Genomic DNA, 45164 nt, shown 5'->3' with positions numbered 1-45164 from the left:
GTTTTCAAAGGTCTTTGTCGCTCTCGCGCGACAACTATATTAGTATATCATGACCTCTCCTTACTGTCAACACTTTTTTCCAAAAAATTTTATTTTTTTGAAAGTTTTTTTGAAAGTAATAAAGAAAAGCCTGTAATAAGGCTTTTCTATTAGTCTAGTTCTTTGTTAATGATGAGAAATTTTTCTTCCCCGTAGCCTCTTTTCATTAAACCTGCTTCAGCTATGTCTAGAAGATCTTTTGAAAAGGATTGGATCGCTTCTTTTTCTTCTTTACTTAGAATTTTCTTTGAATATTTCTTTCTAAGTTTTCGATAGTCCTGTTCTTCATTTTTAAAAAATGAAGAATCTTCTAAATAGTTTTCCAGTTTTTCTAATTCTACAAACAAGCCCAACTCAAAGGCTATCGGGGCAAAGGTGGTTTCTAATGGTTGTGTACAAACACTTCTAAATTCCACAGTCCCACGAGCAGTTAAATCTTGAAATTGGTAACTTCGATGTTGTTTTAGATCTTCTTTTACAGGGTTAATGATCTTCTCATTTCCATCAGCCGTATAGGCTGTAATTTCTTTTTGATCTAGATAGTCCTCCACTCGAATTGGTTTAAAATAATATGATTTCCCCTCTCTAGTTGCTGTAAAAATAGCCGTTCTAGCGAGATTATTAAAAAACTCTTCTTCGCTTTGGTAGTCCTTAGGATAAATCCCTACATTTTCCTTATAATAACCATGTAAGGATTCTTCCCAGAAAATATCTCTAGCAATTTTTGTATCCCAAGCCTCTGCTGAAAATTCTGAGTTAGAAAACAAATATGCTTTTGCTGCTTCAATTTTATTAAATGCATTAATGATGCGAATATAATTATCGCGCCTTACATCCAATTGAACCTGGTTTCCGCATATAAATGCTCCGTACGAAGGATAGGAGTGTGTCTTCATCCCTGTACCATTCATTGCAAGGAAAGCCATTAACATCTTGTATCGTTCGATTTTCACTGGGCTATTATCATTTTCTTTCCACAAAGGATGGATTCCGTGCCCTTGAATTTCGTGATTATTTTCTTGTAAAATCGGTTGAATGATCTTCAAATAAGCCTCAAAACGTTTGGCTACCTCATTTATAGAATGAGCTCTCTCAAATGCAAATTCAATTGTATTGTAACTCAACTCGAATAGAATACGATCTTTAGAAGAACAGTGAATCAATTGAATGGGATTTTGATTGTCATCTATTTTTTCAACTTCAAAATCTGATAAGTTGGCTAAGGTTCGAAAAAGATTTTTCGTCACCTCTATATTAGTTTTGTTTCCATTTATTTCTACAATCGGAAACTCTAATTCAACACCGACAAAGAGTTCCGAATCCTCTTTCATATTACTAAGGTACTTCTCTTTTAGTAATTTAATTGCTTGTTGTTTTGTCATTGAATCCTTTTTCTTCTATTGGAGATTTGGGTTCCATTATATCATTTTTTGCTATTCTCGACTACTCATGAAAAGCAAGACAAAACGCCTGCTTACGAAATTGTTTTAAATTAAAGCAATTTCGTAAACAAGCGTCTACCATTCATTCAATATGATGAGTGTTCCCGCTGGGGAAAATCCCCAGCGGTAGACCAGAGCTAGACTAAGAATAACAGTGTATTCCATCATCATAACACTCAACAAAATTGATGATCTTATACCAATTCGATGATAGCCATTGGCGCAGCATCACCACGACGTGGTTCAGTTTTAAGGATACGAGTATATCCACCATTGCGCTCAGCATAACGAGGTGCTAATTCAGAGAACAATTTTTGAAGTGCAGTTGTTTCTGAGTATTTACCTGTTTCTTCATCAAAGTTTTGTGATGCAACTTCGTTACGTACGAATGCAGCAGCTTGACGACGTGCATGCAAATCACCACGTTTACCCAAAGTAATCATTTTTTCAACTGATTTACGGATTTCTTTCGCACGTGCTTCAGTTGTTACAATTGCTTCATTGATGATAAGATCTGTAGTCAAATCGCGAAGCATCGCTTTACGTTGTGAGCTAGTGCGTCCTAGTTTACGGTAAGCCATGTATTCCTCCTTTATTTATCGTTTTTTAACCCAAGGCCTAAGTCGGCAAGTTTGATTTTAACTTCTTCAAGACTCTTACGTCCCAAGTTACGAACTTTCATCATTTCTGCTTCTGATTTTTCAGTCAAATCATAAACAGTATTAATGCCAGCACGTTTCAAACAGTTATATGAACGAACTGAAAGATCTAATTCTTCGATCGTACGTTCTAAAATGCGATCATCAGAAGTTGTATCTACTTCCTTCATAACATCTGTTGCAATAGCAATTTCAGTTAAGTTTGTGAATAGATTTAGGTGTTCTGTCAAAATACGAGCAGACAAACCTAAGGCATCTTCTGGAATGATTGTCCCATTTGTCAAAATTTCAAGGGTTAGCTTGTCAAAGCCATCGTTGCTACCAACGCGTGCTGGTTCAACTTGGTAATTGACTTTAGTCACTGGCGTATAGATTGAATCTACAGCAAGTGTTCCCACTGGTGCATCATCTTTTTTGTTTTGATCAGCTGGAACATAGCCACGTCCACTGTTTACAGTAAGCGTTGCTTTCAAAGATGCTCCTTCTCCGATTGTAAATAGATAATGATCAGGGTTTACAATTTCGATGTCACTATCAGTAAGAATATCTCCAGCAGTTACTTCTGCAGGTCCTTCTACATCAAGTTCAATAATCTTTTCGTCTTGGACGTAAGATTTAACGGCGATTCCTTTAACGTTAAGAATAATTTGCATAACGTCTTCACGGACTCCTGGAACGGTATCAAATTCGTGGAGTACACCTTCAATGTTGATTGAAGTGACAGCTGCACCTGGAAGTGAAGCCAGAAGTACACGACGAAGTGAGTTTCCAAGTGTTGTACCATAGCCACGTTCAAGTGGTTCTACGACAAACACGCCATAATCTTTGTTTTCATCAATTTTTGTTATATTTGGTTTTTCAAACTCAATCATTTGCTATACTCCCTCTTAAACGAAAAGCTGTGTAATTGTTGATGATTATACACGGCGACGTTTTGGAGGACGAGCACCATTGTGTGGTACAGGAGTTACATCGCGGATTGCAGTTACTTCAAGACCAGCAGCAGCAAGTGCACGAATAGCAGACTCACGACCTGAACCAGGACCTTTAACAGTTACTTCAACAGATTTAAGTCCGTGTTCTTGAGCAGCTTTTGCAGCAGCTTCTGATGCCATTTGAGCAGCAAATGGTGTAGATTTACGAGAACCTTTAAATCCAAGTGCACCTGCAGATGACCAAGCGATTGCGTTACCATGCACATCAGTAATCATAACAATTGTGTTGTTAAATGTAGCGTGAATATGAGCAATACCAGATTCGATATTCTTTTTCACACGACGTTTACGTGTTGGTTTAGCCAAGATTTTTACCTCCTTATTTTATTTTATTTTTTCTTACCTGCAATCGCAACAGCTTTACCTTTACGAGTGCGAGCATTGTTTTTAGTGTTTTGTCCACGAACTGGAAGTCCACGACGGTGACGGATACCACGGTATGAACCGATTTCCATCAAACGTTTGATGTTCAAGTTTACTTCACGACGAAGGTCACCTTCAACTTTGATTGCGTCAACTTCACGACGGATAGCATCTTCTTGATCTGGTGTAAGATCACGAACACGAATATCTTCAGAAACACCTGCAGCAGCAAGGATTTTCTTAGATGTTGGAAGTCCGATACCGTACACATAAGTCAATGAAATTACTACACGTTTGTCATTTGGAATGTCAACTCCAGCAATACGAGCCATGTTTTCTCCTTTCTATCTTATCCTTGACGTTGTTTGTGTTTTGGATTTGCTGGGCAAATTACCATAACACGACCATTACGACGAATTACTTTACAGTATTCGCAAATTGGTTTGACCGATGGTCTTACTTTCATTTTTATCCCTCCAAGTTTTTCGATTATTTAAAGCGGTATGTGATACGTCCACGTGTCAAATCGTACGGACTCATCTCCACTGTAACACGATCTCCCGCTAAAATACGAATATAGTTTTTACGAATTTTACCAGAAACTGTTGCTAAAATCTGATGTCCATTTTCAAGTTCAACCGTAAACATAGCATTCGGCATTGTATCGACTACTTTGCCTTCTACTTCAATCACATCGTCTTTTGCCACGCAAAAGTACCTCCATAAATTTCGATTCATTCCTCTGAGCACAGAGGTAACAATTATAAGTCAGACTAACTAATTGTAACACTTGTTGTCAAATATTGCAAGTGACTAAAACGTTTTTATTTCAAATTCTCTAAGACTTTTTGGATATCTTTGAAGACGTCGTTGATGTCTTGATTTCCTTCAATATCATGTACCAATCCTTTTCCACGATAATGAGCAAGAATCGGCTCACCTTGAGCAATATTTACATCCAAGCGGCGTTTCACTGTTTCTGGTTTGTCATCTTCACGTTGGTAATAGTCTTCTTCCTTGTAGTCAGCTGGTGGGTTGAATACTTTATGGTAAGTTTCACCTGTTTCGCGGTGAATAATACGACCACTCAAGCGTTCAAGAAGGCAAGATGGATCCACTTCGATATTGATTACTCCCTCAAGCTCCAAACCAAGATCAACCAAGATTTGATCCAAGGCATGAGCTTGTTCGATCGTGCGAGGAAAACCATCCAAAAGGAATCCTTTTTCCTTAATGTCGTCTTGAGCCAAACGTTCTTTTACAATCCCGTTTGTCACATCATCTGGCACCAATTCACCTTTGTCGATGAATGATTTTGCCAATACACCCATTTCAGTTTGGTTAGCCATTGCTGCGCGGAACATATCGCCGGTAGAGATATGCGCTACGTGAAACTCTTCAACGATTTTCGCCGCTTGGGTCCCCTTACCTGCTCCAGGCAATCCCATAATTAAAAGATTCATGATGAATCCTCCTTATTTTGTTTTTAAATGGAAGCAGGAGCGAATTCCTATTTCCATTTAAAAACAAAATAGAAGGCTGACAAAGTCAACCTTATTCTATTCTGTTGTTGTGTCCATAAATCCGACATACTTACGTTTTAATAAGTAGCCTTCTAATTGTTTCATTCCTTCAATACCTGTTGAAATAATGATTAACAAACTCGTTCCTCCAAGAGCAACTGCATCTGTCAAACCAAATAAATCTCGGGCTAAGATTGGAATGATAGTAATAAAGCCAAGGAATACTGATCCGACGCTTGCTAAACGACGTAGCAAACGAGACATAAACTCTTCTGTTCCCTTACCAGGGCGAACACCTGGGATATAGGCACCACTCTTTTGAAGGTTTTCTGCTGTTTTTTCAGGATTGATCTGAACAAACGTGTAGAAGAACGTGAAGAGAATGATCAACAAGGCATACATAGCGACACCAGTTGGTGTGTTTGTAGCCAACATGGCTTGGGCTGTTTTCACCCATCCTGCATTGTAACCCATAGCGCTAATTACTTGGAAAATGGCAGCAGGTGCTGCTGTAATCGAACTAGCGAAGATGACAGGAATAACTCCTGCTGGGTTCACTTTTAAAGGAAGGTAAGAACTTGATGGAGCTCCTTGAGCAATCTTAGTATATTGGATTGGAATCTTGTATTGTGCTTGCTCTACAAAGGTTGTAAAGTAAACAATAACCAAGACAGCAAGGATTAATACCCCAACAAAAATGAGGGAATTGGTCATTTGACCAGAACGAACATTCACAAATGCATTTTCATAGATTTCTTTAATCATCTCAGGAATTGATGACACAATCCCTGCAAAGATAATCATTGAAACACCATTTCCGTAGCCTTTATCTGTGATTTGTTCTCCAAGCCAAGTCACAATCATGGAACCGGTCGTCAGAATCGCACCGATTAATAGATAGGTCTTGGTATTTGGAGTTGCGACTAATTTCGCCTGAGACAAGGTGTGGAAGGTAGCTGTAATCCCGATGGATTGAACAAAGGCTAGAACCAAAGAAATATAGCGTGTTGCTTGGTTGAGCTTTCTTCGACCAACTTCCCCTTGTTTGCCCCATTCAACAAACTTAGGTAACAGATCCATTTGCAAAAGTTGCACGACGATCGAAGCTGTGATGTATGGGCTAACCCCTAATGCGAAAACTGAGAAGTTCCTCATGGCATTCCCAGAAACCAAACTGAGCATGTTCAAGAAGGACACATCTTGAAGGTTGTTCAGAATTTTCGCATTTACACCAGGCACTGTAATCGTGGTCCCAATGCGGAAAACAAGAATGATGAAGATCGTAAATAAAATCTTCGACCGAACTTGTTTTACCTTAAATGCATCTTTTAATAATTTAAAAAACATAGGTCACCTCACTTAGATGACTTCAACTGAACCACCTTTAGCAGTGATAGCTTCTTCAGCTGATTTAGAGAATTTAGTTGCTTTAACAGTCAACTTCTTAGTCAATTCTCCGTTACCAAGAATTTTGATACCTGATTTTTCAGCTTTTACAATTCCTGATTCTACAAGTACTACTGGAGTTACTTCAGCACCATCTTCAAAGGCGTTCAATTGATCAAGGTTCACAATAGCATATTCTTTAGCGTTGATGTTTGTAAATCCACGTTTTGGAAGACGACGGAACAATGGAGTTTGTCCACCTTCAAAACCAAGACGTACACCGCCACCGCTACGAGCTTTTTGACCTTTTTGACCACGGCCAGAAGTTTTACCATTACCAGATGAAGTACCACGACCAACACGGTTGCGGACTTTACGTGAACCTGTAGCAGGTTGTAATTCATGAAGTTTCATTATTTATTTTCTCCTCTTTTGTAAATTGCTAACGCATGTAATCAGGAAAAGGTGTCCTAACTACAAACTCGCCTATACTTATATTTAGTTTTAGGGGATGAGAACTTCTCATACCCCTGAAAACTTTGTTTCTATTTTAAATAGATTATTTTACTTCTTCAACTGTTACCAAGTGAGATACAGCAGTGATCATACCACGTACTGCTGGGTTATCTTCTTTGATAACAGAGCTGTTCAATTTGCCAAGTCCAAGTGCTACAACAGTTTTACGTTGTGACGGGATGCGTCCGATTGGAGACTTAGTCAAAGTAATTTTAATTTGAGCCATTTGAATCTCCTTTCTTAAGCCAAGTCAGAAACTGAAATACCACGAAGGGCAGCAACTTCATCAGCGCGTTTCAATTGTGCCAAACCGTTAACAGTTGCACGAACGATGTTGATTGGAGTGTTTGATCCAAGTGATTTAGATGTAACATCTGCAATACCTGCCAATTCGACAACGGCACGAACTGCACCACCTGCAGCAACCCCAGCCCCTTCGATAGCTGGTTTCAACAATACACGAGCTCCACCAAATACTGATGTTACTTCGTGTGGAATTGTTGTTCCAACCATAGGAACTTCGATCAAGTTTTTCTTAGCATCTTCAACAGCCTTACGGATTGCTTCTGGAACTTCTTGAGCTTTACCAGTACCAAATCCAACACGGCCATTACGGTCACCAACAACTACAAGAGCTGCAAAACGAAGACGACGTCCACCTTTAACAACTTTTGTAACACGGTTGATGGCAACTACGCGTTCTTCAAGTTCAACTGCATTATCTTTAAATGCCATTTTCTAGTGTCCTCCTATTAGAATTTCAATCCGTTTTCACGAGCTGCATCAGCCAAAGCTTTAACACGTCCGTGATATAGATATCCACCGCGGTCGAACACCACTTCAGAAATACCTTTAGCAACTGCACGTTCAGCAACAAGTTTGCCGACAACAACGGCTTGTTCAGTTTTAGTTCCTTTTGAAACTTCTTTGTCAAGAGTTGAAGCGCTTGCGAGCGTTACACCCGCTACGTCATCAATTACTTGAGCGTAGATGCCTGTATTAGAACGGAATACGTTCAAACGTGGGCGATCAGCAGTTCCAGAGAGTTTCCCGCGAACGCGACGGTGGCGTTTTTGACGGATTTTGTTTTTATCTGGTTTCGAAATCACAATTTTCACCTCTTAATTTAAAATCATGTGCTAAGCACTGAGTTGGTAAGATGAAGGTTGGTTGAAAAACAACCAAACTACATTATTTACCTGTTTTACCTTCTTTACGGCGAACGTATTCACCAACATAACGGATCCCTTTACCTTTGTAAGGTTCTGGTGAACGAAGGCTACGTACATAAGCAGCTGTTTGACCAACTACTTCTTTTGAAATTCCGCTAACAACGATTGTTGTTGGGTTTGGAAGTTCAAAAGTAATTCCTTCTGGAGCTTCAACTTCGTCTGGATGTGATTTACCAACAGCCAAAACAAGTTTTGATCCTTGAAGTTGTGCACGGTATCCAACCCCGCGCATTTCAAGTTCTTTCTTGAATCCTTCTGATACACCAGTAACCATGTTGTTCAAAAGGGCACGAGTTGTTCCGTGGATTGTTTTCATTTCTTTTGAATCGTTTGGACGGTGAAGCGTTACTTCAGTACCTTCCACACGGATTTCAATATCTTTTGAGAACGTACGAGTAAGTTCTCCTTTAGGTCCTTTTACAGTTACGACGTTGTCATTGTTAGTGAGTTCAACACCAGCAGGCAACACGATAACTTTATTACCAATACGTGACATGTTTTCTATTCTCCTGTTAAATTGTCAGGCCTTTGAAGGCCAGTTTTCACGGGGTTTAAGATACTTATTTGGTTCAAGAGCTGAACTGAACACGCTCTAATAACTGTGCAAAATAGATAAGTTGGCTTGTTTGTCAACAAACTGCTCCAACTTCCTAATTTTGCTTTGTTCTTTACGAGCTTTGTATCTTGATTTTACCAAACGTAAGCGATAACTTCCCCACCAACGTTCTTTTGGCGTGCTTCTTTATCAGTAAGCAAACCTTCAGAAGTTGAAAGGATAGCAATTCCAAGTCCGTTAAGAACTTTTGGAAGATCTTCACGTTTTTTGTAAACACGCAAACCTGGTTTAGAAACACGTTTCAAGTTTGTGATAACTTTTTCACCGTTTTGTCCGTATTTCAAGAATACACGGATGATACCTTGTTTGTCATCTTCGATGAATTCAACGTTTTTTACAAAACCTTCGCGTTTAAGGATTTCAGCAATCCCTTTTTTGATGTTTGATGCAGGTACTTCAAGTACTTCGTGTTTTGCTTGGTTAGCGTTACGAATACGTGTAAGGAAGTCTGCGATTGGGTCAGTCATAACCATTATAATTTCTCCTCTTACTAGTAGTTTGCAAGTTGCACTTGCTAGTTAATGATTGAGCTAGGCTCAGAAAGTTTTGATACATGCAAACGAGATTATACTCATTTGAACACGAGCTACAACCTGGGCAAAAAAGATAGATTTGTCTTGGAGCATCGCTCCTGCACCAAATCTCCTATTTTTGCTGGGGTTGTTACGCTCTTTGTATCATAGAATTACCAAGATGCTTTTGTGACACCTGGGATTTGACCTTTGTATGCCAATTCACGGAAGCAAACACGGCAAAGTTTAAACTTGCGGTAAACTGAGTGTGGACGTCCACAACGTTCACAGCGAGTGTATGCTTGAGTAGAGAACTTCGCTGGGCGTTTGTTCTTAGCAATCATAGATTTTTTAGCCATTAGTTTTACCTCCTATATTATTTTGCAAACGGCATTCCAAGGCCAGTAAGCAATGCACGTGATTCTTCGTCTGTGTTCGCTGTAGTTACGATTACGATATCCAAACCACGAGTTTTATCAACATCATCAAAGTTGATTTCTGGGAAGATCAATTGTTCTTTCACACCAAGTGTGTAGTTTCCGCGTCCATCAAATGATTTAGTTGGAACACCATGGAAGTCACGTACACGTGGAAGTGAAACTGTTACCAATTTATCCAAGAATTCGTACATACGTTCACCACGAAGGGTAACTTTTGCACCGATCGCAACACCTTCACGAAGACGGAAGCCGGCGATTGATTTTTTAGCCTTAGTGATCAATGGTTTTTGACCTGAGATCAAAGCAAGCTCTTCAGCAGCTTTTTCAAGGTTTTTAGCATTTGATACTGCATCACCAACACCCATGTTCAAAACGATTTTATCAACTTTTGGCACAGCCATAACTGATGAATAGTTGAACTGTTCAGTCAATGATGGTACTACTTCATTAAGGTATTTTTCTTTTAAACGATTAGCCATTATACTTCTCCTTTCCTTCGTGATTAGTCAAGCACTTCGCCTGATTTTTTGTTGTAGCGAACTTTTTTGCCGTCTACAAATTTGTAGCCAACACGTCCAGCAACACCGTTTTTGTCCAAAACTTGAACGTTAGAAGCATGGATTGGAGCTTCTTTTTCAACGATTGCACCTTGAGGGTTTTCGTTATTTGGACGTTGGTGTTTCTTGATGATGTTTACACCTTCTACAACAACTTTATTTACTTTTGGAAGAGCAGTGAGAACAACAGCTTCTACGCCTTTGTCTTTACCAGCGATAACGCGAACTTTGTCGCCTTTTTTTACAAACATTTTATTCTCCTTTTATTCTTACGCCCGATGGGCACCCTGGCTTATGCCAGGGGACTGTGTTTGTTTTTTTATTGATTAAAGTACTTCTGGAGCAAGTGACACGATCTTCATGAAACCACCGTCACGCAATTCACGTGCAACTGGGCCGAAGATACGAGTTCCGCGAGGAGTTTTGTCGTCACGGATGATCACTGCTGCATTTTCGTCGAACTTGATGTATGAACCATCTTTACGACGAGCACCTGATTTAGTACGAACGATAACAGCTTTTACAACGTCACCTTTCTTAACCGCACCACCAGGAGTAGCTTGTTTTACAGATGCAACGATTACATCACCGATGCTCGCGAATTTACGTTTTGAACCACCAAGAACTTTGATTGTCAAGATTTCGCGTGCGCCACTGTTGTCAGCGACTTTCAAACGAGTTTCTGTTTGAATCATTTACGTTTTCTCCTTTCAGGTATGATTAGATGATGACCGCTTCTTCAACGACTTCTACAAGACGGAAGCGTTTTGTAGCTGAAAGCGGACGAGTTTCCATGATACGAACGATATCGCCTTCTTTAGCAACATTGTTTTCATCATGAGCTTTGTATTTTTTAGAATAGTTGATACGTTTACCATAGACTGGGTGGTTACGTTTAGTTTCAACTACAACTGTGATTGTTTTGTCCATTTTGTCAGACACAACGCGTCCAACAAGAACTTTACGATTATTGCGTTCCATTGAAATTCTCCTTCCCTAGTCTATTATTTAGCTTCTGATTGAACAGTTTTGATACGAGCGATTTGTTTTTTCACTTCTTTCAAACGTCCAGTTTGTTCCAATTGACCAGCAGCTGCTTGGAAACGAAGTTCAAACAATTCTTTCTTCAATTCATTTTCACGCTTCGCGAGTTCTTCTTGAGAAAGACCACGAAGTTCTTTAACAAATTCTTTTACTTCTGTAAGTTTCATGACCTCTCCTTATTCTGCTTCACGTTTCACAAATTTAGTTTTAACTGGCAATTTGTGGCTAGCAAGACGAAGTGCTTCGCGCGCGATCTCTTCAGATACACCAGCGATTTCGAACATCACTTTACCACGTTTAACTGGTGCTACCCAACCTTCAGGAGCCCCTTTACCAGATCCCATACGTACCCCGATAGCTTTAGCGGTGTATGATTTGTGTGGGAAAATCTTAATCCAAACTTTACCACCACGTTTCATGTAACGAGTCATGGCGATACGAGCAGCTTCGATTTGACGGTTTGTGATCCAGTGGCTAGTTGTAGCTTGAAGACCGTATTCACCGAATGCTACTTCTTTTCCACCTTTTGCTTCACCGCGCATTTTACCACGGAATTCGCGACGGTGTTTTACACGTTTAGGTACTAACATTGGTTATTTACCTCCTTTAGCGTCTTTACGAGCTGGAAGAACTTCACCACGGTAGATCCATACTTTAACACCAAGTTTACCGTAAGTAGTGTCTGCTTCTTCCCAAGCGTAATCGATATCAGCGCGAAGTGTGTGGAGTGGAACAGTTCCTTCAGAGTATCCTTCTGCACGGGCAATATCTGCACCGTTCAAACGACCTGATACTTGAGTTTTGATTCCTTTAGCTCCAGCACGCATAGCACGTTGGATCGCTTGTTTTTGTGCACGACGGAAAGCAACACGTTGTTCCAATTGACGAGCGATTCCTTCACCAACAAGGTGAGCATCCAAGTCAGGACGTTTGATCTCAATGATGTTGATGTGTACTTGTTTACCAGTCAATTTGTTAAGAGCTGTACGAAGTGCATCAACGTTTGCTCCACCTTTACCGATAACCATACCTGGTTTAGCAGTGTGAAGAGAAACGTTAACTTTGTTTACTGCGCGTTCGATTTCAATAGTTGAAACGGCTGCGTCAGCCAATTCTTTTTGAATGAATTTACGGATTGCAAGATCTTCATGAAGGTAATCCGCGTATTCTTTTTCAGCATACCATTTGGCATCCCAATCACGGATGATACCAACACGCATACCAATTGGATGTACTTTTTGACCCACGAGTTTACCTCCTTATTTTTCTGCAACAGCTACTGTGATGTGAGCTGTACGTTTGTTGATTGGTGAAGCTGAACCTTTCGCACGTGGACGGAAACGTTTCATTGTTGGTCCTTCGTTTGCGAATGCTTCAGATACTACCAAGTTAGCTTTTTCCAAACCAAAGTTGTTTTCAGCGTTTGCTACTGCTGAGTTCAACACTTTAAGGATGATCCCTGCAGCTTTGTTTGGTGTGAATGTCAAAATAGCGATGGCATCGGCTACGCTTTTACCACGGATGTTGTCAAGAACAAGACGTGATTTACGAGGTGAAACACGCACTGTACGAGCCATTGCTTTAGCTGAAGTAATTTCTGCCATTTATGTTCTCCTTATTTTCTACGTGTCTTCTTGTCGTCTGCCGCGTGACCTTTGTAAGTACGAGTTGGTGCAAATTCACCAAGCTTGTGACCTACCATGTCTTCTTGGATGTAAACAGGTACATGTTTACGTCCATCATAAACTGCGATAGTGTATCCGATGAAACTTGGGAAGATCGTTGAACGACGTGACCAAGTTTTAATTACTTTTTTCTTTTCGTCGTTTGCTTGAGCTTCAACTTTTTTCATCAAATGCTCATCGACGAAAGGTCCTTTTTTAAGACTACGTCCCATTTTGTAATTTTCTCCTTTAAAATTTAGTACCACAGCGGCTTGCGCTGCTATGCAGCGCTACCGAGCTGGCGGAAAGTGTAAGCTAGTTGCTTATGATTATTTTTGGTTGCGACGACGAACGATAAGTTTGTCAGATTTCGCTTTCTTGTTACGAGTTTTAAGACCAAGCGCAGGTTTACCCCAAGGAGTAGATGGCGCTTTACGTCCAACTGGTGCTTTACCTTCACCACCACCGTGTGGGTGATCATTCGGGTTCATTACAGAACCACGAACTGTAGGGCGAACACCTTTCCAGCGGTTACGTCCCGCTTTACCAAGGTTAACAAGTCCATGTTGTTCATTTCCGACAACACCAACTGTAGCACGGCAAGTTCCAAGAATCATACGAACTTCGCCTGATTGAAGACGAACAAGTACATATTTACCTTCAGAACCCAATACTTGAGCAGAAGCTCCAGCAGCACGTACCAATTCTCCACCTTTACCAGGTTTCAATTCGATGTTGTGGATCAAAGTACCAACTGGGATGTTAGCAAGTGGAAGAGCGTTTCCGACTTTGATATCTGCTTCTGGTCCTGATACGATGCGTTGACCTACTTCAAGACCTTTAGGGGCAATGATGTAAGCTTTCACACCGTCAGTGTAGTGTACAAGCGCGATGTTAGCTGAGCGGTTTGGATCGTATTCGATCGTTTTAACGACTGCTTCAACTCCATCTTTGTTACGTTTGAAATCGATCAAACGGTAATGACGTTTGTGTCCACCACCTTGGTGACGAACAGTGATACGACCGTTGTTGTTACGACCTGCTTTGTTTTTAAGAGAAACAAGCAAAGTTTTCTCAGGTGTGTTTGTTGTGATTTCAGCGAAATCCAAAGAAGTCATATTACGGCGACCGTTTGTTGTTGGTTTATAAACACGAATTCCCACGATATTTCCTCCTTAGATTATTCAGCTTCAGTAGCAAACAACTCGATTGCTTTAGAATCAGCTGCAAGCGTGATGATAGCTTTTTTAGTTTTTGAAGTAAAACCAGTGTAACGTCCAACGCGTTTTGCTTTAGGTTTTACGTTTACAGTGTTCACATTCGCAACTTTTACACCTTCAAACGCAGCTTCAACAGCTTGTTTGATCAAAAGTTTGTGAGCGCGAGTGTCAACTTCGAATACATATTTTCCTGCTTCAAGTTGAGCCATTGACTTTTCAGTGATAACAGGTTTTTTGATAACATCATACAAATTCATTATGCAAGAACCTCCTCGATTTTAGAGATAGCTGCTTGAGTAACAAGAAGTTTGTCACTATTTGCGATGTCAAGAACACTTGCAGTTGTAGCAGTCGCAACTTTCACGTTTGGAAGGTTACGAGCTGAAAGAGCTGCGAATTCGTTTCCTTCTTCAAGAATAACAAGGACTTTAGAATCGATGCTCAAAGCTGCAAGAACTTTTGCAAATTCAGCAGTTTTTGGAGCTGTAAATTCAAGAGAATCAACGGCTACAAATTTGTTTTCAGCAACTTTTTCTGAATAAACAGATTTAAGTGCAAGGCGACGAACTTTTTGAGGAAGTTTGTACGCATAGCTACGTGGAGTTGGTCCGAAGACAATTCCACCACCACGCCATTGTGGAGAGCGGATAGAACCTTGACGAGCACGTCCAGTTCCTTTTTGACGCCATGGTTTGCGTCCGCCACCTGAAACGGCTGAACGGTTTTTAACTGCGTGAGTTCCTTGACGAAGGCTAGCACGTTGGCTGATGATCACATCAAATACAACTGCTTGGTTTGGTTCGATACCAAAGATCGCATCGTTAAGAACAACTTCGCCCGCTTGTTTACCAGTTTGGTCGAATAATGTTACATTTGCCATTTTGACTGTATTCCCCTTTCCTTATTATTTACCAGCTTTAACTGCTGACTTGATAGTGATAAGAGATTTCTTAGCACCTGGTACGTTACCTTTGATAAGGATAACGTTCTTTTCTGGAACAACTTGTACAACTTCAAGGTTTTGAATTGTTACACGATCGCCACCCATGCGTCCTGCAAGGTTTTTACCTTTGAATACGCGGTTAGGTGCAACAGGTCCCATAGAACCTGGACGACGGTGGTAACGAGAACCGTGAGCCATAGGTCCACGTGATTGTCCGTGGCGTTTGATAACACCTTGGAAACCTTTACCTTTAGAAGTACCAGTTACATCAACAATGTCTCCAGCTTCGAAAGTGTCAACTGTGATTTCAGCACCAACTTCCAAGCCTTCAACGTTTTTGAATTCACGAATGAAGCGCTTAGGAGCCGTGTTAGCTTTTGCTACATGTCCTTTAGCAGGTTTGTTGCTCAATACTTCGCGTTTGTCATCGAAACCAACTTGGATAGCGTTGTAACCATCTGTTTCAACAGTTTTAACTTGAAGAACAACGTTTGGAGTTGCTTCGATAACTGTTACAGGGATCAATTCGCCAGCTTCAGTGAAGATTTGAGTCATTCCCACTTTTTTCCCTAAGATTCCTTTTGTCATGAGAAAATAGTTCCTTTTCTATAGTTTTTTATTCAAAAAGTTTTTAACGAGCGTTTTTTATGCTCTGGATCAAGCTTTAGATTAAAGTTTGATTTCTACGTTTACACCACTTGGAAGATCCAATTTCATCAAAGCGTCAACTGTTTTTTGAGTTGGGTTGATGATATCGATCAAACGTTTGTGTGTACGCATTTCGAATTGTTCGCGAGAATCTTTGTATTTGTGAGTCGCACGAATGATTGTGTAGAGGCTACGCTCAGTTGGAAGTGGGATTGGACCCGCAACTTGTGCACCTGTACGAGTAGCTGATTCTACGATTTTTGCAGCCGCTGTGTCGAGTGTACGGTGTTCGTACGCTTTCAAACGGATGCGGATTTTTTTGTTTGCCATCTTTTTCTCCTTTTCGTCTATTTAAGATAATAGGCTAGCTCCACAAGAAAACCGACGCGCGTTGCGTGGCAATGCAACCGAGCGTGTCGCAACCTCTTGCATCAAAGCTAATAGCTGTTTTTCACAGCACCATAGTAGTTTAACACAAACAAAGGCCCAATGCAAGGGATTTGAGAAGATTTTTTTCGTTTTTTTGATGAAAGTGTTTTCGAAAGAAATAGAGTGCTAAAAAAGTTGCTATTATATAGGAAAAAGGGAGCGAGACAGAACAAATTTATATCCAATTTGTTCGTCGTCTCCCCCCCCGCACAGTTGATTAGGTTATCTTTGGAGCTTAACAAGCGAACAAAGATACCAATCAACCACTGCGTCTAGCAGTTATTCCTATTATTTTCAGATGGCTGTAGTCTTTTTTCTTCCTATTTATCTATTTCTAGAAATTCCGTCCTGATTTGTTATAGCCATATTTTTCGACGAAATGCTCACGGAATTCTAAGAGATTGTCATCCATAATGGCTTGACGGACCTGCTTCATGAGGTTGATCAAGAAGTACAGGTTGTGGTAGCTTGTCAAGCGAATGCCGAAGGTCTCATCTGCCTTGAGGAGGTGGCGAAGGTAAGCTCGGGTATAGTTCTTACAAGTGTAGCAATCACATTCGGGATCTAGCGGTGTAAAGTCTTCTGCAAATTGCGCATTTTTCACTACTAGGCGTCCTTGGCTAGTCATACAGGTACCATTTCGCGCAATCCGCGTCGGCAAGACACAGTCAAACATATCCACTCCACGAATAACGCCATCGATCAGACTGTCTGGAGCTCCTACTCCCATGAGATAGCGCGGCTTGTTCTCTGGTAAGAGCGGAGTTGTGAAATCAAGCACGGCATTCATCTCTTCATGGCTTTCCCCAACAGCTAAGCCACCGATAGAATAACCTGGAAAGTCCATGCCGACCAAATCTTGAGCAGACTGACGGCGTAAGTCTTCAAATCCAGCCCCTTGGACAATCCCGAAAAGACCTTGATCATGAGGGCGACGGTGAGCCTTTAGGCCACGTTCTGCCCAACGACTGGTCCGTTCGATTGATTTTTTCACATAATCATAGGGCTGATAGAACTGAGGACATTCATCAAAGGACATCATGATGTCGCTCCCTAGATTATTTTGGATCGAGATGGCCTTTTCTGGGGAGAGGAACATCTTCGAGCCGTTGAGGTGGTTTTTAAAGGTTACCCCTTCTTCGGTGATGTTGCGGGTATCCGCCAATGAATAGACCTGGAAGCCTCCACTATCTGTCAAAATGGGCTGGTCCCAGTTCATGAACTGGTGCAGTCCTCCTGCTTTTGCGACCAAGTCGTCCCCCGGACGAAGCCAGAGATGGTAGGTGTTGGCCAAGATAATTCCGGAACCCATTTCCTTGAGTTCTTCTGGCGATTGGGTCTTAACGGTTGCCTGAGTCCCTACAGGCATAAACATTGGGGTTGGGAAGGTCCCGTGAGGGGTGATAATTTCTCCCAGACGAGCACCTGTATGCTTTTCTTTTTTGATTAATCGATATTGAATCGGTGAATCTGTCATGGTTACCTCCGTACTGGGAAAAACAGTCCCAGCCTTCTTATTCCTGTCACAGTTTTCCTGTGAGCACCTGTACGATTGTACCAAATTTTACCGGCTCTGTCACGGACTTATGTTATAATAAAAAGTACTACTATGAAGAGAGTGTCATCTATGAACCTTAAACTGATTCGCCTCCGGGCACGTACCATGCAAGTCCAGCAACCGGGCTTAGCTATCCTTTTTGCTCTTCCGGTCCTGTTGACCATTCTTGCTAACTTTCTCTTAAGTGGGCAAGATCTGGTCGATCTACTACCGGATATGACCTTGCAGCAAGCAAGTATCTACATGATCCAGCGACAACTCTTTCCTTCTGTCGTCTCCTTTGTCATCTCCATTTTAGTGGTTGGTGCGACTTTTAGCTATTTAGATACGATTAATCCCAAGATCGAGCACCGAACACGCGTCTTAGATATCTTTAAACAAGATCGCTTTACCTCTGTATTTGCCACCTTGATTTTGAAGCAAGCCGTCCTCTTTTTATGGGGACTCATCCTCTATGCGGGGAGCCTCATCAGCACCTACGCCAGCATTCGATTTTTGGCGATCTACGATAAGGTGAGCAACCCTAGCACTTTGAGTGCTTCTAGTCCTGAATTCCAATCTCTCATGCAACAAATGCCTCTGATGACTGCTGGTGTCGTGCTGGGCCTACTTGGCCTCCTCTTTTACCTGCCACAATACTACAGTCTCAGCTTGGTCGAATTGATCCTCTACGAGCAATTACGAGACGGCGACTACAAGGGAGCCTTTGGAGTCCTTCGCCAAAGTCGTGAAACTATGAAAGGGTTCCGCAGCAATCGCTTGGTGCTCGATCTAACCTTGATTGGTTGGTACTTCTTGAATTACTTCACGCGCGATGTCATCGGCTTTTATACCATGCCTTACTTTATTAACTGCCAAATTGCATTTTATGATCAAATCAAGCAGATCAAACAAGGGCCGCGCCATTTTACAGGCCATCCAAGCCATGAAACTGAATAAGAGTAAGAAGAAAACCCCAGCAAGCTGGGGTTTTCTTCTATGTCAATTGTTTATCATTTATAAACCGTATAGGGAGTCTCCTAAGATCAGTCGGGTGTGTTCTCGTTTGATACAGCGGTTCATGACGATATCTTCTCGTCCAGCTCCACGAAGGATTTCTTCTGCTTCTTGATTTTCCAGTTCCAATTGTGCCCAGAAAATTTTCGCATCCGTCTCAATAAAATCACGTGCCACATCTGGTAAAAACTCACTGCGACGGTATACATCGACGATATCTACTGGGAAAGGAATCTCCTGCAAGCTAGCATACACCGTTTCTCCAAGAATCTGGCCACCGGCTGCACGGGGGTTGACAGGAATAATCCGATAGCCCCGCTCTTGCATCTCCTTGCTGACACGATGACTGGTTGTGTCTTCACGATCAGATAATCCAACCACAGCGATGATCTTGCTGGTTTCTAGGTAATGTTTGATAATGCCATCACTAGGATTGCGAAATGAATAAGCCATAAGAATCTCCTTTTGTATGCGTTTCCTTTCTTTAAATAGTATAACAATACGGAAGGCATTGCAAGTGTTTGTCGTTAAAAGCGGTAGGAAACTGAAAAGTTTCCTACCGCTTTCTGTTTTGAACAAACTTAATCTTATTTGGCTTCATACCATGTTTTGCCTTCGTTCTCATCAGCTTCCAGTGGTACTGCAAGTTCAATAGCGGATTCCATGGTCTCTTTGACAAGTTCTTTGATCGCTGCCAGTTCATCACTTGGCACTTGCAGAACGATTTCATCATGCACTTGAAGAAGCATCTTGGTCTTGTATGCTCCTCTTTCTAGCGCTTGGTCCAAGTGGATCATGGCAATTTTCAAGATGTCTGCTGCAGATCCTTGGATCGGTGAGTTAATAGCTGTCCGCTCCGCAAAGCCTCGAACATTGAAGTTGCGAGAATTGATATCTGGAATCTCCCGACGACGCTTGAAGAGAGTCTCCACATAGCCTTTATCACGCGCTTCCCGTACCACTCTCTCCATATAGTCCTTGATGCCAGGGTAGCGTTCGAAGTAGGTCTCAATATAAGCCTTGGCTTCTTTTCGACTGATCCCTAGGTTGTTAGACAGTCCAAAGTCGGAAATTCCATAAACCACACCGAAGTTTACTGCTTTTGCATTGCGACGGTCGTTCGGCGTCACATCTTCAGGTTTTGCAATATTGAAAACTCGCATAGCAGTCGATGTATGGATATCTGCCCCATGTTTAAAGGCGTCAATCAAATGCTCATCTCCCGAAATATGGGCCAAGACGCGCAGTTCGATTTGTGAATAGTCCGAACTCAGCAAGACACTGTTTTCCTCTTCTGGGACAAAGGCCTTACGAATAAGACGACCTTGTTCCAAACGGACAGGAATGTTTTGCAGGTTGGGATCCACGCTGGACAAACGGCCTGTCTGCGTCAAATCCTGTACATAGCGGGTATGGATCTTCCCATCTTCCAAAATCCAGTCTTGAAGACCGATGACATAGGTCGACTGGATCTTAGCAATTTGGCGGTATTCAAGAATCTTAGACACGATCGGGGCGATTGGAGCCAGGCGTTCCAAGACATCAACGGCTGTTGAGTAGCCGGTTTTGGTCTTCTTAGTATATTCAAGAGGGAGTTCCAATTTTTCAAAGAGGATGACGCCCAATTGTTTTGGAGAATTGATATTAAACTCTTCTCCTGCAAGCTCGTAGATTTCTTGAGTCAAGCGCTCCAAGACCACTTCGTTTTCCACCTGCATGTCTTCTAGGGTCTGACGCTCTACCTTGATCCCCGCGATTTCCATCTTGGCCAAAACAGCTGCTAGCGGTTGCTCCATATCATAGAGCAAATCTAGTTGGTCATGGGCCTGCAACTGCTCTACCATGGGCTCTTCGGTATCCAGTAGAACAGCGACTTTCCGTGCCAAATGCTCTAATAGGACCGCCTTTTCTGGGATAGCTCTTTTGGCTCCCTTGCCATAAACGACTTCGTCCAGCGGCAGCGCAATCTGACTATAGAGACTCGCAATGGTTGAAATTTCATTGTCCTCTACGGTCGACAAGAGATACTTGGCCAATCGACTGTCAAACGCGGGATTTTGAAGGGAAATGCCCAAGTGGCTGAGCAAGACCTTGGCCCGCTTGAAGTCATAGACCTTGAGGGGCGTTTTTTCGAGAAATTCTTTGAAAATCGGTGTTTGTAAAAGACCAGTATCCGTACTCGCGTAGAGCTGACCTTCGGTCCCCCATGCAAAACCGATGATGGGTTCCGTATGGTAATTGTCCCCAAAAATCTCAAAATGGAAGAAACTATCTTCCGTGAGCATATCTGAAGTGACTTGCTCGACTTCTGTATAGTCAATGGCTACAGGAGCTGCTTCTTCTCCACTGAGATCCAAGGCCTGACGGAGTTGCTTGAAGCCCATCTCCTCATAAAACTTGGCGAGATTTTCTAGATGAGGGCCCGTATAGGTGATATCGTCAAGTCCAATTTCAATAGGCGCATTGGTATCAATGGTTGCGAGAGTCTTGGATAGGTAGGCCTGCTCCTTGTCATTGATGAGGTTTTCCTTCATCTTAGAAGCCTTCATCTCATCGATATGCTCGTAAATACCATCGAGAGAGCCATACTCTAGGAGTAGTTTGATCCCTGTCTTTTCTCCGATCTTAGTCACACCTGGGATATTATCCGATTTATCTCCCATCAAGGCCTTGAGGTCGATAAATTGCTCTGGTGTCAGTCCCATCTTTTCTTTCAAATAGGCTGGAGTGAATTCCTCAAACTCCGCTACCCCTTTTTTGGAGATTTCAACCACCGTATTGTCATCCGTCAGCTGGATCAAATCCTTGTCCCCAGAGACAATGGTCACATCAAATGGCACCGAGGTAGTTTCTGCCATCTTATCCAGCGTTCCAATAATATCATCCGCTTCATACTGAGCTAGCTCATAATGGCGGATTCCCAAATGATCCAGTTGCTCACGAATGAAGGGAAACTGCTCGCGGAACTCATCCGGAGTTTTTGCACGGCCCCCTTTGTAGTCGGCATACATCTCCGTCCGAAAAGTCGTCTTTCCTGCATCAAAAGCAACGAGGACATGGGTCGGTTGGATGCGCTCCAATAGATGGCTCAACATGAGGTTAAAGCCATAGACCGCATTGGTATGCAGACCATTGGCATTTTTGAAGCGATCAATTTGATTGTAAAGTGCGAAAAAGGCACGAAAAGCGACGGAAGACCCGTCGATGAGTAGTAATGTATTCTTTTTTTCCATAGGCTTATTATACCACGAATCACAAGGTCTCTGGTACATAAAAACTCTACCCTTTCGGGTAGAGCCTTCTTTAGGAGTTTCTTATGAAAATGAAGAGAAGTGTTTATTCGCCGTAACAAGAACCTTGTTGTGGCAATTTCTTAAAGCGTTTTGGATAATTGACTGAGATTTTCATTTTCTGTACCTCATTTCTTATTGGATGAGTACAGTATACTAGAGAAACCTAAACGATTCCTTATAGAAAGCTTCAAGAAAACTAAAAGCTGATGCGCAAAACACGCGGTTGTTTTTTGCTGCAAGCTGGTAACTGAAGATGGAGCCCTGTCTCATCTTGGCTCCAAGAAAGGGGCTGGCTTTCTCCAAGGAGCTCTAGCTTTTGAATGCGCGCATGAAGGATTCTCGGTTGCTTGAGGTCATAGGCGAGAGACGGCAAGGTCAACTCTTCCGTCCTTCCACTTGGTTCCAGCTGGATAGCATAAAGAAAGCCATCACGCATGGTATAGCGGAAATCTCGGCTGGTATAGAGTGGCGCTTGCCCGTCTGAGAAGGAACCTTCCCGGGCCCCGGTCGGTCCGTCTGATGACACCCGCCAAGGCCGACTCTGATAAATGGCTTCTCCATTTACCGCCAGCCAGTCCCCGATCTCTGTGAGGATGTCTTGGTCTTGCTCAGGGATGGTTCCATCTGCCTTGGGTCCAATATTGAGCAGAAGATTGCCATTTTTGGCCACAACATCAACTAAATTTTGTAGCAATTCCTTACTGGTCTTGTAGGCTAGATCCTGGGTATAGCACCAAGAATTACGGGCAATCGCGGTATCCATTTGCCACGGAAAGGCTTGCGTCTCTCCGTATCCTCCCCGCTCCATCTCAACGATTCCTGAACCGAAAGGGAGGGCATCCTGTTTGTAACAAACAGCCACCTTGCGATCCTCTTGTGCTGCTAGATTGTAATAATAAGCCAAAAAGCGCATCAAGTAGGGACGGAAACTCTCATGCTGGATCCACCAGTCAAAATATAGGAGCTCTGGTTGGTAGTCCCGCACCAGTTCACAGGTTCGCAACAGCCAATCTTCCAAGAATTCTTTGCTTGGATAAGGCTTAGAAGTCAGATCAAAATGATCCTTGGGCTCTGGCTCCGCTGGCCAATAAAGACTGTTTCTTGGGACTTCTTGCGAAATGTCACTAGTGAATTCCTTGCCATGTGAAAAGAAAAACTGGTGTTCTGCCCGGTGAGAGGACGTACAGAAGTGCAGGCCACGTTTTTCTGCTTCCTCCCTCAGCTCCCCTAAGACATCTCGTCTCGGCCCCATTTCTAAGCTATTATAAGGCGAGAGAGTAGAGGCGTACATTTGAAAACCATCGTGGTGCTCCGCAACTGGGAAAAGATACTGAGCTCCCGCTTTTTGAAAGAGATCCAGCCAAGATGCCGGATCAAATTGATCGGCTGTAAATAGAGGAATGAGATCCTTGTAACCAAAGCTAGCCTGGTCTCCAAAATGCTCTCGATGATAGTCATAGCAAGGATTCCCTTGGATATACATATTTCGCGAATACCATTCCGAACCGAAAGCAGGTACACTATAGACGCCCCAGTGGATAAATATTCCAAATTTGGCATCCCAATACCAATCTGGACAGACTTGATAGCTAAGAGAGTCCCAGCTTGGTTCAAAAGGACCTGACTGGACAACTTGATCAATCTCTTCAAGGCTTATCATTCTCTTCTCCTCTTTTCTTGTTACTACCTCTATTGTAACGAGAAACCCTCGTTTGTAAAGACAAACGAGGGGAATGTTTAAAATAGTAGACAAAGAGCTTGATCTAGGAGAATCAAGCTGATGATGAATGAAATGAAGCTTCTAGCCCTTCACTGCTTGAGAAATAAAACGAGCGATGGCGTCTGTCTCCCCTTGGTGGAGAGCCTTAACGATTTTGGACCCCACAATAACGCCATCTGAGACCTTGTTGAAACGGTGAACATCCTCCATGCTGGAAACTCCAAAACCTGTTAAAACAGGAATGGACGCTATTTCGTGTAATTGGGCCAAGTGATGGTCCAAGTCATCTCGATAGCTACCAGCTTTCCCCGTCACTCCATTGACAGCAACGGCATAGATAAATCCTTCTGCATCATGGATCAATTTCTTCTGACGCTCGATTCCTGTGGTTAAGCTCACTAGCGGCACCAAAGCGATGTCTTTATCCACTAAGAGAGGCTCTACCAGATCTGCATGCTCATGAGGAAGATCCGGAATAATCACTCCCTTGACCGCTGTTCCTTCTACATCTCTAAAGAAGTTTTCAAGCCCATATTGGAACAAGGGGTTGAAATAGGTCATGATGACCAAAGGAACACTTGTCTCCAGACGCTGGATCGTTTGTACCAGTTCCTGTGTCGTCGTCCCATGGGCTAAACTTCGTAGCCCCGCCTCTTCAATCACAGGGCCATCTGCCACCGGATCTGAAAAAGGAATGCCAACCTCAATAGCTGAGACACCAAGATCCTCCAAAAATTGGATGGTTTCCTGCAAACCTGCCAAGCCTTTTTCATGATCTCCTGCCATGATATAAGGAACAAAGATCCCTTGCTGCTGGTCTTTCAGCTTTTGTAAATGCTCTGTTAAGGTCTTTCCCATCTTACTCTCCTCTCTCTTGTTCTAGGCGGTCTTTGACTTGTACCACATCTTTATCCCCACGACCTGATAAGCAAACGATCATAGATTTTTCAGGCCCCATTTCCTTAGCCAATTTCACCGCATAGGCAATAGCATGGCTCGATTCCAGAGCTGGAATGATTCCTTCTACTTTTGAAAGCAACTGAAAAGCTTCTAGGGCTTCTTGGTCTGTCACAGGCACATAGGTTGCCCGCTTGATCTCATGGAAATAAGAATGCTCTGGCCCAATTCCTGGGTAATCGAGACCTGCTGAAATCGAGAAGGCTTCTAAAATCTGTCCATGAGCATCCTGTAACACATCCATCAAGGCGCCGTGAAGGACTCCCGGACGCCCCTTGGTCAAGGTTGCTGCATGCTGGTCTGTATCTACCCCAAGCCCAGCAGCTTCTGCCCCATACATGGCAACAGAGGGATCCTCAACAAAAGGATAAAAGAGCCCAATGGCGTTCGATCCGCCTCCTACACAGGCTAAGACTGCATCTGGTAGCGCACCGTCATTTTGCTCTGCAAATTGGCGTTTAGCTTCTCGACCGATGACACTTTGAAAATTACGGACAATCTCTGGGAATGGGTGAGGTCCTAGAGCAGAACCCATGATATAGTGGGTATCCTCCACATTTGCTACCCAGGCTCTAAGAGCAGCATTGACCGCATCCTTGAGAACACGTGACCCATCTGTTACTGATTGAACCTTGGCGCCCAATAACTCCATCCGAAAGACATTGAGGGCTTGGCGTTTGACATCTTCTTCTCCCATGTAGATGGTGCATTCCATATCAAATAAAGCAGCAGCCGTTGCCGTTGCAACACCGTGCTGTCCGGCCCCTGTTTCTGCGATGATCTTCTTTTTGCCCATCCGGTGTGCCAATAAAACTTGTCCTAGAGCATTATTAATTTTATGAGCCCCTGTGTGGTTGAGGTCTTCTCTTTTAAGAAAAATCTTGGCTCCACCGACATACTTGGTTAGATTCTTAGCGTAATAGAGCGGTGTTTCCCGACCGACATATTGTTTCAGAAGCTGATCCAATTCTGCTTGAAAAGAAGGATCTGCTTGACTTTCTCTGTAGGCTTCTTCTAATTCTAAAACTGCTGTCATCAAGGTTTCAGGGACAAATCGTCCCCCGAACCGCCCGTAAAATCCGTTTTGATCTGGTTGTTTATATGCCATGCTTGACCCTTTCTATAAATCGTTTTATCTTTTCTTGATCTTTTATTCCATTTGTCTCGACCCCACTGGATACATCCACCGCATAAGGATGAAAGAAGCAAATAGCATCTGCTACATTATCTTCCGTCAAGCCTCCTGCAATAAAGAAGGGCTTTGTGAAGTTTTGACTTTCGAGCTCTTTCCAGTCAAAGGTCCTCCCACTTCCTGCTACAGGAGCATCAAAGAGCAGATAATCGGCACTGGTCTCAGGAAGAGTCGCGTCTTTTCCCACTTGAACAGCGCGAATCGTCTGTTGGGGAAGGTCTTGCAAGATATTATCATCTATCGGCCCATGCACTTGTATCAGATCCAATCCCACAACTTGGCAAGCCTGCTCCACTTCTTCTCTTTGTGGTGATACAAAAACACCGACTTTTTGAACCCCCTTTGGAATCCCTGTAGCCAACTGCCGAGCTTGCTCCAGCGTGACTTGCCGTTTGCTTGGTGCAAAGACAAAACCAATGTAGTCCGCACCAGCTTCAACAGCGGTCTGGACAGCTTCCGGAGTGGACAGTCCGCAAATTTTAACCTTTGTCAATCTGCAACTCCTTTACTTTTTCAGCCACATTGTCTGCCTTCATGAGGGCTGTCCCAACGAGAATGCCATTAAAATAAGGAGCCAGCATGCGCGCGTCTGCTGCTGCGAAAATAGCAGACTCAGAGATGTAAACCGGTTCTTGTTCAAAATTGGTCGCCAATTCCAGGCTAGTATGAAGATCAGTCTCAAAGGTCACCAAGTTGCGATTATTGACCCCGATGATCTGAGCCCCAATCCGGTGAGCTACCTCTAGTTCTGTCAGATTATGGGTCTCCACCAAGACCTCCAGGCCAAGATGGGTCGCAAACTCATAGAGCTCTTGCAGACGAGTCTCTGATAAGGCTGCAACTATCAACAAGATCACTGTCGCCCCTGCGTTTCGTGCCCGAATTATTTGCTTTTCATCCACAATAAAATCTTTATTGAGGGTGGGAATACGCACTTGACTAGATATTTTCCGGAGATACTCGATACTGCCCTTGAAAAACACTTCATCGGTCAAGACAGAAATCATCACGGCCCCATTTTCTTCGTAAGTCTTAGCCTGCGCGACGATATCCACATCGACATGAATATCTCCCAGACTCGGGCTGGCCTTTTTCACTTCCGCAATGACCTGAAGCTTTTCTGGATGACTCTTTAGGTAATCATACAAGCGGTAGGTCTCACGCAAAGGTTGGAGTTCCTCTTCTTTCATCGCAGCCACTTCACGCGCCTTTTCCTTTAGAATCTTTGGCAAGAATTCTTGACTCATTTTTGATACTCCTGTAATAATCTCAATTTCTCAAGGGCAGCCCCACTGGCAATCACTTCACGTGCCAAGGCAATCCCCTTCTTGATAGAATCTACTTTGCCGTTGGCATAAAAACCAAGGCCAGCATTCAAGACCGTCACCTCTAAGAAGGGACTCGCTTCATTCTTCAAGACGCTGAGCAAAATTTCCGCATTGCGTTTGGCGTCACCACCTCGTACTTGATCAATTTCAATGCGCTCCATTCCTATATCTTCTGGTTGAAAACTGGATAAAGTAACCTGTCCATCTTCCAGAATAGCGAGCTGGGTTTCTCCATCAAGGCCTGCCTCGTCCAAACCTTGTGGACCACTCACCACCACTGCGCGTTTCCTTCCCAAATTCTTTAGAATCTCCGCCGTACTTTCCAGCATATCTGGACGACTGGTTCCCAATAGCTGGGTTTCTAGAGGAATCGGATTGATAAGAGGACCGGTTAAGTTCATCACCGTTGGAACCCCTAGCGCCAAGCGAGCGGGCATAATATAGCGCATGCCAGGATGCAGATTTTTGGCAAATAGGAAGACAATTCCCGCCTTTTCAAACACTCGTCCCAAGTCTTCTGGACCCAAATCAAGGTTAATTCCTAGAGCTTCTAGTACATCCGCAGAACCGGATTTAGAAGAGATCGAACGATTTCCGTGTTTCGCCATCTTGATGCCACCACCAGCAAGGACGAAGGCAGCTGTTGTTGAAATGTTGAAACTATAAGAACGATCGCCCCCAGTTCCACAATTGTCCATCGCTCCTTGAACTTCTGTAGGAATAGCGACTGCATAAGCCTGCATCACTTTTGCAATAGCCGTCCGCTCTTCAACCGTTTCTCCCTTCATTTTGAGACCTAGAAGAAGGGCCGTCACCTGGGCTTCTGAAGCACGACCAGCAACGACTTCCTCCATAGCAGCTTCTAACTCTGCACTGGTTAGATCCATTCCTTCCGCCACTTTTGCAAGCACTTGTTTCATCTTCCGCTCCTTGACTAGTTTGACAAAATTTTCGATGGTCTTGAGCCCATCTGGCGTCCCGATACTTTCTGGATGGTATTGAAAACCATAAATCGGTAAGCTGCGGTGTTGAATTCCCATAATGGCTTGATCATCCGTCGTCCGAGAGGTAATGACAAAATCCTCTGGCATGTCTTCAATCGTCAGCGAATGGTAACGCATGACTGGGACTTCTTTTGCGACACCCGCGTATAGAGGAGAGGGAGCTTCTAGCTGGATCTGGCTTTGTTTGCCATGCATGACCTGTGGCGCCAATCCCAAACGCCCTCCAAAAACTTCCGCAATCGCTTGATGCCCCAAGCAGATCCCCAAGATTGGTTTGACCCCCGCGAAATCTCGGATCATCTCCTCCATCTTGCCCGCATCCTTTGGCCAACCTGGACCTGGAGAAAAGACCAAGGCATCTGCTTCTTGGGCAACTTGGTACAGATCCGGATCATCATTTCGAAGCACCTGGACCTCATCAAATTTTCCGATATACTGTGCTAAATTATAGGTAAATGAATCGTAATTATCGACTAATAAAATCATCCTTCTTCTCCAATCCTTGTCATCGATTTTGCCTTATTGACGGTTTCTTGGTATTCATTTTCAGCGATCGAATCATAAACGATTCCTGCTCCGGCCTGCACATAAGCCTTCTTATTTTTGAGGATCATGGTTCGAATCGCAATAGCAAAATCGAGATCCCCCGTCACAGAGAGATAGCCAATAGCCCCCGCATAGACGCCTCGTTTCTCTTTTTCTGCCTCATAGATTCGCTTCATAGCTCGAATCTTGGGAGCACCCGAAACGGTTCCAGCTGGAAGGGTTGCCTTCAGAGCCTCAATGGAGGCTAGTCCAGGAAGTAATTGCCCCTTGACCACACTCGTCAGGTGCATGACATAACGGAAGAATTCCACTTCCATATATTTGGTCACTTCAACTGACCCATTTTGAGCGATACGACCAATATCATTTCGCCCTAGATCCACCAACATCCGGTGTTCTGCGACTTCTTTTGGATCCCCTGCCAAATCAGCTGCCAATTGCCGATCAGCCTCTTCATCGATCCCTCTGGGACGTGTGCCCGCAATGGGATTAGTTGTCACCACTCGATCCTTGACCGACACTAGACTTTCTGGACTGGCACCAATAATTTGGTACTCCCCAAAATCATAAAAGTAGAGATAATTCGAAGGGTTGGTCACGCGCAAATTGCGGTAATAATCCAATGGTTTACCTGAAAAATCAGCTGAAAAACGTTGACTAAGCACGCATTGGAACATATCCCCTTTTCGAATATAGTCCCGCGCTAGGGCCACCATTTCCTCAAACTCTTTTTGCTCCAAATGATTGTGGAAATGAAGTGCATGCAGATCCTTGTCCTGAAACTCTTCTTTTGCAGGTCTTGCCAACTGTGCTAATACTTGCTCCAAGCTCGACGCTTGCTCTGCTTCACTCCGTCCACTATAGAGGTTCTCTTCCACCACATAGACCTTTTCCTTTTTGTGGTCAAAAATCACATAGCTCTCATATAAGAAAAAGTGAAGATCTGGTGTGCCGATCGTATCTTCAGGAATGGAACCAATGTTCTCATAGAGGCCAATCAAGTCATAGCCGACAAATCCAATCGCCCCACCGTTAAAAGGAAGCTCTTCAGAAGTTTTCGTTTTGACCGTGATGCGATTCAAAAAGTCCAAAGGATCCTCTTCGACAATTTGATCATTGTAATAGAGGACACCATGTTCAAACTTGACTTCACTGACTGGCCGATAGGCTATAATTGAAAAACGCGCATTCTCTTTTTCGCGAGGGATCGACTCCAAGATCATTTTATGGGGCGCATCCAAACGCATATAAGCCAAAATTGGACTCAACACATCAGCAGATAAAACTTTTTTCATATCAGAAACCTCTCTTCTAAAACCCTTCTGTTCTAATGAATTCAACTGACCCCCGCTTCGCTTGCTAAGGCGATCAAGGGTATCCCATCGCTCTATTCTCGCTTTGGGATCAATGTGCCCGCTTGCTAAGGCACATAGAAAAGCCCTCACACAAAAACTGTGTGAGGGCGTAGTGTCCGCGGTGCCACCTCTTTTATAGGGAAAAATAGCTGGTCTTTCCCTACATCTCTATCTCCTCTATCAAGGAGTTGCACGGTAAGGGGTGCCAACCGAATTCACATGGGTTAGAATTCATTGATCATAACAGTCCAATTTTCATCAGTCGCTATTGCTTGTTCACAATTCCCACAAGCTCCCTGAAAATAGCCGACTCATTACTTTTCTGTTGCTACCATTATAACCCTTTTTCTTAGAAAGTCAATAAAATTTTTAGTCTTTTTTTATACTTTTTTCTACACTTATTTAATAAAATCAGCTTAAAGAGCCCTAGTGGCCCGTCCTTTTTATCCTAAAAAGAGAATACTCAACAAAGCCAAAATTGCAGAACCACCTTGGGTCAAGATAATCTTTTTATTGGCTGTCATCGCACCGTAGGTAGCAGCTCCAATAATAAAGAGAACAAAAATTGTAACAACTTCACTATTTTTAGAGACAAACAATCCATACAAGAGGAAGGCACCAATCAAGGCATTGTATATTCCTTGATTCTTAAATAAAGAGGTCACAGATGGGCGAGCGAGTTCTTCTTTATCCATGTTGAAAACCCGACTTGTGGTATCAGATGTGGTTCTGATGCTCTCCAAATAAAAAATATATAGATGCTCCAGTGCAGCAAGACTTGCTAAAATAATCGTCAGTAATGACATCGTAGATTCTCCTTTTTATTCGACTGTTATTTGTTCAATGCCAGATACTAATTTGTCCAGCAGGTAAGAAAATTGCTCTTGTTCTTGAGTGGTCAAAATCCGACTCATCTGTTCTTTCACCGCCACATGATGGCGAGGGGGATGTTTGACCAAACGATTATAGGCCGTATCCGTCAAATGAATTAAGATTTCCCGCTGGTTCTTTGGATTTCGACTCCGATGGACAAATCCTTCCTTTTCTAAAATTTTGAAATGCCGCGTTAAAGCAGCTGGATCAATCCGCAAGCGCTCCTGAACCGCGATCTGATTGCAAGGTGCTTGTTCTAATAAATCCTGCAAAATTTGATAACGTGTTAAGCTAATCCCTAGGCGCTTTTCAAAGAGTTGCGTAGTTGTTTGATCTGCCAAGCGTAGTTGGTAGAGCAAATCATTTATTTCTGCCATATTCCTTCTCCAATTTCTTTTTGATAAATCAATAATTGACTTGTCAATCATAAACCATTTCTCATCTCCTGGCAAGAAAAAGAGCTTACACTATTCTTGCGCACAAAAAAAGCCGCCTGATTGGGCGACTCTTAGGGAGATTATTATGAAAAAGAAAAGTTTTAGGATTTTTCTAAACAAAGTTAGGAGGTCTTTGTTTATGCTTCTATTATAGCGGACATTTCTTAAAGAAAGCTTACGACTTTATTTCAAAATGAAAACAAATTCTTTACAGATTCTTTTCAGCGTTTAAAATACCTGGGATATCTAGTAAGGTGTTCATCTGATGATTGCCTTGATAGTCAGACGTCAAGAAATTAATACTCTGAATCTGGCTATTTCTTGCAAAGTCAATATCCAGGCTCCGATCCCCAATATAGTAGGTATTTTCTGGCTCCAACCCGTACTTCTCCATCAGATACATAGCAGCTTCTGGGTCAGGCTTGCGGGCAAAACCACTTTGACTGGTCAAAATCTCTGTAAAAAAAGATTCCAAACCCAAATCCCGTAGGATGACAAAGGCATTCTCTCCCTTATGGGTATAGACAAACTGCTCAATTCCAGCTTCTTGTCCCCAGGATAGGACATCACGCGCCCCATCCATCAGAAGGACCTGGGCATTTTTCTCCGCTAGACTTTCTGCTCGGCGATGATTCAAGTCGGTCACATCCAGATGATACTCCTCCGCCACGGCTACTAAAAGATCTTGAACCGAATGCTTCAAGATGTAGTCTTTAATGCTGGCTCGGTCAAACGGAAGCTGATAAGTTGCATAGGTCTCCTCAAGACCTGCTAAAATAGCATCATAGGAATCCAGCAAGGTCCCATCCAAATCCCAAATAAAAGCTCGTTTTGTCATGTTCTCTCTCCTACTTTTCGTCTATAAAGTTGACTCAAAAACAGCCAACGGAAACCATTGTCCAGCAGCGTCCCCGTCCAGACCCCTGGAAGGCCAAAGCCAAGGGTTACTCCAAGCAGATAACCGGCTCCAATTCGAATGACCCACATGCCAATGGTCGTTGCATAAAATGGAAGTTTCCCATTTCCCAAGCCTTGCCAAACAGCAGTATAGATGACTGTTCCTGCTGTAAAGGGTGTTCCTAACAAAGAAAAGAGGACAACCGAAAGGCTAGCTTCTACCGCTTTCGCATCTTGTGTGTAGAGATGGGTCAGAAGGGTGCCCCCGAAAAAGATACCCAAGGCAATGGGCAACATCAATACAAAGGACAGCCAGTAAGACTGCTTTCGAAGGCGGTCAATCTGCTCAAAATCCCCTTCACCGAGGCTTCGTGCTACGAGCATGACTGTCGCTGTGGCCACTCCAAACACCGGCATGTAGTTAAACTGGGTCAAGGTTTCTCCGATGGCATTTCCGGCGACTGCCTCAGTCCCAAAAGCAACCACGATCGCAATGATCACCACATCTCCAGCTCGCATCATCAGCCGCTCTCCAGCAGCTGGAAGCGCTAAATTCAAGAGCTTACGATCCAATCCCCAACGTAGGGGGGCAAAGGGCAACTGGACCTTTTGCCACAAGAGGATAACGCCAACCAGACGGGCTAGCACAGTCCCCAAAGCTGCTCCGACAATGCCCCAACCAAAAAGGAAAATAGCCACAGAGGAGAATAGAGCATTTAAAACATTGGTCAACAAGCTGACATACATGGGAATACGTGGATTGTTGGCTACCCGAACCAGCGAGCCCAGGGTCGTCATCAAGCCTAAGAGAACAATGGTCCCGCCGACCAAGGAAAGGTAAATCCCCCCACTTTCGGCGACTGCAGCTTCCGTTCCCAACAGCGAAATCATCTGGCGTCCAAATATCAGCGAAGCCCCTCCTAAGAGAGCACTCAACAACAAGGTCACCTTTAGGGACTCTGTCGCATGGTAGGCAATGTTGTCTTGATTTTTTTCACCCAAACTTTTGGACATGACACTGGCAACTGCCGCACCCAGTGCCAAAAAGATGGCCTGATAGATGGTGATGATGTTTCCTGCGACAGAAACACCTGAAATGGCAACCAAGCCCAGGTGAGCCACTAAATAAGAGTCCACCATGCCCATCAGCATTTGTAAGAAATTTTCACCCATGGCAGGAAGGGCAATGTTTAAGATTTTTTTGTATGAATTCATGAGTATATAAAAGAGCCAAACGGCTCTTTTGATCTTTCTAATAGGGAGAATTACAGTCCCAAGTAGTCTTCTACGGCTGCTTGCATGTCTTTAGCAGCTACGCTTGTACGATGGCGAACCGGCGCAGTTTCAAGACCGTCTACGGCCGGTGGCACAGGAACACCTGAGAGGGTGTGCAATCTGGCCAAGGCTTCGAAATCGCCTAGACCTGTCTCGCCCGTCACCGCTTCTACTGCCACAACTGGGAATTTATAAGGACTGGCTGTAGAGGCAATGACTGTTTTAGCAGCATCCCCTGTTTGGCTAAGGTATTTTTGATAAACGGCTGATGCTACAGCTGTATGAGGGTCTTCGATGTAATCAGACGCTTCATAGACCCGCTTGATCTCTGCAGCAGTTTCTGCTTCATCTGCGTATGCAGCCGCAAACAAATCTAAGATTTCTTCATCAAAGTTGGACAATTGGTATTGACCTGTTGCAACGAGGCTTTCCATCAACTCTTTGGTCTTTGTAGCATCATTGCCTACCAAGTGGAAGATCAAGCGTTCCAAGTTTGAAGAGACCAAGATATCCATCGATGGACTGGTGGTCACCTTGAACTCACGTTTCTTATCATAGACATGTGTTTTGAAGAAGTCTGTCAAGACATTGTTTTCATTTGACGCACAGATCAATTTTCCAACTGGAAGACCGATTTGTTTGGCATAGAAAGCTGCCAAGATATTTCCAAAGTTCCCTGTTGGAACAGTGAAGTTGACTTTTTCTCCAGCTGTGATTTGACCTGTCTTGACCAATTGCGCATAGGCATATACGTAATAAACAATTTGAGGTACCAAACGGCCGATATTCATAGAGTTAGCTGATGAAAATTGTAACTTGTTGGCTGCCAATTTTTCACGTAGTTCAACATCGTTGAACATATGTTTGACATTCGTTTGGGCATCGTCAAAGTTTCCATCGATAGCGATCACATGGGTATTGTCCCCAGTCTGAGTGGTCATTTGCAACTCTTGTACCTTGCTGACACCGTCTTTTGGATAAAAGACGATAATTTCAGTACCTGGAACATCCGCAAATCCTGCCATGGCAGCTTTCCCAGTATCTCCAGAAGTCGCCGTCAAGATGACAATTTTATTTTCCAAACCGTGCTTTTTAGCTGCTGTCGTCATAAAGTAAGGCAAGATCGACAAAGCCATATCTTTAAAGGCTATGGTTGAACCGTGGAAAAGTTCCACGTTGTATTGACCATCAAGTTTGACAAGCGGAGCAATGGCTGGAGTATCAAACTTGCTGTCATAGGCATGAGAAATACAGTAGTCCAACTCTTCTGCTGTGAAGTCATCCAAGAAGGCTGACAAGACAAGCTTGGCCACTTCTTGGTAAGAAGCGTCTTTGAGGGTGTTAAAATCTAGCTCCACTTGAGGATAAGAGACCGGAGTAAACAAGCCGCCATCTGTTGCCAAACCTTGAAGGATGGCTTGACTAGCTGTTACAGTATTTTTTTCGTCTCGTGTTGATTGGTAAACTAATGTCATGACTGTTTCATTCCTTTACTAGTAGTCTTCTCATTATATCATAAATGTCAGAAAATTTAACGGCTTTTCGCCAAATCTTGGCAAAGGTCGGCAAACAGAATCAAGATAAAAGAGAGCAGGAGCAACCATTTTGCCCCTACTCCCAGATAAATCTTGTTTACCCTTGTCTTTCCCGTTCGATCAAGCCAATCCCAACTCTGCTAAAACAGATGGGAAGTCTTTCTTCAAGCTTTCAAGAGCTACCGTTACTTCTTGACGAGTTTGGTTGTTTTTCACAGTGACTTGACCGCTTTCAACCTCACTGCTTCCTAAGGTAATCAAGGTTTTGGCCGCAAAGACATCTGCTGACTTAAATTGTGCCTTGAGCTTACGTCCAAGATAGTCACGTTCTGCCTTGAAACCTTGGATTCGAAGGGCTTGAACCAAGCTAAGCGCTGCTTCATTGGCCTCATCTCCTAGAACGGCAATATAAGCATCTAATCCTGTTTCGATCGGTAATGCAATGCCTTTCTTTTCAAGAACGAGAAGAATCCGTTCCAGACCAATCCCAAATCCAAAACCAGCTGTCGCAGGGCCACCGAAGTATTCCACCAACCCATCATAGCGACCACCTGCACAGACTGTCAATTCATTGCCTTCAATTTCTGTAATGAACTCAAAAATCGTGTGGTTGTAGTAATCCAAGCCACGCACCATATTGGTATCGATGACATAGGCTACCCCCAAGTCTTCTAACATCCGACGAACCGCATCAAAATGCGCTTGGCTTTCTTCATCAAGATAGTCTAGGATGGAAGGAGCCTGTTCAACCGCCGCCTTGTCTTCTTTTTCTTTTGAATCCAAGACACGAAGCGGATTTTCTTCTAAGCGACGTTGGCTGTCCTTAGACAATTGATCCTTCATTGGCAAGAGGTAATCAATCAAGGCTTGACGATAAGCCTGACGACTAGCAGGGCTTCCCAAGGTGTTCAAGTGCAAGGTTACATTGTCAATTCCTAGTTCTTTCAGGAATTGCGCTGCCATGGCAATGGTTTCGACATCCGTTGCAGGATTGCTCGATCCAAAGCATTCTACCCCAATTTGGTGGAATTGACGCAAACGACCTGCTTGAGGACGTTCGTAGCGGAACATTGGGCCTATGTAATAGAACTTACTTGGTTTTTGTACCTCAGGCGCAAAGAGTTTATTTTCTACATACGAGCGGACAACAGGAGCTGTTCCTTCTGGACGAAGCGTGATATGACGGTCTCCCTTGTCATAGAAATCATACATTTCTTTGGTAACAATATCCGTCGTATCCCCTACTGAACGACTGATGACTTCATAATGTTCGAAGATCGGTGTGCGGATTTCATCATAATTGTATCGCGCAAAGACCTTGCGTGCAAAGCCTTCTACATATTGCCATTTCGCTGAATCGCCGGGAAGGATATCCTGGGTCCCTTTTGGTTTTTGTAATTTCATAGCCTTCATCCTTTGTCTTACTTTTGCCTCTATTTTACCACAAATTCGAAGAGAAATGGAGGCTGGATCGAATTTCCTTCGATCGACATGTTCAAAACCTCTTTCTCTTCTTGCCTTATCAGCCGAATTATGAGAAAATGGAAGCCATACTACACTGAAAGGATCTTGCGATGAGAGAGGATATCAAAATCAATGACCGCGCCCTGGCACTAGAGAAGTCGTTAATCGAAAAATTGGAGCTTGTATTTGATACCGATGTTGAGTTAGATGTCTATAACCTAGGACTGATCTACGAGATCCATCTAGATGAAGCCGGCACTTGCAAGGTGGTTATGACCTTTACCGATACGGCTTGTAGCTGTGCTGAGAGCCTTCCGATCGAAATCGTCGCTCGCCTAAAAGAAATCGAGGGGATCGAAGATGTCAAGGTTGAAGTAACTTGGTCACCCGCTTGGAAAATTACACGAATCAGCCGATACGGGCGCATCGCCCTTGGTCTTCCACCACGATAACAATCATTACCATTTAATAAACGCAATCAACTAATAAAGGAAGGCCTCTTTGGAAATCCGATCCACAATAAAAAAACGAGGAACACCAGCTCTGCCATCAGAGTTTGTTCCTCGTTTTTTATAATGTTTAAATCCATTCAAACTTTTTCACTACCAGAATGGTCTAAGCCTGGTCAGCTTTTGGTTCTGGAAGGATTTGATACAACACAATTCCAAGAATGGTTGACGTTGCGACACCAGTGATTTGAAGACCACCGAGGTCAATCATCAAACCACCGATCCCTGATACCAAGATCACACTTGCAATCAAGAGATTCTTTTTATTATCAAAATTAATCTTATGTTCAACTAAAATTTTCAAACCGCTAGCAGCGATAACCCCAAAGAGGGCAATAGACAAACCTCCCAATACAGGAGTTGGAATAGAGTGCAAGAGTGCTGATAGCTTCCCAATAAAGCTCATGACAACCGCAATCACTGCTGCACCTGAAATAACGTAAACTGAGTAGACCTTACTAAGGGCCATAACCCCAATGTTTTCCCCATAAGAGGTTACCGGAGGAGCTCCAAAGAATCCAGCAATAATCTGTGCCAAGCCATCACCAGTAAGCGTATGGTCAAGCCCTGGATCCTTGAAGTAATCACGCTCAGTCAAACTATTTAAAACCATGAGGTGGCCAAAATGTTCCGTCATGGTCACAAAGGCAATCGGAGCCATGGTCAAAATCGCACTTGGATAGAGCTTAAAACTATAATCCACAAATGGAATGTCAAAGTTTGGAACTTGAATCCAATGCGCCGCACTTACCTCTGAGAAATTGACAAAACTATGTCCTGTCATCAAACCAAGAGCCAATGAGAAAATATAGCCCACAATTAATCCAAGTAAAATTGGGACGACACCGACAATCTTCTTGCCATACATGTTAAATAGGATAACCGCAAAGAGGGTCACCATCGAAATCAATAGAGCATAGCCGCTGTAGCTATTATTTAAGGTTGTCGCATCAGTGACGGCATTCTTCGCAAGACTCAAACCAATTACCATGATAATGGGACCAACCACGATTGGTGGAAGGACCTTATTAATCCAATCTTTACCCGCATGCTTAACAATCAGAGCTACAAACAAGTAGACCAAACCGCCCGCCATGGCACCTTGGGCAACTGCTGCGATTCCATCAGTCTTCATCAACATCTGCATAGCAGCAATATAAGCAAAACTAGATCCCATGTAGGCTGGAATCTTATACTTGGTAACGGTCAAGTGAGCCAAGGTCCCCAAACCAGATGAGAACAAAGCAATGGCAGGATCAATCCCAACCAAAATCGGCACCAACACTGTCGCCCCAAACATGGCAAACAAATGCTGGAAAGATAAACCAATCAATAAACCAGGTTTTGGCATATCATTCACATCATATTTAACGTCATTCACGATCGTAAAAACCTCCTAAAATTAAGATGCGACAAGCTATGGCTGAACAAAAACGTCTACCTTCGATGACCAAATCGTTAGGACACAATCCCTGCTTCCATCATCGACGATTTCTTTTTTGATCAAACCACTTTTCAACTATACAAAAAAATCCCCCACAACAAGGAGATACACAAAATATAGGCTGGTCTTCCCAGGCCTTTCATTTCCATAGCTCCTTGCCTGCCTCTCTGGACAGTATTAAAGGATTGATTCGATTAGTCACAATTATAGCAAATTATAGACGGATTTACAAGAAAAATGACAGATGATACACTCAAATCCCCCAAAAAGTAATATTCATACGCTTCAGCGACAGGGTTAAAAATAGCGACTTTGAGCCAAAAAAGAGGCTGGGACAAAAGTCCTAGCCTCTCAATTATTTTTGGATTGTCGAGCAAGACGCAGTGGTTGAGTGGGCTCTACTACACTGATTTCATCAGCTTTTACAGCCCTACTCAACTGTGCGGAGGTGGGACGACGAAATCGAATTCTAATGAATTTCCGATTTCTGTCCCACTCTCTCTTTGGACAAAGTCGTCCTTGCAATTACTGTTTACCAGACTGTTCCATATTCCAAAAGTCGGTTACAGCACCACGTGATGCTGAAGACACGATATGAGCGTATTTACCTAAAACCCCACGACTATACAGTGGCGGCAAGGTTGTTTCAGCTTTCCGTTTTGCTAACTCTTCGTCTGAAACGTGCATGGTGATTTCTTTGGTATCTTGGTCAACCGTCACCATGTCCCCTGTGTGGAGGTAAGCAATTGGGCCACCAACCTGAGCTTCAGGCGCAATGTGACCAACAACGAGACCATAAGTCCCACCTGAGAAGCGACCGTCTGTCAAAAGGGCTACCTTGTCCCCTTGGCCTTTCCCAACGATCATAGATGACAAGGACAGCATTTCCGGCATACCAGGACCACCCTTAGGACCTACGAAACGGACAACGACAACATCGCCATCCACGATTTCGTCTGAAAGAACGGCTTCAATGGCAGCTTCTTCTGAGTCAAAGACCTTAGCAGGACCCGTGATGTTACGAACTTTCACACCTGATACTTTGGCAACCGCCCCTTCTGGAGCCAAGTTCCCTTTCAGGATGATCAATGGACCATCGGCACGTTTAGGATTTTCAAGCGGCATGATAACCTTTTGACCTGGTGTCAAATCAGCAAAGGCTTCCAAGTTCTCAGCTACCGTTTTACCAGTACAGGTGATGCGATCCCCATGAAGGAAACCATTCTTAAGAAGGTATTTCATGACAGCTGGCACACCACCAACATTATAAAGGTCTTGGAAGACATATTTCCCCGAAGGCTTCAAGTCCGCCAAGTGAGGCACGCGCTCTTGGAAATCGTTGAAGTCCTCAAGTGTCAAGTCCACATTGGCCGCATGAGCGATCGCAAGCAAGTGCAGAGTGGCATTGGTAGAACCACCAAGCGCCATGGTCACTGTAATCGCATCTTCAAAGGCTTCACGGGTCAAGATGTCAGATGGCTTCAGTCCCATTTCCAGCATTTTGACAACTGCACGGCCTGCTTCTTCGATATCGGCTTTTTTATCAGCTGATTCAGCAGGGTGAGAAGAGGAACCTGGCAAGCTCAACCCAAGGACTTCGATCGCTGTCGCCATGGTGTTGGCCGTATACATCCCACCACAGCCACCAGGGCCAGGGCAGGCATTACATTCCAGTTGCTTCACTTCTTCAGCAGTCATGTCACCATGGTTCCATTTCCCGATCCCTTCGAAAACAGAAACCAAGTCGATATCTTTCCCATCAAGTTTTCCCGGTGCAATAGTCCCACCATAAGCAAAGATCGCAGGGATATCCATATTGGCAATGGCAATCATCGAACCAGGCATGTTCTTATCACAGCCCCCGATGGCTACAAAGGCATCGACGTTGTGACCACCCATAGCAGCTTCGATAGAATCCGCAATGATATCACGAGAAGTCAAGGAGAAGCGCATTCCTGGAGTCCCCATAGCGATCCCGTCCGCAACCGTAATGGTCCCAAATTGAACCGGCCAAGCACCTGCATCTTTCACACCTTCTTTGGCCAATTTTCCAAAATCATGCAGGTGGATGTTACAAGGGGTATTTTCCGCCCATGTCGAAATCACTCCGACAATTGGCTTTTCAAAACTTTCATCGGTCATTCCCGTCGCGCGAAGCATGGCACGGTTGGGAGATTTTACCATGCTATCATAGACACTACTACGATGGCGTTTGTCTAATTCTGTCATGTCATTCCTCTCGTTCCATTTTTTACCATTATAGCATAAAAGAGGCCACAAAGATAGGCATGGACTTTGGAGAAACAGACAACAGAAAAGTTTCTTTCAAAAATTTCAATTTTTTTGTCAAGTAACTTTACTTTACAAAAAAGTTTTGTTATACTGTTACAGTTGATGAAAATCAAACCTAATTGAATTTATATCTTAAAAGGAGAAAAACGAAATGGCAGTACCTGCACGTCGCACATCAAAAGCGAAGAAAAACAAACGTCGTACGCACTACAAAGTAACAGCTCCATCTGTAAACTTTGACGAAGCAACTGGAGATTACTCACGTTCACACCGTGTATCACTTAAAGGATACTACAAAGGACGTAAGATCGCTAAAGCTGCATCAGCTGAATAATAGAAGGGAGATACCATGCGCGTAAATATTACACTTGAACACAAAGAATCTGGTGAACGCTTGTACCTTACTTCTAAAAACAAACGTAACACTCCAGACCGTCTTCAATTGAAGAAATACTCACCAAAACTTCGCAAACACGTTGTGTTTACAGAAGTGAAATAGGGGTTCACTACACGTCAATAGATGTTAGAAACCTTGATTTTAAGCGATTCTTGAAATTCTAAATTTCACTACATTGCAATATAAATCAACCGAATCACTACCTTTTTCACTACCTTTTTTGAAATAAGAATAATGATTCGGATATATAAAAGAAGAGGAACTTTATTGTGAAGCTCCTCTTTTTGTTATGTGTTCTTTTTCTCACAGATCGTATGACCTGGTTTGACACAGTTGGATTTCAGGTACTTTCAGTTTAGCTTTATATCAACCATCATCAAAATCCAACTATTTTCTTATTTTAAAAAATATGAATAAGTTTGATTGAATGAGGGAATTTCTTTAAATTTTTTCTTAGCACCTATAAGTTAATAATACTATTCTTTAAATTATAGTTTATAATTATCTGATGTTTCAATGACCACAAAACAAAGTACAGCGAATCACTTCCTTTAGTCAAACATATAACTGAACAACATTGTTTATCTTCCTGCACTTTCATATTTTTTCAATCCTTTTCTAAAAATTGTACGACTGATAATAATCAAAAAAACTGTAAAAACTATTTGATAGAAAAATAGGTTCAATGTATCTTTCCCTAAAAATATTAATACTGCAGGATTGGCAATTAATAAATTGGGAACAAATAACATAGTGATCAATCTGTTAATACCTGTAAAAATATTATATGGATACTTAGAAATTCCAATATAATTCAAAAATACATCTACTTTTGAAAATTTAGTTGGGAACCAAAATGAACTAATCGTTATTAGAAACCAAATTGAATAATATATAATACAACCACACATTAAAGAAAGGATATAAAATAATATTTTTAATGAATTTAAATGTACATTTAAATTTCCATAACTTATAAAAATGATCGCAAGACCAAAAAAAGTATTCACGAATTGAACTAAATTAAATGATCTAAAAATATAGAACAACTGAGTATCAAACGGCCTCAATAAAATTTGATCCAAGTTACCACTCAAAATATCTGATTCTAAAATTCCCATACTTCTAATTAACAATCCCATCATAACTCCATCTACAATAGTGTAGGAACCTACCAAAAATAAAATTTGATAATAGTCCCAACCATTAAAAGAGTCTATGTTTAAGAAAATCAATCTAAAAAATACAATAGGTAAACCAATCCACAGTATCGACGAAAATAGACCACAAAAGAAGTCAAAATGAAAATTCATATCAGATTTAAAACCAAAATGAAGTAGCCTAAAAATTACTTTTATTCTAAACATTTTATCCTCCCACATTTGAGAAGTGCTCCACTCCTTTTCTCAATATGAATCTTGATATAATATAAAAAATGATGCACCAAATCAATTGAATACAAATAATTCTCAAATAGTCTATTAATTTATATGTATCATTACTAAACATCTGAAGCGGTTCATATACTAAGTATTTAAAAGGTAATACATCTAAAAACAGACGAAAATTATTTGAAAAAAAACTTAAAGGCAATAATATTCCTGATAAAAACTGAATTACTATTTCTTTAACAGTAAGGACAAAAAATATATTTTCTAACCAAAAAGAAAGCATACCTACACAACATGATATTAAAAACCATAGAACCATAGATAGAATAATTGCAATACTTCCTAAAATAAGAATTTCAATGGTTAATAACTCATTCTTGTAATAAACACTGGAGAATAAAATGACAGGAATGATGATAAATAATAAATGAGCAAGCCTATCTCCAAGCATTTTACAAAAATAATACTTATAAAAAGTAACAGGTTTTATTAATATGCTAAAAAAATTTCCTGAATGAACATCGTCATTGATTTCCCAATCAACTGGATAAAAAACAAAATATGAAAAAATTATAGTCCCCAAATAGTATTGAACCATTGAGGTAAAATCATATCCTGCTATATTTATCTGGTTACTCTGATATATATACGTCCATAAAAATACTGATATCATAATTTGTATACTTGCCTGTAACATTAACAATAGTACACTTGATTTATAGTTCAAAATAGATCGAAATGATATCAGAATAATAGACATTTCTTTTTTCAATTGTGCTCCTTTTTTGTAAAATAGTTTTGTAAAATAATTTCTTCTAAAGAAAGATTTGATATTTCAAAATCTTCTATATCTACAAGCTTATTGATTGATTCTAATGTCTCAAAGACAAAATCTCTAGGTATTTTTAGTATACATTCCGATTTTGTTTGAGAAATGACTACTACTCCTTTAACAGAGCATAACTCTGGTACCAAATCTAATGTCATTTTTATCTTTAAATATTTAAAATCAGAAAATTTAGATAAAATAACATCCATTGACTCCTGCAAAATAATTTTTCCTTTGTCAATGACGATTAATTCGTCACAAACAGACGAAATATCATCCATATCATGACTCGTTAAAATAATAGTAGTATGACATTCTTCATTCATTTTCTTTAAAAATGTTCTGATATCTTTTTTAGACTGTATATCTAACCCTATAGTAGGCTCGTCTAAAAATAATATTTCCGGACTTGTTAAAGATGCCGCGATAAACTCCATTTTCATTTTTTGTCCAAGAGAGAGGGTCCGGACCTGCTGGTAAAGCTGATCTTTTACATTCAACAAATTGCTTAATTCCTGAATTCGTTCTTGTAAAATCGCCGGTTCTACCTCATATAAAGTACCAATCAATTGAAAATAATCCATAGCCGAAACATCTTGAAATAACTGTAATTTATTTCCTACTACTATTGAAATTTTTTTTCTAAAATTTATACTTCTTTTAAATGGAATTTCTCCATTCACTTCTAATTTTCCGGAACTAGGATAAAGAGTCCCAGTCAACATTTTAATCGTTGTGGATTTACCAGCTCCATTACTCCCAATAAAGCCAACTATACTCCCTCTCTTAATCGTAAAACTAATATCTTGAACAGCTCGAATCGTTATTTGATTACGTTTCAAAAATCTCTTGATAAATGGGAGTCTTGAATCAAAATTATAAAAATTTTTAGATAAATTCTGAGCATTAATAACTATTTCACTCATATATCTCTCCTTTCGATAAAATATATTTACTTGTACTTTTTCCATACTTTACCAAAATGCTAAAGATTGAGCTAAAATCTTCGGGATGGGTAAAATAATATTTGTCTTTAAAAAGTTTCTCAAAACCTTCAAGGCGATTATTGAAATCATTAAATTTTGTATTGTCTAGCTGGTTGAATGTCTCTTTAATATCCATAAACTTTCTCCGTGATTCTTTATTTCACTTTATAAATAGAAGAGTGTCTATATATTTATAGATCCTCAAGAACTTGCATTTTATCAAGTATAAGTAGAATAGTATGTAAGGGTTTACATTTTCATATTATATGATTATTTAAGGAATCCGTCAATTTTCCACATTATTATATGACAAAATGTATTTTTTAAAAATGCAAAAATCTATGAGCAAGATGTTTGACTTCCTTTTTTAAAGTATATATACTTATATTAACCTTAGAAAAGAAAAAATGTTTGAACAGATATTCAATAATAATTACTTTTTTTAAAATTAAAATTCGAACTTTAAATTTTTATCTTTTTTATATTATTGAGTAACCTAAATTGCCCAATTTGTAAAATTTAGCTAGACAAAAAAAGACATCCAAGAGAAATTTCTTAAATGTCTGTAAACGTTGATATAAGCGTGTTGATTAACGTTTTGATAATTGTGATGCTTTACGAGCTTTCTTAAGACCTGGTTTGGAAAGTATGGATTTCA

General features: G+C 42.0%; 56 protein-coding genes and 1 pseudogene. 4 read left to right on the top strand and 53 right to left on the bottom strand.

The window, feature by feature from the left end:
* Positions 1-149 precede the first annotated feature (149 nt).
* The 31 genes from LIZ08_RS07915 to tgt all read right to left on the bottom strand — a co-directional run bounded on the left by LIZ08_RS07915 (position 150) and on the right by tgt (position 17705).
* Positions 150-1421, bottom strand: coding sequence for a gamma-glutamylcysteine synthetase (locus LIZ08_RS07915; RefSeq protein WP_227038629.1), 1272 nt, complete (start codon positions 1419-1421; stop codon positions 150-152).
* 254 nt (positions 1422-1675) lie between these two features.
* Positions 1676-2062, bottom strand: a complete 387-nt coding sequence (gene rplQ, locus LIZ08_RS07910; RefSeq protein WP_003002399.1) for a 50S ribosomal protein L17 — start codon at positions 2060-2062, stop codon at positions 1676-1678.
* A gap of 11 nt (positions 2063-2073) precedes the next feature.
* The gene (locus LIZ08_RS07905; protein WP_003009635.1) at positions 2074-3012 is read right to left on the bottom strand and encodes a DNA-directed RNA polymerase subunit alpha; all 939 of its coding nucleotides are present in this window, start codon (positions 3010-3012) and stop codon (positions 2074-2076) included.
* Between the two features lie 45 nt (positions 3013-3057).
* Positions 3058-3441, bottom strand: coding sequence for a 30S ribosomal protein S11 (gene rpsK, locus LIZ08_RS07900; RefSeq protein ID WP_003002390.1), 384 nt, complete (start codon positions 3439-3441; stop codon positions 3058-3060).
* A gap of 23 nt (positions 3442-3464) precedes the next feature.
* Entirely contained in the window at positions 3465-3830 is a 366-nt protein-coding gene (rpsM, locus tag LIZ08_RS07895; RefSeq protein WP_003009631.1) for a 30S ribosomal protein S13, read from the bottom strand.
* A 17-nt stretch (positions 3831-3847) separates the two neighbouring features.
* Positions 3848-3964: a 50S ribosomal protein L36 gene (gene rpmJ, locus LIZ08_RS07890; protein ID WP_001808836.1), complete on the bottom strand. Its 117-nt coding sequence runs from the start codon at positions 3962-3964 to the stop codon at positions 3848-3850.
* Between the two features lie 23 nt (positions 3965-3987).
* Positions 3988-4206, bottom strand: a complete 219-nt coding sequence (gene infA / locus LIZ08_RS07885) for a translation initiation factor IF-1 (RefSeq protein WP_001029883.1) — start codon at positions 4204-4206, stop codon at positions 3988-3990.
* A gap of 116 nt (positions 4207-4322) precedes the next feature.
* Positions 4323-4961 carry an adenylate kinase gene (locus LIZ08_RS07880; protein ID WP_009732030.1) on the bottom strand — a complete coding sequence of 213 codons (639 nt, stop codon included), beginning with the start codon at positions 4959-4961 and terminating at the stop codon, positions 4323-4325.
* Positions 4962-5057: 96 nt separating this feature from the next.
* Entirely contained in the window at positions 5058-6368 is a 1311-nt protein-coding gene (gene secY / locus LIZ08_RS07875) for a preprotein translocase subunit SecY (protein WP_023920186.1), read from the bottom strand.
* A 12-nt stretch (positions 6369-6380) separates the two neighbouring features.
* Positions 6381-6821 carry a 50S ribosomal protein L15 gene (gene rplO / locus LIZ08_RS07870; protein WP_049504191.1) on the bottom strand — a complete coding sequence of 147 codons (441 nt, stop codon included), beginning with the start codon at positions 6819-6821 and terminating at the stop codon, positions 6381-6383.
* A gap of 145 nt (positions 6822-6966) precedes the next feature.
* On the bottom strand, positions 6967-7149 hold the full coding sequence (gene rpmD, locus LIZ08_RS07865) for a 50S ribosomal protein L30 (protein WP_002894509.1): 183 nt from the start codon (positions 7147-7149) through the stop codon (positions 6967-6969).
* Positions 7150-7163: 14 nt separating this feature from the next.
* On the bottom strand, positions 7164-7658 hold the full coding sequence (rpsE, locus tag LIZ08_RS07860) for a 30S ribosomal protein S5 (RefSeq protein ID WP_003009617.1): 495 nt from the start codon (positions 7656-7658) through the stop codon (positions 7164-7166).
* Positions 7659-7675: 17 nt separating this feature from the next.
* Positions 7676-8032: a 50S ribosomal protein L18 gene (rplR, locus tag LIZ08_RS07855; RefSeq protein WP_003010871.1), complete on the bottom strand. Its 357-nt coding sequence runs from the start codon at positions 8030-8032 to the stop codon at positions 7676-7678.
* Between the two features lie 82 nt (positions 8033-8114).
* Positions 8115-8651 (bottom strand): 50S ribosomal protein L6, encoded by a 537-nt coding sequence (gene rplF, locus LIZ08_RS07850; protein ID WP_049492183.1) that lies wholly within the window; start codon positions 8649-8651, stop codon positions 8115-8117.
* 194 nt (positions 8652-8845) lie between these two features.
* Entirely contained in the window at positions 8846-9244 is a 399-nt protein-coding gene (gene rpsH, locus LIZ08_RS07845; protein ID WP_003010897.1) for a 30S ribosomal protein S8, read from the bottom strand.
* 212 nt (positions 9245-9456) lie between these two features.
* Positions 9457-9642 (bottom strand): type Z 30S ribosomal protein S14, encoded by a 186-nt coding sequence (locus LIZ08_RS07840; RefSeq protein WP_001085699.1) that lies wholly within the window; start codon positions 9640-9642, stop codon positions 9457-9459.
* Positions 9643-9659: 17 nt separating this feature from the next.
* Complete coding sequence (rplE, locus tag LIZ08_RS07835; RefSeq protein WP_003009606.1) at positions 9660-10202, bottom strand: 50S ribosomal protein L5; 543 nt, start codon at positions 10200-10202, stop codon at positions 9660-9662.
* Between the two features lie 23 nt (positions 10203-10225).
* Positions 10226-10531 (bottom strand): 50S ribosomal protein L24, encoded by a 306-nt coding sequence (gene rplX / locus LIZ08_RS07830; protein WP_003002315.1) that lies wholly within the window; start codon positions 10529-10531, stop codon positions 10226-10228.
* Positions 10532-10606: 75 nt separating this feature from the next.
* Positions 10607-10975: a 50S ribosomal protein L14 gene (rplN, locus tag LIZ08_RS07825; protein WP_003002384.1), complete on the bottom strand. Its 369-nt coding sequence runs from the start codon at positions 10973-10975 to the stop codon at positions 10607-10609.
* A gap of 25 nt (positions 10976-11000) precedes the next feature.
* Complete coding sequence (gene rpsQ, locus LIZ08_RS07820) at positions 11001-11261, bottom strand: 30S ribosomal protein S17 (RefSeq protein ID WP_000440801.1); 261 nt, start codon at positions 11259-11261, stop codon at positions 11001-11003.
* A gap of 23 nt (positions 11262-11284) precedes the next feature.
* Positions 11285-11491: a 50S ribosomal protein L29 gene (gene rpmC / locus LIZ08_RS07815; RefSeq protein ID WP_003002350.1), complete on the bottom strand. Its 207-nt coding sequence runs from the start codon at positions 11489-11491 to the stop codon at positions 11285-11287.
* Between the two features lie 9 nt (positions 11492-11500).
* The gene (gene rplP / locus LIZ08_RS07810) at positions 11501-11914 is read right to left on the bottom strand and encodes a 50S ribosomal protein L16 (protein ID WP_000960947.1); all 414 of its coding nucleotides are present in this window, start codon (positions 11912-11914) and stop codon (positions 11501-11503) included.
* A 3-nt stretch (positions 11915-11917) separates the two neighbouring features.
* On the bottom strand, positions 11918-12571 hold the full coding sequence (rpsC, locus tag LIZ08_RS07805; protein WP_227038628.1) for a 30S ribosomal protein S3: 654 nt from the start codon (positions 12569-12571) through the stop codon (positions 11918-11920).
* A gap of 12 nt (positions 12572-12583) precedes the next feature.
* Positions 12584-12928 carry a 50S ribosomal protein L22 gene (gene rplV, locus LIZ08_RS07800; protein ID WP_000818139.1) on the bottom strand — a complete coding sequence of 115 codons (345 nt, stop codon included), beginning with the start codon at positions 12926-12928 and terminating at the stop codon, positions 12584-12586.
* Between the two features lie 11 nt (positions 12929-12939).
* Positions 12940-13221, bottom strand: coding sequence for a 30S ribosomal protein S19 (rpsS, locus tag LIZ08_RS07795; RefSeq protein ID WP_000533766.1), 282 nt, complete (start codon positions 13219-13221; stop codon positions 12940-12942).
* A 96-nt stretch (positions 13222-13317) separates the two neighbouring features.
* A complete protein-coding gene (gene rplB, locus LIZ08_RS07790) occupies positions 13318-14151 on the bottom strand; it encodes a 50S ribosomal protein L2 (protein WP_000512900.1) in 834 nt (277 codons plus the stop codon).
* Positions 14152-14168: 17 nt separating this feature from the next.
* Positions 14169-14465 carry a 50S ribosomal protein L23 gene (locus LIZ08_RS07785; RefSeq protein ID WP_003009593.1) on the bottom strand — a complete coding sequence of 99 codons (297 nt, stop codon included), beginning with the start codon at positions 14463-14465 and terminating at the stop codon, positions 14169-14171.
* Positions 14465-15088, bottom strand: a complete 624-nt coding sequence (rplD, locus tag LIZ08_RS07780; protein WP_003009591.1) for a 50S ribosomal protein L4 — start codon at positions 15086-15088, stop codon at positions 14465-14467. Before rplD ends, LIZ08_RS07785 begins: the two co-directional genes overlap by 1 nt.
* 24 nt (positions 15089-15112) lie before the next feature.
* A complete protein-coding gene (rplC, locus tag LIZ08_RS07775) occupies positions 15113-15739 on the bottom strand; it encodes a 50S ribosomal protein L3 (protein ID WP_003010846.1) in 627 nt (208 codons plus the stop codon).
* Between the two features lie 81 nt (positions 15740-15820).
* Complete coding sequence (rpsJ, locus tag LIZ08_RS07770) at positions 15821-16129, bottom strand: 30S ribosomal protein S10 (RefSeq protein ID WP_003009585.1); 309 nt, start codon at positions 16127-16129, stop codon at positions 15821-15823.
* 433 nt (positions 16130-16562) lie between these two features.
* Positions 16563-17705, bottom strand: coding sequence for a tRNA guanosine(34) transglycosylase Tgt (gene tgt / locus LIZ08_RS07765; protein ID WP_021154249.1), 1143 nt, complete (start codon positions 17703-17705; stop codon positions 16563-16565).
* A 150-nt stretch (positions 17706-17855) separates the two neighbouring features.
* Here tgt and LIZ08_RS07760 point away from each other — a divergent pair, with 150 nt between their 5' ends.
* Positions 17856-18725 carry a DUF975 family protein gene (locus tag LIZ08_RS07760; protein WP_227038627.1) on the top strand — a complete coding sequence of 290 codons (870 nt, stop codon included), beginning with the start codon at positions 17856-17858 and terminating at the stop codon, positions 18723-18725.
* 57 nt (positions 18726-18782) lie between these two features.
* On the opposite strand, the gene LIZ08_RS07755 is transcribed toward LIZ08_RS07760, so the two are convergent.
* The 16 genes and pseudogenes from LIZ08_RS07755 to hisS form a co-directional block, all read right to left on the bottom strand.
* Entirely contained in the window at positions 18783-19235 is a 453-nt protein-coding gene (locus LIZ08_RS07755) for a CoA-binding protein (RefSeq protein WP_021154247.1), read from the bottom strand.
* A gap of 134 nt (positions 19236-19369) precedes the next feature.
* A complete protein-coding gene (polA, locus tag LIZ08_RS07750) occupies positions 19370-22015 on the bottom strand; it encodes a DNA polymerase I (protein ID WP_227038626.1) in 2646 nt (881 codons plus the stop codon).
* Between the two features lie 256 nt (positions 22016-22271).
* Positions 22272-23735, bottom strand: coding sequence for an alpha-L-fucosidase (locus LIZ08_RS07745; protein WP_227038625.1), 1464 nt, complete (start codon positions 23733-23735; stop codon positions 22272-22274).
* Positions 23736-23876: 141 nt separating this feature from the next.
* Positions 23877-24653, bottom strand: coding sequence for a tryptophan synthase subunit alpha (gene trpA, locus LIZ08_RS07740; RefSeq protein WP_227038624.1), 777 nt, complete (start codon positions 24651-24653; stop codon positions 23877-23879).
* Between the two features lies 1 nt (position 24654).
* On the bottom strand, positions 24655-25860 hold the full coding sequence (gene trpB, locus LIZ08_RS07735; protein WP_227038623.1) for a tryptophan synthase subunit beta: 1206 nt from the start codon (positions 25858-25860) through the stop codon (positions 24655-24657).
* On the bottom strand, positions 25850-26437 hold the full coding sequence (locus tag LIZ08_RS07730) for a phosphoribosylanthranilate isomerase (protein ID WP_227038622.1): 588 nt from the start codon (positions 26435-26437) through the stop codon (positions 25850-25852). Before LIZ08_RS07730 ends, trpB begins: the two co-directional genes overlap by 11 nt.
* Positions 26424-27191 carry an indole-3-glycerol phosphate synthase TrpC gene (gene trpC, locus LIZ08_RS07725; protein WP_227038621.1) on the bottom strand — a complete coding sequence of 256 codons (768 nt, stop codon included), beginning with the start codon at positions 27189-27191 and terminating at the stop codon, positions 26424-26426. The genes LIZ08_RS07730 and trpC overlap by 14 nt, the downstream gene beginning before the upstream one ends.
* Positions 27188-28192 (bottom strand): anthranilate phosphoribosyltransferase, encoded by a 1005-nt coding sequence (trpD, locus tag LIZ08_RS10400; RefSeq protein WP_049472517.1) that lies wholly within the window; start codon positions 28190-28192, stop codon positions 27188-27190. The genes trpC and trpD overlap by 4 nt, the downstream gene beginning before the upstream one ends.
* Positions 28193-28201: 9 nt before the next feature.
* Positions 28202-28762, bottom strand: a pseudogene (locus LIZ08_RS10395) (aminodeoxychorismate/anthranilate synthase component II); the annotation flags it as partial.
* Entirely contained in the window at positions 28759-30117 is a 1359-nt protein-coding gene (trpE, locus tag LIZ08_RS07715; protein WP_227038619.1) for an anthranilate synthase component I, read from the bottom strand. The pseudogene LIZ08_RS10395 and the gene trpE, both read right to left, overlap by 4 nt.
* A gap of 503 nt (positions 30118-30620) precedes the next feature.
* Positions 30621-30983 carry a DUF1304 domain-containing protein gene (locus LIZ08_RS07710; RefSeq protein WP_223346023.1) on the bottom strand — a complete coding sequence of 121 codons (363 nt, stop codon included), beginning with the start codon at positions 30981-30983 and terminating at the stop codon, positions 30621-30623.
* 15 nt (positions 30984-30998) lie between these two features.
* Positions 30999-31427 carry a MarR family winged helix-turn-helix transcriptional regulator gene (locus tag LIZ08_RS07705; protein ID WP_223346021.1) on the bottom strand — a complete coding sequence of 143 codons (429 nt, stop codon included), beginning with the start codon at positions 31425-31427 and terminating at the stop codon, positions 30999-31001.
* 268 nt (positions 31428-31695) lie between these two features.
* A complete protein-coding gene (locus tag LIZ08_RS07700; protein WP_223346019.1) occupies positions 31696-32325 on the bottom strand; it encodes an HAD-IA family hydrolase in 630 nt (209 codons plus the stop codon).
* On the bottom strand, positions 32322-33599 hold the full coding sequence (locus LIZ08_RS07695) for an MATE family efflux transporter (protein WP_045760149.1): 1278 nt from the start codon (positions 33597-33599) through the stop codon (positions 32322-32324). Before LIZ08_RS07695 ends, LIZ08_RS07700 begins: the two co-directional genes overlap by 4 nt.
* 50 nt (positions 33600-33649) lie before the next feature.
* A complete protein-coding gene (gene thrC / locus LIZ08_RS07690) occupies positions 33650-35134 on the bottom strand; it encodes a threonine synthase (protein ID WP_223346016.1) in 1485 nt (494 codons plus the stop codon).
* A 180-nt stretch (positions 35135-35314) separates the two neighbouring features.
* Entirely contained in the window at positions 35315-36598 is a 1284-nt protein-coding gene (gene hisS, locus LIZ08_RS07685; protein ID WP_070506109.1) for a histidine--tRNA ligase, read from the bottom strand.
* A 170-nt stretch (positions 36599-36768) separates the two neighbouring features.
* Here hisS and LIZ08_RS07680 point away from each other — a divergent pair, with 170 nt between their 5' ends.
* Positions 36769-37110 (top strand): metal-sulfur cluster assembly factor, encoded by a 342-nt coding sequence (locus tag LIZ08_RS07680; RefSeq protein ID WP_013904437.1) that lies wholly within the window; start codon positions 36769-36771, stop codon positions 37108-37110.
* Between the two features lie 163 nt (positions 37111-37273).
* Here the strand turns inward: LIZ08_RS07680 and LIZ08_RS07675 are convergent, their stop codons facing one another.
* Both LIZ08_RS07675 and ilvD read right to left on the bottom strand, forming a co-directional pair.
* Positions 37274-38548 carry a uracil-xanthine permease family protein gene (locus LIZ08_RS07675; protein ID WP_227038618.1) on the bottom strand — a complete coding sequence of 425 codons (1275 nt, stop codon included), beginning with the start codon at positions 38546-38548 and terminating at the stop codon, positions 37274-37276.
* 588 nt (positions 38549-39136) lie between these two features.
* Positions 39137-40840: a dihydroxy-acid dehydratase gene (gene ilvD / locus LIZ08_RS07670; RefSeq protein WP_227038617.1), complete on the bottom strand. Its 1704-nt coding sequence runs from the start codon at positions 40838-40840 to the stop codon at positions 39137-39139.
* A 214-nt stretch (positions 40841-41054) separates the two neighbouring features.
* On the opposite strand from ilvD, the gene rpmF reads away from it, so the two are divergent.
* Both rpmF and rpmG read left to right on the top strand, forming a co-directional pair.
* A complete protein-coding gene (gene rpmF / locus LIZ08_RS07665; protein WP_003009516.1) occupies positions 41055-41237 on the top strand; it encodes a 50S ribosomal protein L32 in 183 nt (60 codons plus the stop codon).
* 15 nt (positions 41238-41252) lie between these two features.
* Positions 41253-41402, top strand: a complete 150-nt coding sequence (gene rpmG / locus LIZ08_RS07660; protein ID WP_001265622.1) for a 50S ribosomal protein L33 — start codon at positions 41253-41255, stop codon at positions 41400-41402.
* A gap of 479 nt (positions 41403-41881) precedes the next feature.
* Here rpmG and LIZ08_RS07655 read toward each other — a convergent pair whose 3' ends face one another.
* From LIZ08_RS07655 to LIZ08_RS07640, 4 genes are read right to left on the bottom strand one after another with little or no spacing between them, the layout of a single operon-like run.
* Positions 41882-42667, bottom strand: a complete 786-nt coding sequence (locus LIZ08_RS07655) for an ABC transporter permease (protein WP_003013947.1) — start codon at positions 42665-42667, stop codon at positions 41882-41884.
* Position 42668: 1 nt separating this feature from the next.
* Positions 42669-43463: an ABC transporter permease gene (locus LIZ08_RS07650; RefSeq protein WP_003013825.1), complete on the bottom strand. Its 795-nt coding sequence runs from the start codon at positions 43461-43463 to the stop codon at positions 42669-42671.
* Positions 43460-44446, bottom strand: a complete 987-nt coding sequence (locus tag LIZ08_RS07645; protein ID WP_003010129.1) for an ATP-binding cassette domain-containing protein — start codon at positions 44444-44446, stop codon at positions 43460-43462. Before LIZ08_RS07645 ends, LIZ08_RS07650 begins: the two co-directional genes overlap by 4 nt.
* Entirely contained in the window at positions 44439-44642 is a 204-nt protein-coding gene (locus LIZ08_RS07640) for a hypothetical protein (protein WP_003010127.1), read from the bottom strand. The genes LIZ08_RS07645 and LIZ08_RS07640 overlap by 8 nt, the downstream gene beginning before the upstream one ends.
* Between the last annotated feature and the right edge of the window lie 522 nt (positions 44643-45164).

The sequence above is a fragment of the Streptococcus sp. 210928-DFI.4.42 genome (assembly GCF_020554365.1).
In the GTDB taxonomy this organism is placed as follows: Bacteria; Bacillota; Bacilli; order Lactobacillales; family Streptococcaceae; genus Streptococcus; species Streptococcus parasanguinis_S.
This window is presented reverse-complemented; position numbering and strand designations above follow the sequence as displayed.

What these genes read in the sequence shown, in the direction of transcription:
- LIZ08_RS07745 (WP_227038625.1), bottom strand. Translation starts at nt 23,735, where the DNA reads ATGATAAGCCTTGAAGAGATTGATCAAGTTGTCCAGTCAGGTCCTTTT.
- rpsJ (WP_003009585.1), bottom strand. Translation starts at nt 16,129, where the DNA reads ATGGCAAACAAAAAAATCCGCATCCGTTTGAAAGCGTACGAACACCGT.
- rpsS (WP_000533766.1), bottom strand. Translation starts at nt 13,221, where the DNA reads ATGGGACGTAGTCTTAAAAAAGGACCTTTCGTCGATGAGCATTTGATG.
- trpA (WP_227038624.1), bottom strand. Translation starts at nt 24,653, where the DNA reads ATGGGAAAGACCTTAACAGAGCATTTACAAAAGCTGAAAGACCAGCAG.
- trpB (WP_227038623.1), bottom strand. Translation starts at nt 25,860, where the DNA reads ATGGCATATAAACAACCAGATCAAAACGGATTTTACGGGCGGTTCGGG.
- rplX (WP_003002315.1), bottom strand. Translation starts at nt 10,531, where the DNA reads ATGTTTGTAAAAAAAGGCGACAAAGTTCGCGTTATCGCTGGTAAAGAC.
- LIZ08_RS07840 (WP_001085699.1), bottom strand. Translation starts at nt 9,642, where the DNA reads ATGGCTAAAAAATCTATGATTGCTAAGAACAAACGCCCAGCGAAGTTC.
- rpsM (WP_003009631.1), bottom strand. Translation starts at nt 3,830, where the DNA reads ATGGCTCGTATTGCTGGAGTTGACATTCCAAATGACAAACGTGTAGTA.
- LIZ08_RS07915 (WP_227038629.1), bottom strand. Translation starts at nt 1,421, where the DNA reads ATGACAAAACAACAAGCAATTAAATTACTAAAAGAGAAGTACCTTAGT.
- rpmG (WP_001265622.1), top strand. Translation starts at nt 41,253, where the DNA reads ATGCGCGTAAATATTACACTTGAACACAAAGAATCTGGTGAACGCTTG.
- LIZ08_RS07680 (WP_013904437.1), top strand. Translation starts at nt 36,769, where the DNA reads ATGAGAGAGGATATCAAAATCAATGACCGCGCCCTGGCACTAGAGAAG.
- LIZ08_RS07705 (WP_223346021.1), bottom strand. Translation starts at nt 31,427, where the DNA reads ATGGCAGAAATAAATGATTTGCTCTACCAACTACGCTTGGCAGATCAA.
- thrC (WP_223346016.1), bottom strand. Translation starts at nt 35,134, where the DNA reads ATGACATTAGTTTACCAATCAACACGAGACGAAAAAAATACTGTAACA.
- rplV (WP_000818139.1), bottom strand. Translation starts at nt 12,928, where the DNA reads ATGGCAGAAATTACTTCAGCTAAAGCAATGGCTCGTACAGTGCGTGTT.
- LIZ08_RS07700 (WP_223346019.1), bottom strand. Translation starts at nt 32,325, where the DNA reads ATGACAAAACGAGCTTTTATTTGGGATTTGGATGGGACCTTGCTGGAT.
- LIZ08_RS07710 (WP_223346023.1), bottom strand. Translation starts at nt 30,983, where the DNA reads ATGTCATTACTGACGATTATTTTAGCAAGTCTTGCTGCACTGGAGCAT.
- rplQ (WP_003002399.1), bottom strand. Translation starts at nt 2,062, where the DNA reads ATGGCTTACCGTAAACTAGGACGCACTAGCTCACAACGTAAAGCGATG.
- LIZ08_RS07695 (WP_045760149.1), bottom strand. Translation starts at nt 33,599, where the DNA reads ATGAATTCATACAAAAAAATCTTAAACATTGCCCTTCCTGCCATGGGT.
- tgt (WP_021154249.1), bottom strand. Translation starts at nt 17,705, where the DNA reads ATGACAGATTCACCGATTCAATATCGATTAATCAAAAAAGAAAAGCAT.
- rplC (WP_003010846.1), bottom strand. Translation starts at nt 15,739, where the DNA reads ATGACAAAAGGAATCTTAGGGAAAAAAGTGGGAATGACTCAAATCTTC.
- ilvD (WP_227038617.1), bottom strand. Translation starts at nt 40,840, where the DNA reads ATGACAGAATTAGACAAACGCCATCGTAGTAGTGTCTATGATAGCATG.
- rplF (WP_049492183.1), bottom strand. Translation starts at nt 8,651, where the DNA reads ATGTCACGTATTGGTAATAAAGTTATCGTGTTGCCTGCTGGTGTTGAA.
- rplO (WP_049504191.1), bottom strand. Translation starts at nt 6,821, where the DNA reads ATGAAACTTCATGAATTACAACCTGCTACAGGTTCACGTAAAGTCCGC.
- rpsQ (WP_000440801.1), bottom strand. Translation starts at nt 11,261, where the DNA reads ATGGAACGCAATAATCGTAAAGTTCTTGTTGGACGCGTTGTGTCTGAC.
- LIZ08_RS07655 (WP_003013947.1), bottom strand. Translation starts at nt 42,667, where the DNA reads ATGTTTAGAATAAAAGTAATTTTTAGGCTACTTCATTTTGGTTTTAAA.
- LIZ08_RS07755 (WP_021154247.1), bottom strand. Translation starts at nt 19,235, where the DNA reads ATGGCTTATTCATTTCGCAATCCTAGTGATGGCATTATCAAACATTAC.
- trpD (WP_049472517.1), bottom strand. Translation starts at nt 28,192, where the DNA reads ATGAAACAAGTGCTTGCAAAAGTGGCGGAAGGAATGGATCTAACCAGT.
- LIZ08_RS07905 (WP_003009635.1), bottom strand. Translation starts at nt 3,012, where the DNA reads ATGATTGAGTTTGAAAAACCAAATATAACAAAAATTGATGAAAACAAA.
- LIZ08_RS07880 (WP_009732030.1), bottom strand. Translation starts at nt 4,961, where the DNA reads ATGAATCTTTTAATTATGGGATTGCCTGGAGCAGGTAAGGGGACCCAA.
- trpC (WP_227038621.1), bottom strand. Translation starts at nt 27,191, where the DNA reads ATGAGTCAAGAATTCTTGCCAAAGATTCTAAAGGAAAAGGCGCGTGAA.
- rpmJ (WP_001808836.1), bottom strand. Translation starts at nt 3,964, where the DNA reads ATGAAAGTAAGACCATCGGTCAAACCAATTTGCGAATACTGTAAAGTA.
- LIZ08_RS07760 (WP_227038627.1), top strand. Translation starts at nt 17,856, where the DNA reads ATGAACCTTAAACTGATTCGCCTCCGGGCACGTACCATGCAAGTCCAG.
- rplP (WP_000960947.1), bottom strand. Translation starts at nt 11,914, where the DNA reads ATGTTAGTACCTAAACGTGTAAAACACCGTCGCGAATTCCGTGGTAAA.
- LIZ08_RS07785 (WP_003009593.1), bottom strand. Translation starts at nt 14,465, where the DNA reads ATGAATTTGTATGATGTTATCAAAAAACCTGTTATCACTGAAAAGTCA.
- rpsH (WP_003010897.1), bottom strand. Translation starts at nt 9,244, where the DNA reads ATGGTTATGACTGACCCAATCGCAGACTTCCTTACACGTATTCGTAAC.
- rpmD (WP_002894509.1), bottom strand. Translation starts at nt 7,149, where the DNA reads ATGGCTCAAATTAAAATTACTTTGACTAAGTCTCCAATCGGACGCATC.
- rpmF (WP_003009516.1), top strand. Translation starts at nt 41,055, where the DNA reads ATGGCAGTACCTGCACGTCGCACATCAAAAGCGAAGAAAAACAAACGT.
- LIZ08_RS07640 (WP_003010127.1), bottom strand. Translation starts at nt 44,642, where the DNA reads ATGGATATTAAAGAGACATTCAACCAGCTAGACAATACAAAATTTAAT.
- secY (WP_023920186.1), bottom strand. Translation starts at nt 6,368, where the DNA reads ATGTTTTTTAAATTATTAAAAGATGCATTTAAGGTAAAACAAGTTCGG.
- polA (WP_227038626.1), bottom strand. Translation starts at nt 22,015, where the DNA reads ATGGAAAAAAAGAATACATTACTACTCATCGACGGGTCTTCCGTCGCT.
- rplE (WP_003009606.1), bottom strand. Translation starts at nt 10,202, where the DNA reads ATGGCTAATCGTTTAAAAGAAAAATACCTTAATGAAGTAGTACCATCA.
- hisS (WP_070506109.1), bottom strand. Translation starts at nt 36,598, where the DNA reads ATGAAATTACAAAAACCAAAAGGGACCCAGGATATCCTTCCCGGCGAT.
- rpsE (WP_003009617.1), bottom strand. Translation starts at nt 7,658, where the DNA reads ATGGCATTTAAAGATAATGCAGTTGAACTTGAAGAACGCGTAGTTGCC.
- LIZ08_RS07645 (WP_003010129.1), bottom strand. Translation starts at nt 44,446, where the DNA reads ATGAGTGAAATAGTTATTAATGCTCAGAATTTATCTAAAAATTTTTAT.
- rpmC (WP_003002350.1), bottom strand. Translation starts at nt 11,491, where the DNA reads ATGAAACTTACAGAAGTAAAAGAATTTGTTAAAGAACTTCGTGGTCTT.
- rplD (WP_003009591.1), bottom strand. Translation starts at nt 15,088, where the DNA reads ATGGCAAATGTAACATTATTCGACCAAACTGGTAAACAAGCGGGCGAA.
- rplN (WP_003002384.1), bottom strand. Translation starts at nt 10,975, where the DNA reads ATGATTCAAACAGAAACTCGTTTGAAAGTCGCTGACAACAGTGGCGCA.
- trpE (WP_227038619.1), bottom strand. Translation starts at nt 30,117, where the DNA reads ATGAAAAAAGTTTTATCTGCTGATGTGTTGAGTCCAATTTTGGCTTAT.